Raw genomic sequence first — 57,671 nt, forward strand, 5'->3', positions numbered from 1 at the left:
AATTCCGAAACCCCTGTTTGCTAACGCAAACAGGGGTTTTGTTTTGGGCGGTCGAAAAGCCGGCTGCCTCTGGGACTCTCGCTTAAATAACGTGCCGTTGGGGAAATCAATGCAAAGTGTTTCTACATTTTTGGTATGGTGCAGCACATTTTCACAAGGACTGATCGTTACCCGCAGGAGGCGGCGTCGCTATTTTCCAACGAGATGCTGTAGAAATGCCTGAACCGATACCTATCAAAGATCACGAAAAAGAAAACCGCCTGGTCAACAAGCGCTTGCTGGCCTGTGCACTGCTGGTGGTAGGCATCACCTGTGCCCTGGTGGGGCGTATGTATTTTCTGCAAGTGGTGCAGTACGACTACCACTCCACGATCTCGGAAAACAATCGGGTTCACGTACTGCCGATCACGCCAACTCGCGGCTTGATCTATGACCGTAATGGTGTAGTCCTGGCCGACAACCGTCCGAGTTACAACCTGACCATCACCCGTGAACGCACCACCGACCTTAAGGGTGAGCTGGACGCGCTCGTCAATCTGCTGCATCTGCCTGCCGAAGACCGAGCGATGTTCGATAAGGCGCTTAAGCAGGCTCGTCACCCGTTTGTTCCGGTCACGCTGTTCTATGAGTTGAACGAAGAACAGATCGCCGTTTTGGCCGTCAACGAGTTCCGTCTTCCAGGGGTAGACGTCGAGCCCCAATTCGTCCGCCACTACCCGCTGGGTGCGCACTTTGCCCACTCCATCGGCTACGTCGGCCGCATCAATGAGAAAGAATCCAAGACCCTTGATTCCGTGGAGTACCGCGGTACCCAATCCATCGGTAAAACCGGGATCGAGCGTTTTTACGAGGCCGAGTTGCACGGCCATGTCGGTTATGAAGAGGTCGAGACCAACGCCCAGGGGCGCGTACTACGCGTGCTCAAGCACACCGATCCGATCCCTGGCAAAAACATCGTCCTGAGCCTCGACGTCAAGCTTCAGGAAGCCGCGGAAGAAGCCCTGGGCGACCGGCGTGGTTCGGTGGTGGCCCTGGATCCGCAAACCGGTGAAGTACTGGCCATGGTCAGCAAACCGAGTTTCGATCCGAACCTGTTCGTCACCGGCATCAGCTTCAAGGAATACGCCGCGCTGCACGATTCCATTGATCGGCCGCTGTTCAACCGCGTGCTACGTGGGCTCTATGCGCCGGGTTCAACCATTAAGCCGGAAGTTGCTATCGCGGGTCTCGACAGTGGCGTTGTCACCCCGCAAACCCGGGTGTTTGACCCTGGCTATTACCAGTTGCCGGACTTTGACCACAAATACCGCAACTGGAACCACAGTGGCGACGGTTGGGTAGACATGGACGCCGCCATCATGCGTTCCAACGACACTTACTTCTACGACCTGGCCCACAAGCTAGGCATCGATCGCCTGCACGACTACCTCGCCGAGTTCGGCCTTGGTCAGAAGGTGTCCCTGGACATGTTCGAAGAGTCCGCAGGTCTGATGCCATCCCAGGCCTGGAAGCGTGCGACCCGTCGCCAGCCCTGGTTCCCAGGCGAAACCGTCATCCTTGGCATCGGCCAGGGCTATATGCAAGTGACACCACTGCAACTGGCCCAAGCCACTGCATTGATCGCCAATAAAGGCATCTGGAACCGTCCGCACCTGGCCAAGACCATCAACGGCGTGCCTCCGGTGGATGAGAACCCGATGCCCAACGTGGTCTTAAAAGACCCGCGTGATTGGGAGCAGGTCAACCATGGTATGCAATTGGTGATGCACGACCCACGCGGTATCGCCCGGGCGGCAGCGCAAGGCGCCCAATACCGCATCGCCGGCAAGAGCGGCACCGCCCAGGTAGTGGCGATCAAGCAGGGTGAGCGCTACAACCGCAACAAGACGCTGGAGCGTCATCGCGATAACGCCTTGTTCGTCGGTTTTGCGCCGGCCGAACATCCGAAAATCGTGATTTCCGTCATGATTGAAAACGGTGAGGCCGGAGGCCGTGTGGCTGGGCCGGTTGTGCGGCAGATCATGGATGCCTGGTTGCTTGACCAGGAAGGTCATCTCAAGCCGCAGTATGCGACGCCAGCCAAAGCGCCAGGCGACCCACGCGTCTGACTCAGGCCTGCCACTCGTCCCAGCGCTCTAAGCCTTCATAGGCCAGCCATGGCACCTCATGGGCCATCCAGATATGCGAGGTGGGCCTGACGCCGGGATCATCGTCCAGCGTCGCCACCCGCACGATCACGTGGGGCTGATGCCCCCGTTCGGCAATCAGATGTGAGCCGCAGCGCGAGCAGAAGCGTCGGAGTTTCCCCGGCGAGGATTCAAAGGATGCCAAAAGCTCTTCACCGTGCGTCCAGCGAAAATGCTCGCGCATCACCCCGGCAGTGGCAACAAACGCAGCTGCGTGTGCCTTGCGACAGCTGTCGCAATGGCAGTGGCTGATGGGCATGTCCAGGCTGTCCACCTGATAGCGCACACCTTTGCACAAGCAACTTCCATTCAATGGGTCAGTCATAACCTATGGCCAGGTCAAGGAGGGGGTCATCATCATCGCGCACAACGCAAGGTTGCGCATTGGTCGATGTCGCCTACTGTTCAAAGAAGGAGGTGACTCATGCACGTATTAGATCGAATCGAACGCAAAGTCCTGCTCAATGCATCGCGTAAACAAGTTTGGGAGGCTCTCACGGATGCCGAGCAATTTGGCAGCTGGTTCGGTATCGCGCTCAAGGGCAAAACCTTTGTAGCCGGGCAAACCATCGAAGCGCCAATTACTTACCCAGGCTACGAACATGTGGTCTGGAAGGCCAGGATCGAACGCGTCCTGCCGCAAACCCTGTTCTCTTTCTGGTGGCACCCCTTCGCGGTAGAGGAGGGCATCGACTACGACAACGAAACACCGACTCTGGTGGAGTTCACCATCGAGGATCACGCCCCCGGCATCCTGCTGCGGGTTGTCGAATCCGGTTTCGACCAGGTTCCCGAGGCACGGCGCCAGAAGGCGTTCAAGATGAACTCCCGTGGTTGGGATGAGCAGATGGGCAATATCGAAACCTATCTGAGCGAAACCCGACCAGTATGATGGTGGGCAAGGGGGCAGATCAGCCCCCCAACGTAATCACGTTCTAGAAATCAATCGACGCCGACAACTTCGCCACTCGCGGATCCCCCTGGCTCAGGAACCCGCCCTGGGCCGACTCCCAGTATTTCTCGTTGGCGACGTTCTCTACCGTGGCACCCAATGTCACCTCGCGCTTGTCCACGGCGAAGGTGTAGCGCGCACCCACGTCGAAGCGGTTCCAGGCCGGCAGGCTCAGGTTGTTGGCCGCGTCGGCGTACTGCCCGCCGGTGCGCAGCATACGCCCGCTGAGGCTTACGCCTTGCAGGCCGGGCACATCCCAATCCACCCCGGCGTTGAGCTGGAATGACGGTACTCCAATGGCACGGTTGCCGTCGTTGGCGCCGTTGAGGGTGCCCTTGAGTTCGGTTTTCATCAGGGTCACCCCGCCCAGCAAGCGCAGGCCGCTGACCGGTTCGCCGAATACGTTGAGCTCGACGCCCTTGTTGATCTGCTGACCTTCCCGCACGTAGCGGGCGGTGGTGGCGTCGATGGCCTCGGCATAACCCGCGCCGGGCTGCTCGATACGATATACACCCAGGGTCGCGCCATAGGTGCCCATGTCCACTTTGACACCCGCTTCGATCTGCTTGGACCGGGCAGGCGCATAAGCTTGCCCGCCACCGATGACCGTCAGGTTGCCTGATTTGAGCGGCGACGTCGGGCCCTGAGCCAGGCCTTCAATGCGGTTGGCATACAGAGATACGTGCTCCCACGGTTTGAACACAATGCCGTAGACCGGTGTGGTGATCGATTCGTCATAGTTGGCGGTGCGGGTACCGCTCATGTAGTTGTAACTCTGCACCACCATCTGCTGGCGACGTGCACCAACGGTCACTAACAGGCGGTCATCGAAGAACCCCAAGGTGTCGGATACCGCGACGCTACGCACGAATGTCTTGTCGGTGATGGTCGGATCGCTGAAGTCGGTACCTGGGGTATTGCGTGGGCTGTTGAGGGCCGGCGGCGCGCCGGTCACGGGGTTGTAGATATTGGTCGGGGTTTTTGCGCTGGCGAATACATAGGCGTTGCGCGCCTCGGTCCAGATGCCTGCCAGGCCGAAGTTGAGCCGATGGCTCACCGGGCCGGTGTGGAACTTGCCATTGAGGCCACCCATGGCACTGGTATTGTTTTCTTCGTGGGCGATAGTCGAGCCGCTGGCGCTGGCATTGCCGAGATTATCGCTCAAGGTCACCGACGAGTAGCGCCCCATTTCACGGCTGTGCTTGGCACCGGTTGCCGCGTAGGCGGTCCAGTTTTCATTCAGGTCATATTCGGCGCGCAGCATCCCCAAGGTGTCTTCAAGGTTGGTACTGCTCCAGCTTGGCGCGTAGTTGGTGTCTGCCGACGGCGCATCCGGCACCTGGGTGATGGTGCCAAGGAACACCGAGTTACGCCCACCGTTGATACGCTGCTTCTGATACACAAAATCACCGGACAGCCGCAAAGCATCGCCGCGGTAATCAAGGCCGACGGCAAACAGCTTCGAACGCTGGTTTTCATCATCAATCCCGGTATCGCCTTCGCGCTGGGACAGGTTGACCCGTGCGCCAAACCGGTTGTCTTCGCCGAAGCGCTGGCCAATATCCAAGTGTTCGCCAATCCGCCCATCACTGCTGATGTCGGTACTGAAACGACGCAGTGGCACATCATCGGCTCGCTTGGGTTGCAGGTTCACGCCGCCACCAATCCCCGAGCCGGTGGGGGTGACGCCGTTGATAAAGGCGTTAGGGCCCTTGAATACCTCCACGCGCTCCAAGGCGTCAGTGGAAATGATCTGGCGCGGCAGGACACCGTACAAACCGTTATAGGAAATGTCATCGCCATTCAACGGCAGGCCACGAATCATGAACGTCTGGGACTGGTTCGCATACCCCGAGGCCTGGCGCACGGAGGAGTCATTGAGCAACACGTCGCCGACGGTTTCCGCCTGCTGGTCGCGAATCAGCTTTTCGGTGTAGGAGGACATGCTGAAGGGCACATCCATGATGTCCTGGTTGCCCAGCACACCCAGTTGGCCGCCGCGTGCAACCTGGCCACCTGCAAACTCTGGTGGCAGAGCCGTGGGCGCCAGGGCTTGGACATTGATGTTGGTGGCTCCCAGCTCCAGCACGTTGTCTGAGGCCGCTGGGGCTGCTGCTTGTGCCGCAAGGCTCACGGAGCAGCAAAGGGCGAGCAGGGTCGGGCGAAATGGCGCAGCGAAAAGATTGCAGAGGGGCATGGTCGATCCAGACGGCTAACTTATGAGGAAGGGGGCAGCGACGTTGCGCTTCCTCACTGCGCGGATACGACTCCGACGCAAATGATAGTGATTGTTATTAATGTCCTGCAACAAATTTATGCGATTGCGCTCTGCGTGCGCGTTAACCTGCCGCGTTTGTACAGATGCCGAGTAGAATCACGCCCTGAAAGCGATTCCTGAGGTGCGGTACGGTGGATTTACAGCAGGGTTTTGTCCTGACCCGGCATTGGCGCGATACCCCGTTAGGCACGGAGGTCAGTTTCTGGCTGGCCACCGACCACGGGCCTCGGAGTATTCGCCTACCCGTGCAAACCTCGGTGATGTTCATCCCCGAAGTCCATCGCAAGCCGCTCGATTGGCTGCTCAAGGGCGAGCGTGATCTGGAGTTGCGTGCGCTGCAACTGTGCGACTTCCACCATCGCCCGGTCCTGGGCCTCTATGCCCGCCAGCACCGCCAATTGATGGACATCGAAAAGCGCCTGCGCAGCGCCGGGGTCGATGTCTACGAAGGCGACGTGCGACCGCCCGAGCGTTACATGATGGAGCGTTTTATCACTGCCCCCGTATGGTTCGGCGGCACGCCCGACGCGAACGGCACCTTGCTCGACGCGCAGATGAAGCCCGCGCCCGACTACCGCCCGCGCTTGAAGTTGGTGTCCCTGGACATCGAAACCACCGCCCAGGGCGATCTGTATTCCATCGCGCTGGAAGGCTGCGGCGAGCGCCAGGTGTATATGCTCGGCCCGCCAAACAAAACCGATGCCGTGGACTTCAAGCTCGACTACTGCGACACCCGTGCGCAACTGCTCGAACGCCTCAACCAATGGCTGGCCACCTTTGATCCCGATGCGATCATCGGCTGGAATGTGGTGCAGTTCGACCTGCGCGTCCTGCATGAGCACGCCCAACGCCTGAACGTGCCGCTGTTGTTGGGGCGTGGCGGTGAAGCCATGACCTGGCGCGAGCACGGCAGCCGCAATCACTACTTCGCGGCAGCGGCGGGGCGCTTGATCATCGACGGGATCGAAGCGCTGCGCTCGGCGACCTGGAGCTTTGAATCCTTCAGCCTGGAAAACGTCGCACAAACCCTGCTCGGCGAAGGCAAGGACATTTCCACCCCGTACCAGCGCATGGACGAAATCAACCGCATGTTCGCCGAGGACAAGCCCGCCTTGGCGCGCTACAACCTCAAGGACTGTGAGCTGGTCACACGGATTTTTGAAAAGACCGAGTTACTCAAGTTCTTGCTGGAGCGTGCCAGCGTCACTGGCTTGCCGGCCGATCGTAACGGCGGTTCGGTCGCCGCCTTCACCCACTTGTACCTGCCGTTGATGCATCGCCAGGGTTTCGTCGCGCCGAACCTGGGCGACAAACCGCCCCAGGCCAGCCCTGGCGGGTTTGTCATGGACTCACGCCCGGGCCTCTACGAATCGGTGCTGGTGCTGGACTACAAAAGCCTTTACCCATCGATCATCCGCAGCTTCCTGATCGACCCGGTGGGCTTGATCGAAGGCCTCAAGCATCCCGACGACAGCGACTCGGTAGAGGGCTTTCGCGGCGCACGTTTCTCCCGCACCCGGCACTGCCTGCCGTCCATCGTCACTCGCGTATCCGAAGGTCGTGAAGAGGCCAAGCGCGAGCACAACGCACCGCTGTCCCAGGCCCTGAAAATCATCATGAATGCCTTCTACGGCGTGCTCGGCTCCAGTGGCTGTCGGTTTTTCGATACGCGGTTGGCGTCGTCGATCACCCTGCGGGGGCACCAGATCATGCGCCAGACCCGCGAGCTGGTGGAGGCCCAGGGTTATGAAGTGATCTACGGCGACACCGACTCTACCTTCGTCTGGCTCGGCAGCGCCCATTCTCCGCAGGATGCCAATCGCATCGGCCTGGCGCTGGTGCAGCACGTCAATGATTGGTGGCGCGCCCACCTGAGCACCGAGTACGGCCTGCGAAGTGCTTTGGAGCTGCAATACGAAACCCACTTCAGCCGCTTCCTGATGCCGACCATCCGTGGCGCGGAGGAGGGCAGCAAGAAGCGCTACGCCGGTTTGGTGGTGCGCGACGATGGCAGCGAAGAGATGGTCTACAAAGGCCTGGAAACCGTGCGCAGCGATTGGTCGCCTCTGGCCCGGCAATTTCAGCAGGAACTCTACCGGCGCATCTTCCATCGCCAGCCCCATCAGGACTACATACGCGACTACGTGCGCCGTACTCTGAGCGGCGAATTCGACGAGTTGCTGATCTACCGCAAGCGCCTGCGCCGGCCCTTGCACGACTACGAACGCAACGTCCCGCCCCATGTGCGCGCGGCACGCCTGGCAGACGAGTACAACGACCGCCTGGGGCGCCCGCGCCAGTACCAGCGCGGTGGCTGGATCAGCTACGTGATCAGCGTCAACGGCCCCGAACCCTTGGAAGTGCGGCAAGCGCCCATCGACTACGATCACTATGTGACCCGGCAATTGCAGCCCGTTGCTGACGCGATCCTGCCGTTTGTGAATGATGACTTCGGTACCCTGGTGGGCGGGCAGATGGGGCTATTCTAGGCAATGGATCACACTGTCCCTATCGCCCATCGCTCAGGAGGCAACGCCCATGTACACACTTTATGGCACCGACGAATCCGGTTCCTGCATGATCGAAATCGCCCTGCAGCGCTGCGCCGTGCCGTGGCATCGCGTGGACGCCAGCTCCTGGCAGGACGGCGAGGGCAGCGACGCTCTTGCACGTATCAATCCACTCAAGCAGATCCCCACCCTGGTCACCCCCAATGGCCAGGTGCTGACCGAAAGCGCCGCTATCCTGATCCACCTGGGCCTGGAGTACCCCAAGTCCGAGTTGCTGGCCGGCGATCGTGCGCAGATCCTGCGCGGGCTGTTGTACATCGCCGCCAATTGCTATTCGGCGATCGGCATCATCGACTACCCGCAACGCTGGTTGGGTAATGCCGATGAGGCGCAGCAAGCGCAACTGGTCAGCGGCACACGGCGCTACCTGCACCAGGCCTGGGTCGTGTTTGCCGATCAGTTTGCCGACCAGCTGTTTACCCCGGGCAATGTGCCGAATGCACTGGGCATCATGGCGGCGGCGGTGTCGCGCTGGGATGACGCGCGCGAGGTGCTCGGCAACCTGGCGCCGGGCTTTGCGCAGAGCCTGGAGCGGGTAGACGCCGACCCTGTTGTGGCCCCGGTTTTTGCCCGGCATTGGCCGCAGTGGAAGGTCTCGTAACCGGAAGAAACAAAGCTCCGGCCACTGTCCAAGCCCTTGCGTCGCGGGCGTCCTGACCTACTCTTCTCAAAGTGATGTAGGAATCATCCTTGAATTTGACTGTCGCAGACATGAAACTCAAGAACCCTGCATGGAATTCAAAGGAGGTGCGCATGCTCATCCGGTCGCTGACCCTGGCTACCTTGATGGCTTTTACGGGGCCGTTGTTGGCCGCTGATGATAATCCGCTCAAGCAGGAGTTGGGTAAGACGCGCCCGCTGGTGGTCGTGGAGCTTGATGCTGGAAACCCGACACTGGCAACGCTGAAGAAACAACTGGAAGAGGCTGCCACCAAGCAGTCCTTCGAAGAGCGCAGCATGGTGTTCTACACCGTCAAGTTCGGTAGCATTGGCGCCGAAGGGGAGAAGTTCGCCAAGGACCCAAAGGACAGCAAAAAGCTCACGCCGCCTGAAACCAACGCGCTGATCCGTGCCCTCAAGCTCGGCGTCGGCAGCGGCACCAAGGTGATCCTGATCGGCAAGGATGGCGAGAAGAAACTGGAGAAGACCGTACCGCCGGATACCCTCGACCTGAAGGAATTTTTCAGCGCCATTGACCAGATGCCGATGGCCGAGAAAGAAGCGGCTGCTCCGGTTGTGCCAGAACCTGCGCCTGCGCCTGGCAAGAACGCTACCAAAGCGGGTAAGGCAACCAAGCCGGCTGCGCCTCAACAGCTGGATGACTGAGTCCGTGCAGGAGCTGGCTTACCAGCTCCTGCGCAGGCCGTTGCGGTGGTGGCTCCAGTTCACTGTTTCCACGGCTTGAACCACCCAGCCAACCCTCCCAATACCAGGGCCGCCGTCACGGTACTCAAGCCCAGTTGCCAGCCATCGTTTTGCAGTGGATGCAAGATGACGGCTGCAGAACCCAGTAATACCGCACTCAGCCCCCATTGCAGCGGCCAGCGCAGTTGCCCAAGCAATTGCTGGCGTTGCATCAGCAGCAGGTTGGTGACGATAACCCCGCCCAACGCCGCCAGGGCGATACCCGGCAAACCCAGAAAGTACGGCAGCAGCACCAACAGCAAAGCGTTGACCCCGCTGCCCAGCAATTCGCAGCGCAAGGGCAGGTGCGTGTCGCCGCTGGCATAGGCGTAGCGGGCGAGCATAGCGTTCCAGGCGCCGAACACCAATGGCGTCGCGAACCAGGCCAGCAGGGCGGGCAGTGGGCTGTCGGCGCTTTGGGCGGGCATCAGCAGATGAATCAGCACCGGGCTGGCGCCGATCAGGCCGAGGGCGGCCGGCAGGCTGAGCAGGGTCGCAGCATCCAGGCCTCGGCGCAGCAGGGCCAGGCGCTGCTGGCCTTGTTCGCCGCTCATCATGCCCAGCAGGACCTGGTTGAGGCTCATCAGGGCGATCAAGGGCAGATTGATCAGTTTGCGTGCAAGGTTGACCCACGTGACGGCACCTTCTCCCAGGTAACTGGCGATCAAGCGCTCTAGCAGCGCCAAACCCTGGCTGGCGACATTGCTGGCCAACAATGGTCCGATGCGCCCCAACAGTTCGCGGCCCGCCAGCTTGTCGCCAGTGACTTGCCACGGCCGCCAGCCGAAAGACCAGACCGGCGCCAGCAGCGGCAGGCACATCAATACACTGCCGGCAAAAAAGCTCATGGCCAGTTCGCCGCTGTCGCTTGCGCTGCCACGGATAAACAGGTACAGCACCGGCGGCAGGTTGAACAGCAAAGAGCCCAGCCCCGGCAGCACAAAACGCTGGCGTGCCTGCAAGGGAATACTGAACAACCCATGCATCACCAGGCCCGGCGCACAGGCCGCCAGCCAGCGCAAGTTAGCGGCGGCTTCGGCATGGGCTGCGGCGTCCAGGCCGGGGCCGATCAGGCGCACCCACAGCGGCGCGCCCAGCGCCAATACGGCAAACAGGGCCAGGCCTACTCCCAGCAGGCGTGGAGAAAGGCTGGCCAGCCAGGCTTGCTGGCGTTGTGGGTCGCGTTGTTGATAGAGGGGCAGGGCAGCCGCCGCAAGCAAGCCGGCGGCCAGGGTCATGCGCAACGCTTCGGGCAAAAACACCGCCACCAGAAACCCGTCGCTGCGGCTGCCCGCGCCCCAGGCCGCCACCAGCAGCCATTCGCGGGCAAAACCGGCGACCAGCCCTGCGAGGGTCGCGACGGTCAGCCAGAGCGTGCTGCCGAACATCAGTGGAACAGGGTGAACAGGCCCTTGCCACCCACCTTATAGTTCAGATCATGGCAACGTTCGCCCATGATTTTGGCCCCGGAACCGCCAATGATTTTGTAGGGGGCCACAGCCTTGGCCACCACGGTATTGGCGCTGATCACCGAACCATGACCCAGGTGCGTGCCGTAGCCGATCAACGCCCGGCTGCCGATCCACACGTAGTCGTCGATGTAGATCGGCCCGGAAATCGACCAGAACTCCGGTGCCTGCAAATCATGACTGCCGGCGATGATCAGCACGTGGGAGGCAATCGCCACGTGGTTGCCGATCACCAGCCCGGCGCGGGCGTCTACCTGGCAATGCCAACCGATCACCGTATCGTCACCGACTCTCAAATTGTGGATGCCCAACACTTCGGTGTTACGCCACAAGCTTGTGCCCTTGCCGATCTTCGCGCCGCCCAGGCGCAGCCAGGCAATGCGCACATGGTGGCTGGGGATCTTGTTGATCAAAATGTTGTAGGCCATGTCCCAGGCGTTGCGCCAGCGATCCTTGATCGTTGCCCAGTTTTTGCCATAGCGCGGCAACAGCTTGCCCGGCAGGTCCTGCTTCATACGGCGGAACAAAAGGCGGGCCACCGGGTGCTCAAGGGCGGGTTCCAGGTCGATGGAGTTTATCCAGAAGCGCTTGTTGTCGCCTTCGCCCTCTTCAAACACCACGTCGTTGGCCAGGCACCAGTCCAGCGCCTCTTCCAGGTCCGGCAGGCTCACGCCCAGTTCAGCGGCCAGTGTGGGGAGGCGATCGCGCAAATCGGTGGAGTGAATCATCCGGTGTTTCATGGTTGGTTATCCTTTGGCGCAATAGCAGCAACAGGGGCGGTAATGGAGGGGCGCAGACGCACCTGTTGCAGGCTCATGCCCATCAACAGCCAGAACAGCGCGATCAGTACAAAGGTGAAGCTGAAATAGTGGTCGAAAATCCCCGTCAACAGCGCTGCCATCACGCCGCAGATACACCCCAGCCACAGGGCGTTGTCGGCGGTGACCTTGCGCACCTGGCCCAGCGGCCGCACTTCACGCCACCACAACACCGTGACGGTGATAAACAACAGCATCCCCGGAATGCCGACCTTGTAGATGAAGTTCAGCCACAGGTTGGAGATGCCCAACAGGTTGGTGCCGGGTACGGGTGGGTCGATCTTGAAGCCGATCCCCAGGGGGTATGTCGACATGGCCTCGGGGAATCTTGCGTACTCGTCGAAGCGGATTTCGGTACTGGCGTTGGTGGACGAAAAGATAGTCAGCAAGCGCTCCTGCAACGGCGGATAGAACATCACCAGCGCAACCCCAAACGCCACGCCGATACCGATGATGCGCCCGCTGTTAGGTACGCGCTTATAGGTCAGCCAGATCAGCACCAGCGCCAGGGCCACGATGGCGCCACGGGAAATACTCAGCAGCAGGCCGGCGCAACCCAGCACCGCCACCGCCAGGCCCAGCGCCCGGCGCCAGCCGCTGCGGGTCCAGCCGTAGAACAGCGCCAGGGGGATAAACAGCACCAGCACGCCACCCGTCAGGTTTGGGTGCACCCAGGGCGAGGCCATGCGCGTGTAGTTGGCGGAAAAAATATCCTTCACCGCTTCCGGGTGGGCGTACTTGAGGTCGGTAAGCACCTCGATCATCGACATGGCGTTGCGCGTTTTCAAAAACATGAAAATCGACAGCAACAGCATCGCCAGGTTGCCCAGCAGCAGGGCGACCACCACCTTGTCGCGGTCGGCGTCGGTGCGCAGCAGCAACGGCACGATAAACAGCAACGACAGGTTCATCAGCCAGCGTACCCAGTTCACCGGCCCGTTGCCTTCGGCATGGATGATGACCATGCCCCAGATAAACGGAATAGTGCTGAACAGCATCAACCACATCAGCGCGCGCTCGGTCGGACGCCACAGGATCAAGCCGCGGGTCTTGCCGATAAACGATTGCCAGAACACCCCGACCCAGGTCAGCCCCAACACGGCTTCGCTGATGGTGGTGCGGATCCCCAGTTCCAACGTGGTGTAGGGAATGCTGGTGGCCAACACCGCGAAAATCAGCAAGCCCCACAGGGGAAAGCGGATCAGGGTCAAGGCCACACCCGCGCCGGCCACGACCAGCAAGGCCTTGATCGGCGACAGGGCCAACAGCAAAATGCCGAAGACCAGGCCCAGGAGCAGACTGATGAGTTTTCCTGGCAGCATTAGCGGTCCAATTCCTTGAGCAAAGTATCCAGGCGCGAGCGATAGGCCGGTTCGGCAAATTGCCGGGCCCAGGCGCGCTGCGTTTCGGCGTCTGCCTTGTCGCCCGCGGTTGCCAGTTGCTGCATGACGTTCTGCAATTGCCTGGCATCGTGTGGGTCGAAGCGCGGGGCGCCGGGCGGCGCGACTTCATCCAGGGCGGAACCGCGTGCCACCGCCACCGGCGTGCCGACACTCAAGGCTTCCACCACCGGCAGGCCAAAGCCTTCGGCATAAGACGGCTGCCATAGGCAGTCGGTATGACGGTAGAGGGCTTGCAGTTGGCCGTCGGATAAACCGCTGCACCAATGCAGGCCCGGCAGTTCGCCAAGGGCGGACGGTACATCGCTGGCGTGGCCCACCAGCACAAGGTCCGGCACCTCAGGGTTCGCCGCACGGCAGGCCTGCCATTGGCGCAGGAAAAATGCCATGTTCTTGCGCGGCTCCCGCGTGCCCACCACCAGCCAGTAACGCGCCGGCAGGTTGTCTGGCAGCGGTTCTGGCGCTGCATTCAATTCGGGCACCAGGTTGCTCAACACCCGGAACTTGGCCCGGGCCCAGGGGAATACGCGGGCGGCTTCGTTGCAGGAAAACTGCGAAGGGCACCACACCCGGTCAGCCTGCCACACCGACCAGGCAATCGAGGCGCTGTCGATCAAGCGATAGGCCAGGGCCTTGAGCCTGGAGCGATGGAAGTTACGCTGAGTCAGCTGAAACAGATCATGCAGCACCAGGACATAACGGGTGCCGGCGGGTTTGCGGCACAGCGGCAAGCCCATATTGGCCGTGGCGATGTGCAGGTCGATCTGTTGCTCGTGCAAGGCTCTGGGCAAAAATTTGCGCTCGAACCGCAAGCGTACCTGCGGCCGTTGCAGGCCATCCAGCGGGCTGGCCCACGGTGGGCAAATGGCGTTCTGGCGTTGCGGGTGGTCCAGGGGCGCCTCAGTGAACAGCACCACCTCGGTGTTGCCCCGTGCGCGCAGGGCATCTTCCAGCGCCAGGACCTGGCGGGCGATGCCCGACGAGGGCGCAACCGTGGCGGGGCGATAGTCCAGGGCTACGCGCATGGCTGAGACTCCTTAGAGGCGATCAAGGTGCGGTAGATGTGCTCCAGTTCGTCACCGGCCACCGCCCAGTCGTGGTAATGCCGCGCATAATCGCGTGCCGCATCGGCCAGTTGCCGGGCCAGCAGCGGCTGATCCAGCAGACGCACGATGGCATCGGCCAGGGCCTCGGCGCTTTCGCCCGCGAGGTAATGCGCCTGGGATTGCACCGCCAAACCGGAAACACCCTGGGCCGTGCTGACCAGCGGCAAGCCGGCGGCCATTGCCTCCAACACCTTGAGCTTGGAGCCGCCGCCATGGCGCAACGCGGCGACAAAACCGGCGCAGCGCCGTTGCAGGGCGCACAGATCAGGAACAAACCCCAGCCACTCGACACGTTCATCCGGCCAACGGTCGCGCCAGTGTTCGGGCAAGCCGTAACCGGCCACTGCCAGGCGCGCGTTCGGACACTGCAGCCAGACCCGGGGGAATATCTCCTCAAGCAACCACTGCACAGCGTCCAGGTTCGGTGCGTATTCGTAATTGCCGACAAACAACAAACGCTGGCTCTGCGCATCGGCACTGACCTGGGCGAAGGCACGGCTGTCGACGCCATTGACTACCACGCTTACCGGCGTTGCAGTCAACGGCCGCATGGCCTGGGCGTCCGCGTCGGTCACCGCGATCACATGGGCGGCGGCATCGAACGCCTTGCGCTCCCATTGCCGGCAGCGCCATTGGTCGTACTGCACGAACGGCGCAGCCCACTTGGGGAAACGGTCATAAGTGGCGCCGCCCAGGCTTGACTCCAGGTTGTGCTCGGTCAGCACAAACTCGCGCTGGCGCTGCTGCAAGGTGCGCAGAAACGGTTGCAGGCTGTAGCTGTGTTCCACTTGAATCACGTCCCAGCGCTCGTTCAACAGTTGCGCAAATTGGGCCTGCAACGGTGCCGACAGGCCATTGACCGTGGTCAACAGCGGCCACGGTGCGAATACGCCCGCGAGCAGGGTCATCGGGTGTTTCAGCGGCCGGCGCGGCACCACGATCAGGCGTTCGAGCAACGGTTCAAGGGCTGCGTGCACCGCGTCACCGGCCGGTGTCTTCGATTGCGCCAGCAGCGTGATGCGATGCCCGCGCTCACTCAAGGTGCGCAGCAAATGATACTGCCGGGTCTTGCCGCCGCTGGTGGTCGGCCACGGCAGATAGGGCACAATCCATAGGATTCTCATGTACAGCTCTCCATGCCCGGGGCTACCACACCAGTATCTGCAAACTCGGCTTCACCGCTGGGCGAATACCGTTGTCGTCGTTCAGGGGCTGCCGGGCTCCGGTCAGCGGGTCCAGCAGTTCTGCGTGTTTGATGTCCGGCAGGCTGATGCTGCTGCCTTTGGCACTCCAGTACATCAACAAGTGTTTTCCGTCAGGCCGAGTCCAGGCCACGCTGTAGAAACTGTCCGGCACATCCTCAAGCTTGGGCGTGGTGCCGGGTTTAAGGGAGGGGCCGGTGATCTCAAGGAAGCGGGCGAGGGCGGTGTATACCGGCTTGGGTTCGCCGTCCAGGTTCAGCAGGCCGTAATGCTGGTCGCGTGGCGAGGCGCGTTGGTCGAGGTCGGACAGCGCGAACAGGAAAATCTTCTGATAGTCCTGGGACGCCATCAACGCCAGGCGGCGCAAGGTGTAGTCGGCCTGCCCGTCGATACCGATCAGGTCCTGCATCTCCTTGGGGCCGGCATAGCTGGACCAGCCCCACTCGGTAGCCCATACGTTCTTGATCCCGGCGCCGTGCAGCATGGTATTGAGTTGATCGCCGCGCAGCAGCACTTCGTTCTTGCCCGGTTCATCGGTTTCCGGGGTCATCGAATAAGGGTGATAGGCCGCGACCATGCCCAGGTTTTGCACGCCCAGCGCGCCGAGCGCTTCGAACATCAGGGTTTTGCCACGCGGCGGCATCTGGCTGTAGTACGCCATGCCGCCCATGACCTGCAGTTTGCCGGGCGCGGCAATATTCAACGCCTGGTGACTGGCCAATAACAATTGCCCGTACTCCTTGGCGTTGACTTTGGGGCGCCAGTTGTTCGGCAGGTTCTGCTCGTTCCACACCTGCCAGGCATCGATATTGGGGTAGCGCTTGGCCAGGAGTGCCAGGCGCAGCGCGTAGATTTCGGGGTCCCGCGGGCGATACTGGTCCTGGAACTGCGCGCCCTTGGGGGCGGTGGTGATAAAGGGCGCCGAGCCCACCAGGTAAAACACCGAGCGGATTTTTTCAGCGCTCAGGGTGCGGTCCAGTTCATCGAAGGTGCTGAGTTGATAACCGTCTTCTGTGGGCTCCAGGCGATCCCAGTGCAGGTCGACCCGCACCCATTGCAACCCGAGTTTCTTGTATTGCTTGATCTGCTGGCGGTACTGCTCGGGCGTGAACCACAGAAAGTGCGCGTTCACGCCAAGGAAGTCCTTCCATACCACAGTGCGCTCCGGGGCCAGGTTCACCGGCTGCGCATCGACTTTTTCACTCGACAGCAGGGCGCCACCCACGGCGATTGCCAGCACCAGCGGCAGATAGCGCCACATCGGGCGAACAGATGAAATATTCATCGCAACGGCTCCTCACAAGCATCCCGAAATAATTCGGCAAAACGTTGGGCCGTGGTGGCCCACTGGCGTTGGTGGCCGATTTCCGCTGCCCGGGCAGCCCATTGCCGGGCCTGCTGCGGGTCGAGGATCAAGCGGTTCAAGGCGTTGCTCAAGGAATCGATATCGCCCTGCTGATAGGTGATGCCATTGCCGCTGGCCACCTCCTCAGCAAAGGCTCGCGCATTGGAGGTGATCACCCCGCGCCCGCAGGCATTGGCCCACGACAGCGCGCCACTAGTGCCACGCATCTGTCCCAGGAAACCGAGTTTTTTCGATTCACGGTAGGGCAGCACCATCACATGGTGCGCCTGGATCGTAGCGGCGATCTGCGCCGATGGCAGGTCCAGCTGCCAGTCCACCACATCCTCCAGGTGCAGCGCGCTGATCTGTTGGCGCAGGCCGTCGAGGTAGTTGCCGGCCGGGTCGAAGGTCATTTCCGGGGCGGTGCCGCCGGCCAGGGTCAGGCGTACCTGGCCTCGGCATTGCGGGTGAGCGGCCAGTGACTGGGCCAGGGCCTGGAGCAGATCTTCAATGCCCTTGCCGCGATAGATAAAGCCGAAATACAACAGACGCAGCGGCGCAAGCGGCGGCAAGTCCTGGGGCGCGATGGGCAGGTTGCCGTGAGCAATCACCGCCACTTGCTGCGGGCGCAGGCCCATGCGTTGGCGCAGGCAGTCGCCTCCCAGGCGGGTGAGGGTGATCAGCCGGCGCATACCTTTGGCCAGGCGTCGTTCTTCGTGCAAGGTCAGCGGGTCGGCCAGCAGCGCCGCCGCCTGGGGCAGCGGGTGGGGCAGGCGTTCGAGCAGGGTCAAGGGGAAAAACAGCTTGGCCCGGCGCCAGATCAAGCGCTCCGGGTCATGCACCGTGGCGGTCAACGGCAGTTGTGGGTGTGCCCGACGCAGGTAGTCAAGCGCCTGGAACTCACCGAAGCGCCCACCTCCCAATTCGGCATGGACCAGGTCCACACCGTGCCAGTCAAAGGCTTGCAAGCGCCGCAACTGTTCAGCCAGGTCCTGGCAACCCGCGAGGGGGGTCACCACTTCAAGGCCCAGTTCGATCAACGCGTTGCGCAAATGCGCGGCGTAATCGGCGATTCCGGTCTGCTCCGGTGGCAGAGGTGCCAGCAATGCAATACGCATCAGGCCGCACCGCGCCAGCTGTTGATCCGCGCCAGGACCTTGGCCGGTACTTCGAAGCGGCGGCGGTTGAGGATCATGCCGTCGACTTTGCCGAACGCGGTGGTCAGCAGCGACACCGCGTTTTCGATGGTCGGTACGGTACTGGTGCGGGCTTCGATCACCAGCACGATCTGGTCGGCACGGCGTAGCGTCAAAAAGGCCTGCGGGTTGGACGACAAGGCCGAGGCGTCCAGCAACAGCACTTCACCCGCCGTGGGCGCGTTCGCCCCGTCGACCGAGACGCGGTGGCCACGTTCTTCCAGCAGGCGCTTGAGCTGCTCGATGATAAACGTCACGCCCTCGCCATGCCGCGCCGAGGTCAGGCCCAGGGCAAAGCCTTCACTGGCGATGCGCTCCAGGGGCAGCAGGCTGTACAGGCGATAGAGGCTGGCGGTGACGGCGGCCGGCGTGGCGTCTTGCACGTCGGGGATGCTGCTCCACAGCGGCACCTGGAACATCTCCTGCAAGCGGGTGCCATCGTGGATGCGTTGGTCCAGCAGGTACAGCACATAAATGGTCAAAAAGCCCACGGCTACGCCGGCGGGAATGGCGAACAACAGAATCAGCAGGCTTTTGGGAAACACACGTGACGGGTTCAGGGTGGCGTGTTCGATCAGCGCGATGTTGCTGATCTGACTGTTGTCCAGTTCGTGGTCGATACGCGCCTGTTCAAGATTGTCCGAGTACAAGGCGTAGCTTTTTTCGGCGGCGCGCAGTTGTTGGCTCAGCTTGTTGAGTTCCGGCTCATCGGTCATCGCCTTGTCACGCTGGTCACGCAGTTCGGCGAGGGTCTTGTCGTAGTTCTCGATCTCCCCGGCCAGTTTGCGCTCTTGCAATTGGGCGTCGATCACTTGCTGCTTAACGTTGATCACCAGGCTGTTGGGCGCAGTGTTTTGCGAGCGTTCCAGGCGCGTAGCTTCCTGAGCGCTGAGGGCTTCGATGTCGCGGATGTTCTGTTCGATCTGATTGACCTGCGGCGTGCCCGGCAGGTAGGTGCGCAACAGGCGTGCGCGTTCCACTTGCAGCGCATTGAGCTGGCGCTTGAGGTCCAGTTGGGTGGGATTGAGGCTGGTTTCGCGCATCGTCACCACGTCTGCCGGCTGGCTCTTGATCTGCTGGCTGGCGTTGGCCAGGAGGCTGCGAATGCCCGAGATCTGGTTTTGTGCGCTGACCTTGGCGTCGGTGACACGGTCGATCTGACTGGTGAGGTTCTTCAGGCGCGCATCGACACTGATCGAATCGATCTGCTTCAAACGGCCTTGCAGTTGGTCCTTCAGGCTTTGGATATTTTCCGCCACCTTGGCGCGTTCGGTTTCGTAGAAGGTATGCAGGCTCTTGCGCCCGAGAATCCGCGCACGTTCCTCAAGGTAGGCGTTGACCCATTCCTCGACGATTTTTTGCGCCACCGCCGGGTCGTCCCAGGTGAAGGAAATCTCGATCACTGAAGAACCCGGCTCGTGACCGGCTTTGAAGTTCTTCTCCAGCGAGGTCGCCAGGCGCTCCAGCGGGCTTTGCTTCTCGGCAAGGCCCACAAACTGCAGCACGCTGCGTATGCCATTGATGACTTCGCCAAGGCCCTTCTTGATGTAGAACTTGGTGACCTTCCAGAAGCCCTGCGGCGGCTCGGAGGTCATCGCCATATAGCGCTCGGCAACGATATGCACGATGGGCCGGCCCGTGAGCATTTTTTCTTCGTCGACAATCGGGTCGTGCTGGGTGCTCGGGGCAATCAGCGTCTGGCGGTTGGCGGCTTCGATCGGCAAGGTGGTGTTGTCCCGCCCCGGCTTGACCAGCAAGCGCGCGTCGGACTCGTAGCGAGCCGGCAACAGGAAGGCACCCAGCACCGCGACGACGATCGTGGTGATCACTGCCAGTTTGAATTCGCGGCGGTAGATGAAAAACAGCCGCAGCAGGTCGCGAAGAGAGCGGATTTCGATCACAGGATCACTCCATTGCATATGGGGTTTACGAAAGACGGGAACGCTTGGTTCGAGTGATACGACGCCCGCTTCATAATCCTTGGCCTGCGTTGATGGTTGGGTTGTTGTAGATGGTGTTGCCGCTGTTTTTCACGTCGCTCTTGTTCAGGTCGTAATTCAAGCCAATGCCAATGCCCTTGTTGATCGGAAACAGCTTGGTGAAGTACATATCCACGGCCTCCACCGTCGCGCCGATGCCCGACTGCGGCACGAAGATCAAATCGCCGCGCTGCAACGCCACCCGCGGGTGATTGGGGTTTGTCAACATGCTCTCCAGGCTGATGAAGTACGTCCTGTACTTGCCATCTGGCCCGGTGCGCAGCAAGGCCACGTTGGAGGCATCCGCCGAGGGCAATACACCACCGGAACTGAGCAGTGCCTGCTCGACGCTGACGTTGCCGGCCAGGTCGAAAAACGCCGGGTTAGACACCGCACCGCCGATAAACACCTTGTTGCTCGGTGCGCTGGCGATGTTCACCGTCACCGCGGGTTCGCGGTAGATGCGCTTGTACTTCTCGGTGATTTCCTTGCCCAGGTCTTCGGGCGTGCGCAGGGCGGCCTTGACCCGGCCAATATTGGGTACCGAGATCACGCCGTCGGGGCGCACGACGAATACGGTCATGTCATCGGCCGCCGCCGGTTCCTGGGCGTCGCGCACGATCCGCAGCGAGTCGCCGGTCTGGATCAGCACCTGGGGTGGTGGCAGGTCGGCCAGGGTCAGCGCCGCTTGATGGCCGGCCTTGAGCGTATTGTTGTCAGGAAGCGGCACCCGCGCAGGGGTCGAACAGCCCGCCAGCCAGATTGAGGCACTCAAGAGGCTGAGCAGGGTAAGACGGGAACGTCGGTTGGTAGTCTTCATGACGGCTCAAGTCCAGTAGGTGGAAAACATGCCCAGACGCCGTTTAAGCGAGTTGGGCAAGTGGCGTTCAAGGTGGCCGAGGCGATAACCCAGCAATTTAAAGGCGCTGCGCATTACTACTTCTGGCGCACGGTGCAGCGCGTTCGCCTCGCGCAATGCGCGCAGTTCGGCCAGCACATAACGCTTACCTTCGCCGCCGGCGTCGCCGAACGCCTGGCGAATCCACGCCTCGCGGCCGTAGAACACACCGATATCGAAGTAGCGCTTGAACTCGTCCAGCAAGCGGTAATCGTGGGAGTGATAAACCTGCGCACTGGCGGCGTAGCGCACCTGGTAGCCGGCCAGCAACATGCGTGCGGCGACGTAGGCGTCTTCGCTGCCAATCACATCCTGGGGGAAACCACCCACCGCCTGCAGGGCGCTGCGTCGGTACACCGAAAACGAGTCGGAGCTGAAGCAGGTCTTGATCCCTAGCTGCGGTGCATCGGCCAGGCTTTTGCTGCGGCTGGCCGCCGGGTAATTGAAGTGCCGCGACTGTGCCCCCAGCACCCCTGCACCGGGGTGCGGCAGCTGCCGTCCATAGGCCACGCCATTGAGCGGCTCCAGTTGCAATTCGGCGATCAGGTTGGCGAACGTCTCGGCCGTGGCGGGGATTGCGTCCTGAGTCATGACGATCAAAGCGTCGCCGCCCACCTGTTCACTGGCCCAGCGCCGAGTGCCGCCGTGGTTGAAGTCGCGGGCATCAATCACCTCCACGCGCGCGCCAAACTCGCGAAAGCGCGCCACGGTGTCATCGCTCGATGCGCTGTCGACCACCAGCATCTCGTCCGGTTGCAGGGTTTGCATGCGCAGCGCCGGCAGTAAGCGGTCCAGATGGCTGGCCGCGTTGCGGGTGGGGATGATCAGGGACGTGCGCATCAGGGTTTCTCTTCCACCGGCGCGCGGCCGTAGATGTCGTCATAACGCACGATGTCGTCTTCGCCCAGGTACTCACCGCTCTGTACCTCAATCATCACCAGATCGATGATGCCGGGGTTGGTCAGGCGGTGTTTGTGGCCGGCGGGAATATAGGTGGACTCGTTCATATTGAGCAGGATTTCGCGCTCGCCATTGGTGATCATCGCTGCGCCGCTGACCACCACCCAATGCTCGCTGCGGTGATGGTGCATTTGCAGGGACAGCGAGCCTTTTGGCTTGACCACAATGCGCTTGATTTTGAAGCGCGTGCTTTCTTCCAGCACCGTGTAGGTGCCCCACGGGCGGGTGACTGTGCGATGCAGACTGAACGCCGGGTGATTCTGGCGCTTGAGTTCGGCGACGATATAGCGCACGTCCTGGCTGCGGTGCGCGTCGGCGATCAACAGTGCGTCCGGGGTGTCGACGATGATCAGATCGCGCACGCCCACTGCACCGAGTACCCGCTTGGGCGAGTCGATGTAGCAGTTATGCACGTCGTGCAGGATCGCCTCGCCATTGATCTGGTTGCCATTGTCATCACTGGGGGTGAGTTGGCGCAGCGCTTCCCAGGAACCGATATCGCTCCAGCCGATGTTGCAGGGCACGACCGCGACCTTTGCGGATTTTTCCATCAGGGCCACGTCGATGGAGATGTCCGGCGCGGTACCGAAACCTTCCGGGCTCAGCTCACGCTGGCGACTGCTGCTGTTCTGCAGGCTCTGGCTGTGCTCGAGTGCGGCCTTGGCTGCGTCCAGCACTGCCGGGGCGTGGCTGGCCAATTCTTCCAATAGGCTGGCCGCCTTGAAGCAGAACATGCCGGCGTTCCACAGGTGCTTGCCGCCGTCCAGATAGCCTTGGGCGGTGGCCAGATCGGGCTTCTCGACAAAGCGCCGGACCTGAAACCCGGCCCCCAGCGCTGCGCCTTGTTCTATATAGCCAAAGCCGGTTTCGGCACGGTCAGGCTGAATGCCGAAGGTCACCAGGTAACCGGCTTCGGCCAGTGCGCGGGCTTTTTCTACCGCTTGGGCGAAGGCCGTTTCATCAAGGATCAGGTGATCGGCGGGCATCACCAGCAACTGTGCTTCAGCGCCGAAATGCTCCTGCACATGCAAGGCGGCCACGGCGATGGCGGCGGCGGTGTTACGGCCAAACGGCTCCAGCAGCAGCTCCAGGGCCAATCGCTGGGTGTTCACCGCGCGGTAGTCGTCAAGGGTGCGAAACAGCAGGTCACGATTGGTTACCGTCAGGATGCTGTCCACCCCCGGCAAGTGACTGGCGCGCAGGAAGGTCTTTTGCAGCAGGCTCTGGTCGTCGCGCATGCGCATGAAGGGTTTGGGCATGTTCTGCCGCGAAACCGGCCACAGCCGCGTGCCCGAACCACCGGAGATGATGCACGGGATCAATCCGTTAAGAGGGTTCATCAATAGACTTCCTTGGTGGAAAGGACGGCCGGAACCGTCATGAAAACAATGTACAGATCCAGCCACACCGACCATTTGGCGATGTATTCCAGGTCGTATTCGACGCGCTTCTGGATTTTGAACAGGGTGTCGGTCTCGCCACGGTAGCCATTGATCTGTGCCCAGCCGGTGATGCCTGGCTTGACCCGGTGGCGTGAGCTGTATTCGCTGACCGCTTGCTCGAACGGAATCCCGGCGGCCTTGGTAGCCGTGGCGTGGGGGCGCGGGCCGACCATCGACATATTGCCCAGCAGCACGTTGAACAGTTGTGGCAGCTCATCAATGCTGGTCTTGCGAATGATCCTGCCTACCCGGGTGATGCGCGGGTCCTGGCGTGTGGTCTGGTTCTCGGCGTTGAGGTCGGTCTGTTCCACGTACATCGAGCGGAACTTGAACACTCGGATCAGGTTGTCGTTGTAGCCAAAGCGCTTCTGGCGAAACAGCACCGGGCCCTTGGAATCGAGTTTGATCGCGATGGCCGTCGCCAGCATCACCGGTGACAGCAACAACAGGCCGAGGCTGGCCAGCAGCAGGTCTTCGCAACGCTTGATAAAGGGTGACCAGCCGCGCAGCGGCAACTGCGAGGTGTTGAACATCAGGATGCCGCCCACATCGGTGATGCGGTTATGCCCATAACGCAAGGCAGCCATGTCGGGCACCAGCATGACGTTCACCGACATCTGCCGCAGGCGTTTGACCAGCCCGTTGATACGCTGCTCGGCGGCCCAGGGCAGGGTGATCATGACCTGGTTGACCTGTTCGGAGCGGATCAGCTTTTCCAGGTCGCGGGTATTGCCCAGCAAGGGCAGGCGGCTCAATTCCTTGGGAATGCGCTCGGTACGGTCGTCGATAAAGCCGATCAGGCCGGAACGGATATCGCTGTTGCGCGACAGGTGTTCAGCCACATGCACCGCCGTCTCGGTAAAACCCAGGATCACCGTACGCTGCAAGAATTTGCCGTTCTTCATCAAATGGCGATACAGGCGCAGCATCAATATCCGCTCCACGCCAAACAGCACCAGGCTCATGGAGAACCAGGCCGCCAGGTTGCGTGGGCTCAACTGTGGGAACAGGAGCAGAATCTGGTACATGAACAGCAGGATGCAAAACGCCGAGACCCAGGCCACCAGCATCACGCGAAAACGCAGGCGATTGCTGAACAGATCCTCGGAGTACACCCCCAGGGCCTGGAACAGAATGATGGTCAAGAGCGCAAAGAATACCAGCAGGCCAAGGTAGTGGTTGCGCATGTGCTCGGCGACGGGTTCCGGGTAGAACAACAGGATAATTGCCGGCACTACAGCAGTGAGGCCGTGGATCAGTTTTACGAAGACGACAAAAAACTCAACGAAACCGGGACGAGTCAAAAACAGGCTATCGACCGACGATTTACCGCGCATAGATCAGATCCTCAATACACCACCAGAACGTTCCTATTCGTTTTGCTCATCCATAAGGCAGGTTTGCTTTACAAGTGGTGCAAATCGAACAACTGCAGTTGCTGGGTAATACGTAATGCCTGTTCAGACGCAGGAATTTACGGAGTGATGGCTAAATAGTGGCTTCCTTGAGGTTCCGTGTCAATGATTTGGCTTTTTTTGCCGTTGCCTTCAATGGCTCTCATGAGGCTCCCATGATATGACGATTTATTGACATGAGAGGCCGTGCTTTCAGAAAAATCGAGAATCGATGATGGCTTTTTGGAGTGTAGGAACAAACGTGGGGATTTGCCTGCCAGCGAAAAAAGCTTTTTTTGACAGAAGCAGGGCGGGGGAAGGGGGGTTGTCGAACCAGAGCCGGCTTGCCGGCTCTGGTGCAAGGACTGCTGATGTTTAGAAGTTGCCTTTGAGGCTCAGCGTGAGGTTGCGCGGCTCTCCATAAAGATTACCCCAGCCTGAGGTACCCACGGTCTGGTAGTAGTTTTTATCGAACAGGTTGTTGCCGTTGAGCGCCACAGTCCAGGTGTCGTCCACCTGATACGCAATGCGCGCATTCCACAACGCATACCCGGCCTGTTCCAGTTTGATAGTTTGCAACCGGTAGTTGCTGCTTTGGGCGTTGACCCCTGCGCCGACTGTCCATTTTGACAGTGCACCGTCCAACTGGTAGTCGCCCCACAAACGCAGCATATGCCTTGGTACGTAGGTGTTGGACACCGCGCCTTCGGCTGCGCTGTCGATGTTCTTCAGGTTCTTGGTTTGCGTGTAGGTGTAGCCGCCAAACACTTGCAGGCGTTCAAGCAATTCGCCGCTCAGCTCGGCCTCGACCCCTTGGGCGCGAACTTTGCCCGTGTCGGTGTAGCAGTAGCCGTCAGAGGAACTGCCGCAGCGGGTCTCGAAATCGGTTTGGGCGGCGTTTTTTTCGATGGCGCGAAACAGCGCCAGGGAGCTGTTGAGGCGCCCGTCAAACCATTCGCCCTTGATACCCAGCTCATAGTTCTCACCCATTTTCGGCTTGAGCGCCGAACCGCTGACCGTGGCGTAGGAGCTTTGTGGCTGGAAGATATCGGCGTAGCTGGCGTACACCGAAAGGTTGTCATTGAGGTCGTAGATCAGCGCGGCAAACGGCGTGACCACGCCGGTTTCCTTGGTGCGTGCATCCTGGTCGGCCCACTCGCCCCAAGCCAGGTTCAAGGACTCACGGCGGTTTTCATACCAACTGACGCGACTGCCGAGAACCAGCATCAATGGTTCGGCCAGGCGCAGGCGTAAGGTGGCGTAGGCGCCGTATTGGGTGGCGGTTTCCTTGACCGTGCCGCCACGGTACATGTTGGGCCAGAAGGTATCGTCGGCAGGTTCCGGGAAGTGGTGGTTGGGGTTGAAAACGCTTTGGCGCTGGGGCAGGTTGCGGATCGCGTAGACATCGTCCTGGGTGCCACGACTGCCATTGGCGCCGAGGATCAACTCATGTTGCAGGCCAAACGCTTCAAATTGACCATCAATGTAGGCATCCAGGCCGTAGTCCTTGTGATCGTAATCCAGCAGCGCGGCGTAGCTGGTGAGCGTAGGGGCCGGGTTGCCATAGTCCACGGTGCTTTCGCTGGCGGCGTATTTGATGTCTTGCAGGTTGCGGCTATGCACGGCGCTGACTTTGAGCTTCCAGTCGTCGTTGAAGTGATGGGTCAGATCGGCGAACAGCGTGGTGCGCTGGCTTTGCCAATCGTTCCAGGCCTGGCCCAGGCAGGTGGAGCGGCTCAGGCCGAGGCTTTTGCCGTCGCGGTAGCGCGGCAGGCCGCTCCAGCACGGTGTGGCGTCGACATCCTCATAGCTGGCGCCGAAGCCTAGGGTGGTGTCAGGGCTGACATCCATGTCCAGCGCCGCGTAAAACGCCTGGTCCTGGCGCTTGGCAAGGTCCATGTAGGAGCCACGATTCTGCTGGCTGACCGACGCACGGCCGCGCACCGTGCCGCTGTCGTTCAACGGGCCGCCGGTGTCGAGTTCGGCGTGGTAGTTATCCCAGGTGCCCGCCGACAGCCCGAGGCTGGTGGTCGGGGTGGCTTGGGGCCGCTTGCGCACGAAGTTCACTGCACCGCTGGCGGTGCCGGCGCCCTTGAGCATACCGGCGGCGCCTTTTAGCACCTCTACCCGGTCATAAATCGCCATATTCGCGCTGAAACTGTCGGCCTGTATGTAGTCCTTGCCGATGTCCAGCGGCACACCATCGAACTGGTACTGACCGAGCATCTTGAAGCCCCGGGAGTAAAAATACTTGCCGCCCATGGGCGACTCGTAGCTGGTGATCCCCGGCGTGCGCTCCAGCAATTGGTCGATGGTGGTGATGTTCTGGTCATCCATCAGCTTGCGGGTCATCACGCTCACCGATTGCGGCGTGCGTCGCAGGCTGTGTTCACCCTTGCCGATGGTCACCGCACCGGTGGTGTAGGAACCGCTGCCTTCGGTGGTGGCGCCCAGACGATCACCAGTGATGGTGGTGGCGCCCAGGCTCAGCGCCGAGCCGGCTTGCTGCTGAGGTAGCAGTAACCAGGCGTTCTGGCCCTGGCTTTGCGCCTGCAAACCCTGGCCCTGGAGCAACTGGCTCAGGGCCTGTTGTGGGGCCAGGGTGCCGCTCAGCCCCGGGCTGCTTTTGCCGGCCACGCTGCCTGCGTCATACGACAGGCTGATACCGGCCTGCCGCGCAAACTGATCAAGGGCGCCGGCCAGAGGCCCGGGCGCAATATTCCAGGCGCGGGCCTGGCGCTCGCTGCCGGGTTCCTGGGCTGTTGCGGTATACGGCAAAGCGCTGGCTGCCACGCACGCGCCAAGAAGAGTGGCATTGAGGGCGTGTCTGAGGGGGGAACGCTTGGAGGGGAACGCTTGCATGACCGCGGGATGCTCCTGAAGGAAGTGGACAACACCGGCCTGTTGATCGGCCTTTCCTTACAGGTCGAATGGCAATGAGAATTCACCTCATTTATTTTCGGCCGCTCAAACCCGAGCGGAGACGGTCACCCAATAGGGGCTGCGGTAGGTCACATTGATCGACAACGATTGCGCCACCAGCTTGAGTACCTGATCGGTGTCTTCCAGTTGATAGGTGCCCGAAACCCGCAGCCCCGCGACGGCTTCGCTGCAACGGAGCAAGCCGTTGCGGTAGCGGCCCAGTTCGGCCAGGAAGTCGTCAAGGCGCATATTGTGGGCGCTGATGACGCCGTCGCTCCAGGCCCAGGGATCCAGGCCATTGGTGGGAGAAGGGCGAATGCCGCTACGGTTGAACAGCACCTGTTCGCCCGGCTTGATCATTTGGCGTGCGCTGGCGTCATGGCTGTCGGCATACACCGCGACCGCACCCTGCTGCACAGCCAGCAGCGTGCCTTGGGCTTCTTCACGTACCACAAAGCGCGTGCCGAGGGTGCGCAGGTAACCATCGCGGGTGTGCACCCAGAACGGACGGTTGTCAGCGCCGGTATTGACCAACACTTCACCCTGACGCAGGTTCACCAGACGCCGCTCGGCATTCAGGGTGATATCGATGGCACTGGCGCTGTTGAGCTGGACCTTGCTGCCATCGTTCAACGCCACCCAACGCCGCTCGCCGGTGGCCGTGCGGTAGTCCGCCATCAGGGCGGGCAGGGGCGTGTAGTCGCGACCCAGCCAGGCCAACCCGGCGGCGCCGGCAAACAAGCCCAGCAGCTTCAAGCCTTCACGCCGACTGATACGTTGGCGCGCGCCATCGAGGGCATGGCGACTGACATGCGCCGGCAGTTGGGTGAAGTCGTCATTCATGGTCGCCACGCGCTGCCACGCCAGTTGATGCGCGGCGCTGGTGTGCAGCCACTGCTCAAAGGCCGCCGTGCTGGCGTCGTCAGCGGTGTTGAAGCGCAGCTTGATCATCCACTGGATGGCCTGGTCCACCAGGCGCGGATCAGCATTCGGCATAACGTAACCGATAGCAGGCGTGCAGCGCCTTGGACAGATCACGCTCCACCGTGGCCTTGGACACGTCCAGGCGCAGGGCGATTTGCGCGCAGGTCAGGCCGTCCAGTTGGGCCAACAGAAACGCCTCGCGCACCCGTGGCTTGAGCTGGTCGAGCAAGCGGTCGATGCGCGCCAGGCTGTCGAGGATCAGCAGGCGGGTTTCTTCGCTCGGCACCTCGACTTGAGGAAAGTGCGCCAGGCTTTCCAGGTAGGCACGTTCCAGTTCGCGGCGTCGGTATTGGTCGATCATCAAACTGCGCGCGATGCTGCTCAAGTAAGCACGCGGCTGCTGCAGGGTTTGTTGCTTGCGCGCGTTGAGCAGGCGCACAAAGGTTTCCTGCGCCAGGTCAGCGGCGTGTTCACGGCAGCCGGTGCGTCGGCTCAACCAGCCGCGCAGCCAGGAATGGTGGGCTTGGTATAGCTGGCCGATGGCGGCATGGTCCAGTGGGTGATCGCTCGACATGGTCATCCTGGCGCAGCAGGCTTAATTGATAATGTTTCGCATTCTAGACGTTGGTTGTGGCATTCAGCAATCACTGGTTTGCTGCGTCAGTAATGTATCCAGCACAATTTTTGTAGAGCCTGCGAGCGCCGTGCTGACGCTGATCGCGAGTGTGTTTCACGTGCTGCTGGGCATGTTTGGCGGGGTGCTCAGCCGCTTCTTCGCCAAACGCACCAAAAGCGCCTGGCTGCAGAAGTGGGGTTTGGCGGCGGTGCTGATGGCGTTGGCCGTGCGCTTGGCGGTGATGTCGCGTCCTGCCTGACGACACGCGGGAAGCCAAGCAGGTTTCTGTGTGGCGAGGGAGCTTGCTCCCGTAACGGCCTGCCAGTCGATGCTCATTTATCTGACACCTCACAATCCAATTGTGGGAGCTGGCTTGCCTGCGATGGCGGCCTGACAGGCGATGCTTCTCTACCTGACACCCCGCGATCCAAATGTGGAGCGGGCTTGCTCGCGAAGGCGGCCTGACAGCCGACACAGTCATACCGAGTACATATCCATTCCTGCGGTAACGGCCACTTAGGGTTCCGCCCTGACAGCGGCTCACTTTTGAACAGCGTGTCCGGTCCGTACAGGTTGAAGGTTCGCAACGCAGTGTGGTGTTGGGGATTTGCCGGATGGTAGAGGGCGTTCAGTTGCTGGTTGATCGGGTAGTAGAGGGAGGCGGCGAGACGCGAGCGCAGTAACGGCGATGCCTGTCAGTTAAGAAACAGCGCTGTACTGTGGCGAGGGAGATTGCTCCCTCGCCACGGATGAACATTCACCCCAACCGCGCAGCCGCCCGCGCAACAATCTCCCCACGCACTCTGCGTGACTCCACCGTGCGCTTGTTGGCTTCCTCCAGTACATATCGGGGCGCAGTCTCCGGGCGGCCGGAGTCAAACGGTGGGGCCGGCGCATATTCGATCTGCAGTTGCACCAGTTGCGCCGCCGCTTCGCTGTACAACTCTGCGGCCAGGGTCAGGGCAAAGTCGATGCCGGCGGTGATCCCGCCGCCGGTAAACAGGTTGCCGTCACGCACCACGCGCTCCTGCACGGGAACAGCACCGAGCGGGGCGAGCAGGTGGTGGTAGGCCCAGTGGGTGGTGGCCTTGCGACCGCGCAGCAACCCTGCCGCGCCCAATACCAATGAGCCGGTGCACACCGAGGTCATGTAGCGCACTGTCTGTGCCTGGGCCTTGAGAAAATCCAGGGTTTGCGGGTCTTCCATCAACGGGCCCACACCGGCGCCACCGGGTACGCAGAGCACATCCAGGTTCGGGCAGTCGGCGTAAGTAATGGTCGGCGTGAACACCAGGCCAGTGCTGGAGGTGATCGGCGCGAGGTCTTTCCATACAAGGTGAAGCTTCACGTCTGGCAGCGAACCGAGGACATCATAGGGGCCGGTCAGGTCCAGTTGCTGGATGCCGGGGAACAACAGAAAGCCGATCTGCAAGGTCATGGTGCAAGCTCCGAAAGAAATGGACGACCGCACTGTAGAAGCCTAGGCTTTGGCGTGTACGCCATTGAGCCCACTAATCACGCCAATCATGCCTAAGATTATTCATGTACTCGCTTTTGAAGATGCCCAGGTGCTCGATGTCACCGGGCCTATGCAAGTGTTTGCGTCGGCTAATGACCTGTTGCGCCAACGTGGTTTACCGTTGCCCTACGCGGTGAACGTGATCGCCGCTCAGCCTGAACCGGTGAGGACTTCTGCCGGCCTGGCGCTGCTGGCTGAACCGCTGCCCGCCATCGACGCGCCTTGCGATACCCTGGTGATCGCCGGTGGCTGGGGCGTGTACGCTGCCGCCGAAGACCCGACACTGGTGCAATGGGTGCGCGATAAATCCCGGCACACCCGGCGCATGGCTTCGGTGTGCACCGGGGCCTTTCTGCTGGCCGCCAGCGGTTTGCTCGATGGTTGCCGCGTGGCCACGCACTGGACGCGGTGTGAAGAACTGGCGCGCAAGTTTCCCGCGCTCACAGTGGAGGCCAATCCGATTTTCATCCAGCAGGGCGCGGTATGGACGTCTGCTGGTGTGACCGCCGGGATCGACCTGTGCCTGGCCCTGGTAGAGGATGACCTGGGTCGCGGCATTGCCTTGGAAGTGGCCCGCCACTTGGTGGTGTTCCTCAAGCGCCCTGGCGGTCAGTCGCAATTTAGCGTGACGTTATCCCTGCAAAAGAGCGACAGCCGCTTTGCCGACCTGCACGCTTGGATCGCCGACCATCTGACGCTGGATCTGAACATCGCCACCCTGGCAGCCCAGGCTGGCATGAGCGAGCGTAGCTTTGTGCGCCATTACCGCGCCGAGACCGGCCAGACCCCGGCACGGGCCGTGGAACTGATCCGTGTCGAAACCGCGCGCCGGCAATTGGCAGACAGCACGACCTCCATCAAACGTATCGCCATGCAGTGCGGTTTTGGCTGTGAGGAGACTTTGCGCCGCAGCTTTGTGCGGGCCTTGTCAGTGACGCCTCAAGCTTACCGGGAGCGTTTTTCACCGCTCCAGTAGTTCCAGCAATGCTTCAAGCGTGACCTGGGGCGCTTCCTGGAAAACATTATGACCAATGCCTGGCAAAACCAGTCGGCGATAAAAACCGCTGAAGTGATCCACATCGTCATCCTCAAGCGATGGCGGGCCCACACCGTCGTCGGCCCCGCATAACGAAATGCTGGGCACCGTTATCGCCGGTTGCTGCACCAATGCCTGCTCAATGGATTCCAGCGCGGGATCACCCGGCGCATACATGAAACGATGGCGGTAAGAGTGAATCACCACCTCGACAAAGTCCGGGTTATCAAATGACGGCGCAGTCTTGCCATACAGACTTGGCCCTTCACGCCAGGTCGGCGACCAAAGCCGCCATAACAACTCACACAGCTCTTGTCGATTGGCGGTCAAACCGTCGACTCCACGCTGGGTGTGGAAGTAATACTGGTACCATAATCGATGCTCGGTTTCCGGTGCCCGAGGCTCGAGGGACTGGGCGATGTCCTGGATGTTGTAACCGTCCCCCGTCACCAAGCCGCGTACCCGCTCGGGCCATAGCGCCGCGACAATACACGCCGCGCGCCCACCCCAGTCATACCCAGCGAGCGTGGCCTGCTTAATGGACAGCGCATCCATGAAATCCAGCAGGTCCTTGGCCAACGCCGCCTGTTGGCCGGAGCGCATGACCTGGTCGTTGATAAACCGCGTCGGGCCATAACCGCGCAAATAGGGGACCAACACCCGATAACCACGCTCGGCCAGCACCGGCGCGATTTCGTCATAACCGCGAGGGTCATAAGGGAAGCCATGCAGCAGGATCACCGGCTCGCCTGCGATGGGGCCGTGGGTTTCATAAGCCACGTCTAGCATGGACGTGCGCACATACAACAGCGGGGCAGGGGACATCAGGGTTGCCATACAGTCTTCTCCCCGCTGAGTTTGCGGTCCAGGAACGTTGCCGCACTGATCAATGCCAAGTGGCTCAACGCCTGAGGTGTGTTGCCCAAGTGCCGAGCCTGGCTGTCGAATTCTTCGGCGTACAGTCCCAGCGGGTTGGCGTAGCGCAGCAGCTGTTCGAATTCCAGGTGGGCCTTCTCCACTTGCCCGGCGCGGGCCAGGCATTCGACGTACCAGAACGAGCAGGCGGCAAATGCGCCTTCGGTGCCTTGCAGCCCATCGATCTGGCTGTCGTCATTGCGGTAGCGGTAGACCATGCCGTCGCGCACCAGGCTTTTCTGGATCGCTTCCAGCGTCGCCAGCCAGCGCGGGTCGGTGGCTGCAACGAAGCGCACCAGCGGCATCAACAGCATCGAGCCGTCCAGCGCCGTACTGCCGATATGCTGGACGAAATGCCCGCGTTCTTCGTTCCAGAAGTTGCTCCAGATGTCGGCGTAGATAGCCTGGCGAGTCTGGTCCCAGCGTGCGAACGGGGCCGGCAGCGAGCGTTTGGAGGCGAGGCGAATAGCACGGTCCAAGGCCACCCAGCACATCAGACGCGAGTGCAGAAAGTGGTGTTGCTCGCCGCGCATTTCCCAGATGCCTACGTCTTTGTGATTCCAGATCTCACACACTTGGTCGACCACTTCCACCGTGTGTTTCCAGCCTTCGTGGGAAATGGCTTCGCCGTACTTGTTGACCAGGTAAACCGCGTCCATCAGTTCGCCGTAGATATCCAGCTGGATCTGATCGAACGCCTCATTGCCTACCCGCACCGGTTGGGCGCCGCCGTGGCCGCGCAAATGATCGAGTGTGGTTTCCGGCAACTCCTGGCGACCGTCGATGCCGTAGAGAATATTGATTTTGGTTGGCTGGCCGCAGCAGTCGCTGACTCTGCCTTTGAGCCAGCGCATATAGGCGTTGGCTTCCTCGACAAACCCCAGACGCATGAACGCGTAGACGGTAAACGACGCATCGCGTATCCAGGTATAGCGGTAATCCCAGTTACGCTCGCCGCCGGGGCTTTCCGGCAGGCCGAAGGTCGCAGCGGCGATGATTGCGCCGTGCTTGCGCGAGGTCAAAAGCTTCAACGCCAAGGCCGAGCGGTTGACCATTTCGCGCCAGCGCCCACGGTAATTGGACTGGGAGATCCAGCCGCGCCAGAACTTGAGGGTGCGTTCCAGGTACAGGTCCGTGCAGTCGTTGACCACCCGCGGATCATCCTGGCCGCCGAGCACAAATTCGGCGCCCTCGTCCTGAGCCAGAGTAAAGCGGGATACGACTGCATTTTCTTCGAGGGTCAGCGGGTGGCTGCCTACCAGGCGAAGGCCGGGCTGACCTTCGGCGCTGAACAGCACGCCGCTGTCATCGGCTGTGGTGTGGGTCTTGGCACGTGCGTAGTCGTGGCGCACGGCGCAACGCAGGTGCAGGTTGGCCTGGCCGCTGACCACCCGTACTCGGCGAATCAGCAAAGGCAGCTCGTCGACCTCTTCGCTGACCGCCAGCAGGTCGGTGACTTCTACCACCGCCTCGTCACTCAGCCAGCGTGTTTGCAGCACGTTGGTGTCAGGCAGGTAGATCTGCTCGCGGCGGGCGTTAGGCAGGTCCGGGGTAAGCTGGAAGGTGCCGGCGTCGGGCGTGTCGAGCAGTGCGCAGAAGATCGACGGGCTGTCGAATTCCGGCCAGCAGAAAAAATCGATGCTGCCACGGTCGTTTACCAGTGCGGCACTGCGCATGTCGCCGATGATGCCGTGGGCATCGATGGCGCTTTGGGGTTCTTTTTTCAGATCAACCATTGCCGCGAAACTCCGGGTAAAGGCTCATGCCACCATCGATGAACAGCGTGCTGCCGACCACGTAATCAGAAGCATCACTGGCCAGCCACACCACTGCATTGGCCACATCTTCTACATCGCCGACGCGACCGTAAGGAATCAATTTGAGCAACTCTTTCTCCGCAGCGCCTTCAGTGGCTGCACGGTTGATCGCCGTGCGAATCGCCCCCGGCGCAACGCCGTTGATGCGGATACGTTGCTCGCTGACTTCCTGGGCGAGGGTGCGCATCAGCATCTCCACGCCGCCCTTGGACGCTGCATAATTCACATGCCCGGCCCACGGAATGACTTGGTGCACCGAACTCATATGGATGATTTTGCCGGCCGCTCGTGACACGCCCTCACGAACGCCCTGACGATTGAAGATACGCACTGCCGCTCGGGCACAGAGGAACTGCCCGGTGAGGTTGACACCGATCACGGTGTTCCAGTCCTCGAGGCTCATGTCGACCAGGTTGGCGTCTTTTTGCAGGCCTGAGTTGGCCACCAGAATATCCAGGTGGCCGAAGGCATCGAGGGTCTGTGCGAACAGGCGCTCGACATCAGCCTCCTTGGACACATCGCCACCGATGGCAAGCGCCCGACCGCCGTTGGCATTGATCTGTGCGGCAAGGGCCTCGGCGGGGGCCGCCTGGGAGTTGTAGTTAAGCACCACTGCCGCGCCCGCGTCGGCCAGGGCTTTGGCTGCGCCAGCACCGATGCCTGAACTGGCGCCGGTGACCAGAGCTACTTGTTGCTGCAAGGAAATCTGCATCGCCCACCCACTGTGTTTATCAGAGTCCTTTCAGCTGACTGGCGGCGGGGAGCGGAAGTTCACCGCACGGCTTGTACGCCTAGACCGCGGGCCGCAGGTGTAGCGCCGGGGCGCAAGGCAAGGTTTATCGTAATATGCTGAAAACAAAAGGTAAGGGATGGAGCAAAGGAATGTGTATGTCGACACGCACCCCAAGGATGAAAAGTTTACTCATTGGCTTATCAGCCGTTTTATCACTGGCTCAGCCATCATTGGCTGTTGCGGAAAACAGCAATGGAAAAACGCTTTATCTACAGCGATGCGGCGTGTGCCATGGACCCGATATAAAGGCCACCGGGCCATTGGCTAAAAAAAGCAATCCCCCCACGCCTGACCTTACAACCGCCGCGTTCAAACAGAAGCTGCATGATTATCCGGGCGTGATCGTCTCGTCGATAATACTTCGCCCAAATGGCAACCTGATTCCAAAGACGTTGAAGGACAACGGTGTGAAGATAGCGCCGCACGCGTGGAGCGTTCAGGACTTTCGCGATCTGCATCAATACATGAGTAGCGTGATTTCAAAAAGTTGAGGGGGGAGTGCGGCGGGCTTACCGGTGATGGACAGCAATTGCCCCGCTTAATAGGAAGCATTACTATTCACGCCCCGCATCCTCAGTGCCTTCGCGATGATTCCTCAGCCGCCCCGCAGAACAGGCTTTTTCGAGCACTACGAAGAGTTGATCGGAACCTGGACGCGCCGCTTGAGGAACCGCCAGCAAGCCGAGGACCTGACCCACGACACTTTTGTGCGAGTGCTCGAGTCCCACGCCAGCGAGGTTGCACAACCACGCGCCTACCTGCATCAAACCGCGCGCAATATCGCGGTGGACGCCTACCGGCGCGAAGAGCGCCGCGAGGCGTTGACGTTGCAGGCCGTTGATCACGCCCCCCACAGCGGTGATCCGGAGCATTACATGCACGCGATTCAGTTGGCCGACTCCATCGAGCGGGCCCTGGTCGAGTTGCCGCTCAACTGTCGCAAGATTTTTATCTGGCAGAAAATCGAGGGGCTCACCCAACAGGAAATCGCCGTGCGGCTGGGGCTGTCTAAAAACATGGTGGAGAAGTATATGATCCGCACCCTGCGGCATCTGCGTGACCGCCTGGATGCAATGGCGCCATGACCCGCTTTGAAACAGGATCCTCCACGATGGATAAGCGTGTCCGTGACGAAGCGGCGCAATGGTTTGTGCGCCTGCAAGACGGCCCGTTGAACGCCGAAGAACGGCAACGTTTCGAGGCCTGGCGTGCCGAGCAGCCCGAACACCAATATGAATTCGATGTGCTGCAAGGGCTTTGGAGCGCCACGGATCTGCTGCCCCAACCCCGTTTGCAGGCTTTGTGCGATGCGCCGGCCGAGCGCCCCAGGGGTGGGGCGGTGTTGCGCTACGCGGTAGCGGCCGGTGTGGTTGCCATTGCCGTGGGCCTGGGTTTGTTCAGCGGGCTGGGCCAGTCCAAGCCCTACAGCGCCGAGTTCACTACCCGGGTGGGCGAGCAGCGCCAGGTGGCCTTGCCAGACGGCTCTGTGATGGACCTCAACAGCCGCAGTGTGGTTGCGGTTCACTACGAAAAAGGTCGGCGGGGCATTGAGCTCAAGCAGGGTGAGGCGATGTTCAGTGTCGAGCACGACGCCAGTCGCCCGTTCGTGGTGGCCGCCGGGGCAGGGCAGGTAACGGTCACCGGCACACGCTTCGATGTGCGTCGCGATGACGACCGCACCCGCGTGGTGGTCGAGACCGGCACCGTCAAGGTGCAGGGACGAGCGTCGGCTCAAGTCGTGACGCTCACCGCCGGCCGGGGCACTCATGTCGATACTCAGGGCGAAGTGGCTGCGGCCTATGCCGTAAACCCTGAAGAGCTGACCGCATGGCGCACCGGCAAACTGGTGTTCAACAACGCTAGTCTGGCCGAAGTGGCGCGGGAAGTGTCGCGCTATCGCGAGCAACCGTTGCGCATCACCACGGCAGCGGTGGGCAACCTGCGTCTGACCAGCGTGTTCAACGCCAGTGACACCGACGCCTTGCTCAAAGCCTTGCCACATATTCTGCCGGTTGCCTTGCGCACCTTGCCGGACGGCAGCCAGGAAATTATTTCACGCTGACATTCAGGTTTTTTTCGCATTGTTCGTCTTCTCCTGCAACTGCAACTGGTTTGCATTAACAGCCGCACACTTTTGCGATCACAGGACTAGGTTCGACGTGAAAAAACTCGCCCTCCACAACAATAAAACCTCCCGCTGGGCGCCTCTCGCCCTGGCTATCGCAGTCAGCATCGCGCTGCCTGCCGCACAGGCCGGCGAAGGCGTTCATATTCGCGCCCAGCCCCTGGGTGCAGCCTTGAGCCAACTGGGCCAGCAGACCTCCCTGCAAGTGTTCTTCAGCCCCGACATGGTCGCCGGCAAGCAAGCCCCAGCAGTGGATGGCAACCTCTCGCCTGAACAAGCCCTGCGCCAATTGCTGGAAGGCAGTGGGCTGGATTACCAGATCGACGCAGGCTCCGTAACCTTGCGCACGCTGAGCTCCGGCACTGGCGAAGCTGGCTCGCCGCTGGAACTGGGCGTCACCGACATCAAGGTGGTGGGCGACTGGCTCGGCGATGCCGATGCCGCCGTGGTGCAAAACCATGCGGGTGCACGCACGGTGGTGCGCCGCGAAGCCATGGTGGAGCAGGGCGCGATGAACGTCGGCGACGTATTGCGCCGCGTGCCTGGCGTGCAGGTACAGGAATCCAATGGCACCGGGGGCAGCGATATTTCTCTCAACGTCGGCGTACGCGGCTTGACCTCACGCCTGTCGCCACGCTCCACCGTGCTGATTGACGGCGTACCGGCAGCCTTCGCCCCGTACGGCCAGCCGCAACTGTCGATGGCGCCCATTTCCGCCGGTAACCTGGACAGCATCGACGTCGTGCGTGGTGCCGGGTCCGTGCGCTATGGCCCGCAGAACGTCGGCGGTGTGATCAATTTCGTGACCCGCGCCATCCCGGAGAAATTCTCCGGGGAAGTCGGCACTACCCTGCAAACGTCCGCCCACGGTGGCTGGAAGCACGTCGAAAATGCGTTTATCGGCGGCACCGCCGACAACGGCATCGGCGCCGCGCTGCTGTACTCCGGGGTCAATGGCAACGGCTATCGCAACAGCAACAACTCCAATGACATTGACGATGTAATCTTCAAGACCCACTGGGCGCCGACCGATCAAGACGACTTCTCGCTCAACTTCCACTATTACGATGCCAGCGCCGACATGCCCGGCGGCCTGACCCAGAAGCAGTTTGACGCCAACCCGTATCAATCGGTGCGCGACTGGGACAACTTCAGCGGTCGCCGCAAGGACGTGTCCTTCAAGTACATCCGCCAGATTGACGACCGTACCCAGGCTGAAGTGCTGACCTACTATTCCGACAGCTTCCGAGGCAGCAACATCGCCAACCGCGATCTGAAAACCCTCAGTTCCTACCCACGCACCTACTACACCTTCGGCATCGAGCCACGGGTGTCCCATGTGTTCGATGTGGGCCCCAGCACGCAGGAAGTCAGCGTTGGCTACCGCTACTTGAAGGAAGGCATGCACGAGCAGGCCACCAGCCTTAACCTGGTCAACAACGTACCCACGCCAGGTGGGCAGAGCGACGGCCACGTTTATCAAGACCGCACCGGCGGCACCGAAGCCAGCGCTTTCTACATCGACAACAAAATCGACATCGGCCAGTGGACCATCACGCCGGGCATCCGCTTTGAAGACATCCGCACCGAATGGCATGACCGCCCGGTAGTGGCCCTGAACGGCAAGCGTACCGAGGAAAAACGCCGCGAGATTCACAACAATGAACCGCTACCGGCCCTGAGCGTGATGTACCACGTCAGCGACGCATGGAAACTGTTCGCCAACTACGAAACCTCCTTCGGCAGCTTGCAGTATTTCCAGTTGGGGCAGGGTGGTACCGGCAACCAGACCGCCAACGGTCTGAACCCGGAAAAAGCCAAGACCTACGAGATCGGGACGCGCTACAACGACAGCATCTGGGGCGGCGAAGTGACGCTGTTCTACATCGACTTCTCGGATGAACTGCAATACGTCAGCAATGACGTAGGCTGGACCAACCTCGGCGCCACCAAGCACGCCGGTATCGAAGCGTCGGCCCACTACGACCTGTCCAATCTTGACCCGCGCCTCGACGGTCTGACCGCCAACGCCGGCTTTACCTACACCAAGGCCACCTCCGAGGGCGACGTACCGTTCAAGGGCCGCGATCTGCCGCTGTATTCCCGTGAAGTGGCGACCCTGGGCCTGCGTTACGATGTCAATCACTGGACGCACAACCTGGACGTCTATGCTCAGTCTGGCCAGCGTGCGCCAGGCACCGGCACCACCTATATCACCCAAGGCACCGCTGACGGCCAGTACGGTGATATTCCGGGTTATGTTTCGGTCAACGTGCGCAGCGGTTATGACTTCGGTGCGCAACTGTCGAACCTGAAACTTGGCGTGGGGGTGAAAAACCTCTTCGACCAGCAACATTACACACGCTCCAGCGACAATAACGCCGGGATATACCTGGGCGAGCCGCGCACGTTCTTCGTACAGGCAAGCGTTGGATTCTGATCTTCGGTTGATGGCAATAATCGCAGCCCAAGGGTTGCGATTTTTTTTGCCCGCGCCAGGCGTAATGCAAGCCTGCCTGATCTGTTTCCTACACCGTCAAAGCACGTATTGTTGCTGCGTCAGGAACTGTTTCCGACACAAAACCACACATGGGAAAGCTGATGGGCTTCGACACTGCGTTGGAGCGACAAGCTGAAATCGCGCCTACTGCAATGGAGAAACCTATGTCTGTATCGATGGATACATCCGTCTCTGCTTCAACAACGCCAGACCGTTCACAAGTCACTGGCAAGGCTGTCGTCAAAAACACTCGCGAGGCACCTGCTGCGCCTTCTTTCAATGATCAGCGTGCTGCCCATGTCAACTTCCCGACCACGCAAAACAAGGCCGGGCCGGTGTTCGATCACCATCAGCCGGCAACAACCGCGGCTGATGTGCTTGGCCATCAACACAACCCTCCCGGGCTGCATCACTTACTGAGCCAACTCAAGCGCTGGCTCAGTCATTGGTTCCTGGGGCATCGGCCGCCCGTGCATCCGGGCTGCAGCAACCCGCCGCCAAGGCCCAACCCCGGGGCAAGCAATCCACCGCCGCGCCCCGACCCTACTGCAGGGGGTAGGCCTTATCCGGTCGCCCCCGGCAGGCCGGATCCGCAATACTCATTAAAGAGTAACGAAGAGTTGGCGCAGCAATTGCGCGATAGCTTCAACGCGTTTAGAGATCCAAATAACCCTGGGTCTATCAGCGTTGACAGCATTCTTGCGATGGCGAAACGAGGATGGTCACCTAACCCGGTCATGAGGGAAAACGCCCGCTTGGCCAATGAGCTGCTGCGACGTCCGGAGCTGATGGCGGCGCTTGACCGGGACGGTCGCACCGGTGCGTTGAATGATCTTATTGATTGGAAAAGCCTGAACGCGGTTATCCAGGGAGATAACTACTTCAAGTACAAGACTGACAAGGAATTGGCCGCTGAAATGCTCGAGCATTTCGATGAACTCAAGGATGGGAGCGGCGGGCCACACCTGAAATTCAAAGACTTGAGGAAACTCGCAAGTCAGGAGCTCACCGGCGATGCAGCCAAGGATCACCTGATCCAATTGGCCCAGGCAGTCATGAAACGGGGCGACCTGCTCAAACTGTTGGATAACCTCGTCAGTGCCGACGGTGATGGAAAGATCCGTCGCAAAGCATTGGCCTTACTGTCGCAATAACCCGCCTTCAGGCGCTGTGCTGCGAAAACGGCGCCTGATTCAATCATTTAAGGAACGGCTTACGCTTATTTGCCACATAGGTGGTAACTGCGGTGGTGCATTGGCCCACTGCTTTTCAGATTTCGCCTGAGGGAAAACACATGACTTCAACTTCGTTTAATTCCTCCCAATCCTGCCGCCTTGAACTTCTGCAAAACACCCAGCAAGTAAACCCTGCGCTGTCCGAGAAGGGCGGAGTATCAGAAGGTATGCCCACTGCCGCGCAGGAATATGTGGCCCAAGCCCGCCGCATGAAAGCGTTTGCCGGCGAGCGAAAATTTCAGGCGCCCGTTGCGGATGATTTTTCCCGGGGCATGTTGGCTGACCGCCAGGTCCCAGTGGCCCGCGCTGATTCACTGAAAAGCACCGGGCTGATCAATAGCCTGGCGACGTGGTGGCGTAGTCGAAAGTCAGGTTGATGCTGCCTTGCCTGGGCTTTTACATATTGTCATTGGTATTCGCTGCTCATCCGGAACTGCCGTCTCCCTCCAACCACACATGAGGTGCTTGTCCGAGTGGAATCCATTCGTTGATCTTGTCATTCCGACACAGGTCACCAAGCGGATATGCATCTGAATAGAGTTGGAGAAAACCCATGAAAATCGAGGGTGTACTACCTCCCGGTCGGCCTCTCGCCCCTGGCGGGTCAGCTGCGCGAGCAACGACGCTATCACCGGTCACTTGGCAGGAAGCTTCTTCCGTGCCGGAGCGAGGGATCTCTCGCCAGCCCACTTTTTTGCGCGGAACGTTATCCGCTCTAAGTCATCGAGACCTACAGAACTTCCCCGCTGAACGGGCGAGCAGTTCCCTGCCGGGTGAAACTTCAACGGACAAGCAATTGGCAAAGGCCCTTGAAAAAGCCTTTGGCCTGTTGCACCCCTTCCTTAATGAGGGGCGCTTGACCTGGATGTCATTGCAGCGGATCGCCGCTCAACCCATGGGTGAAAACGAGGCACTGGACGGCGCCATTCAGGTCGTCAGGGAAATTCTCAAGCGTGCGCGGTTAAGCGACACCATCTTCAGCCGCGACGGCGATATCACGCGTGACAGCCTCAGTGCGGCAGCCCAGGCTTTGCATGGCAACAGCTCGGCGAGTGTGTTCAGCCAGGATCCGTTTCATACCCATGGCAACGCGCAAGTGGTGCAAGCGCTGCAAAGCCAGTTTGAACAGTTGAGAGACAAGACAATGGACCGCACCTTCCTGTTCGAACAACACCAGTACGTTGAGATTGCCAAGCTCAAGGCGGTCATGCAGGACCCTTACGAAGTTGATCAGAAGGGCAGCCCTGTACTGGACACGTCTACCGGCATGCCCAGGCCCCAATACAGTGAGTTGTGTGTCTACACGGCGAAGAACATTATCGAACGCCCAGGTTTGCTGCCTTCATTGGAACGTGCCAACGGCACACGACTGTTTGGCCCACCCCACAAAGAGGGGTGGTTGAGCAACAAAAGCCTCGAGCGCTGGCGGGAGCAGGACGATGCTCGCAAAGCGCGCTGACTGTCGGGCCTATACCTTGAGGATTTTGCCGCTGATGGCCACGGCCGCCAGCAACACCGCAATCAATACAAAGGCGGTACTCAGGCTGCTGCCATGGGCGATAAAACCGATCACCGCAGGGCCGGCGAGAATGCCGGCATAACCGAGCGTGGTGATGGCCGGCACCGCAATATGCTCCGGCATGACCTTTTGTTTGCCGACGGCGGTGTACAGCACCGGCACGATATTCGAACACCCGGCACCCACCAATGCGTATCCAAGCAATGCAGTTTCCCAGGCGGGTAATAGCGTCGCGATGAGCAGGCCGACACACGCCAAGGTGCCCCCGATCACGATCACTCGCGTTGCCCCCAGGCGTCGGACAATGGCATCACCGGTCAAACGCCCAGCGGTCATGGTCAAGGCAAATGCCGCGTAGCCAAGGCCGGCGTAAGCTTCATCCAGGCCGCGCTCGGCACTGAGGAATACCGCACTCCAATCCAGCACGGCACCTTCGGCCAGGAACACGATGAAACACAGGCAACCGATGAACAACACCACACCATGGGGCACCGCAAACGCCGGGCCGGAGCTTTCACTGCCATAAGGCAGGAGGTTCGGTGCGGCCTTGAGCAGCGCCACAACCATGATAGCCACCACTACCAGCGTCGCCTGCAGTGGCGACAGGCCCAGGCCCAGCAACCCGGCAACCCCCGCTGCGCCGACGATGCCCCCCAGGCTGAATAAACCATGGAAGCCCGACATCATGGTTTTACCACTGGCGCGCTCGACAATCACCGCTTGCAGATTGACGGTGGAATCCACGGTGCCCAGGCCCGCGCCGAACAGGAACAACCCTGCGATCAACAACGGGATCGAACTGACAGTGGCCAGCATCGGCAGGGCCAGGCAGATCATGAGCGTCCCTGCGGTCAGTACGCGACGGCAGCCGTAGCGCGATGCCAAGGCGCCTGCTGCCGGCATCGCGATGATCGAGCCAACTCCCAGGCACAACAGCAGCAGGCCAAGCGTGCCTTCATTCAGATCTGCGCGCGCTTTGGCATACGGCACCAAGGGCGCCCAGGCGGCGATACCGAAGCCGGCGATAAAGAAAGCGATGCGCGTCGACATCTGCTCCAGCCGCCCGGGAATTACGGGCGCAGGGGTGGGGATGGCAGTCATGAAAAGTCCTTGGTTTTGCGTTCATCGAGCGATGTTCAGTGTCACATCCTTGCACATCAGGCCCTCTGGAGCGAGCCGGGTTCCCTTCGCGTTCGGAATCAAAAATACGGATCGAGAAAATTATTTTTACAAAGCCGGAACGCTTTGGTGGCTGATAACCACACAGGAGTGATCGAGCCTGTAGGCGGTGGTCTGGAAGGTGTGTAATCCTCGTGAGGGTGGCTGAACCCCAGGTTTCTTGCGACGGATTACCACCTTCCAGACCACCTCCCACAGGTTGGAGGTTCTGTAATACGCTTCCCCTGTCCGATAACGTTGGTGGGCAGATGTCAGCTGTTTCTTCGGAACTTGGTTATTCAGATATAAAATCGCGTAAGAATTTTCTTGTTGTTCTTAGATGTCTTATTGGCTGTATGTCTTGCTTTATAAGCGACACTTCCATCTTCGATGTACGAAACTTCTTTTTTATTGGGTAAGCGCCGAAAAGCGCGGGAAATCGCTAAGCTTTAGTCTGTTCAGGTGCTTTTTTTCGCAATCCACCCGGTATTGGCGAGGGAGAGTCGTTCAGTTGAAAAGTTGATGGCGGGTAACAAAGGATGGTTAACGCGTTTGTTTCGTCACGTTTCAAATTAGTTCTTTCAGGCATAACTACAGACTTTCAGGTAGTGGCATTCAAAGGCACTGAAGCCCTCGATCAGCCTTACTTCATACATGTGCAACTGGTCAGCGAAGACCCTTCCTTCGATTTGGAGGCGCTGCTTCATCAACCCGCCTATCTGGACTTTGGCGAAGCGGAGCAGGGGCTGCATGGGCAGGTCTACGCCATCGGTCGAGGTGACCCTGGCGTGCGGCTCACCCGTTATCACCTGACCCTCGCCCCGCGCCTGGCCTGCCTTGCCCATCGTCGCGACCAGCGGATATTCCAGCAACGCAGCGTGCCGCAGATCATTGCAACGGTCCTTGAACACCACGGGATCCTTGCCGACGCCTATGCCTTCGAGCTTGGACCGGTGGTGTATCCACCGCGGGTGTTTTGCGTGCAGTACAGGGAATCCGACCTGCACTTTATCCAGCGGCTGTGTGAAGAGGAGGGTATTCACTACCATTTTCGCCACAGCGTGGATAACCATCTGCTGGTATTCGGTGACGACCAGACGGTATTTCGACGGCTGGCGGTGCAGCGTTATTGCTCGTCGGGCGATCCGGCGCTCGAGACCCGGGTTGTCCAGCGCTTCGATCGGCGTTTGCAAACACGCAGTCAGCGAACCGTGCGTCGAGACTATGACTTTGAGCATCCTTCGTTTTGCCTGCAAGAACAGGCCGGTGCCAAAACGGCAGAACCATGGGAAGACTATGAATGCCCCGGTGGTTTCACCGGCCGTGCCCGGGGGGCGCAACTGGCGCGGCGTGGCCTGGAGCGCCATCAGCGTGATCGCCATCGGGTGTTGGGCAAAAGCGATCAACCCGCGTTACGCAGTGGTCACTTTCTTGAACTGTGCGGTCACCCGGATCCAGCGTGCAATGACTTATGGTTGCTGACGTCGGTGCGTCATGAGGGCTACCAGCCGCAGGTGTTGGAAGAGTCGGCATTCGAGGCCGGCGGGTTTCAGGGCTATCGCAACCGATTCACTGCAACCCCCTGGCGCGCAGTGCATCGCCCGGCCCTCAAGCACCCCAAGCCGACGATCAGTAGCAGCCAGACCGCAACGGTAACCGGGCCCGTTGGAGAGGACGTGCATTGCGATGCCTATGGCCGGGTGAAGGTGCGCTTTCATTGGGATCGCCTGGACAAAAACGACGATACGAGCAGCTGTTGGCTGCGGGTGGCGTCGGGCTGGGCCGGTGACGGATTTGGCGCGCTGGTCATTCCCCGGGTAGGCATGGAAGTGCTGGTGAGCTTCCTGGAAGGCGACCCGGACCAACCTTTGGTCAACGGCTGCCTGCCCAATGCGTCGCACTTGCCGGCTTACCCCTTGCCACAGCACAAGACACGCACGGTACTGCGCAGCCGCAGCTCCCCAGGCGGTAGCGGTGGCAATGAGCTGCATCTGGAAGACCGCAGTGGCGAAGAGCTCATCTACCTGCGCGCCCAGCGTGACCTGGAACAACGGGTGGGGCATGACAGCCGCCTGGAAGTGGCAGGGGAACGGCATGAAGTCATTCGGGGAACCAGTACGGTTCGGTTGGAGAGTGAGGAGCGTCGCCATATTCTCGGTGCTCGCAAGGTCGTGCTCGAGGCGCATGACCACCTCGACGTACAGGGCGATAGCCTGACCCGTGTTGCTCAGACCCTGGTGATCGAAGCCGGGCAACAGGTTCATCTCAAGGCTGGTGCCAACCTGGTGATTGATGCGGGTGCGCAACTGAGCCTGAAGGCTGGCGGAGAGCACCTGCTGATTCAGGCCGGAGGTATTTTCAGCAGCCGGCCCATCATCCTGGGCGGTTCACCGTCCGCAACGCGCTCGGTAACGCCCCCGCCAGTTGCCCGCGCGCAAGTTTCTGCAGCGCAAGGCGTCATCATGGATTTGGCTAAAAAACTGGGGGCGGACTTTTGCCCCCTGTGCGAATGCTGCCGCGAAGGTCAGTGCGATATTGCGGGGAGGGCAGCTTGATGGACAGCCTGGTCACTCGATGGATGGCCCGACAACAGCAACAAGGCTACCACCTGTGCCTGATGCTTGAGGGGAGTCATGAGGCTAGCCAACCGCTGCTGGCAGGGCGCGACCTGTCGCGTTATTGCAAGCTCTACAGCGAGACCGATGCGGCGCAGTTGGCGAGTTCTGGCCCGCTGATCCTATTGCTGGAACAAATGAATGAGCCTGCACTGATCGACCTGCTGCAACATCCCGAGTCGAACTGGGGATGGCTCTTTAGCCTATCCGCTGCCGACTTGGCGGGTGCAACGCGACATTGGCGCGACAGGCTGCTGGTGGGGCCGACGGGGCAGCGGGCGCTCTATCGTATTCACGACAACCGCACCCTGGCCCGCGCCTTGCTCCATCTATCAAAGGAGCACTGGCCGGTCTATCTCGGGCCGCTGGTCAGCGTGTGCTATTGGCATGAAGGGCGCTGGCACCAAAGCGAAAACCCTGCTCCGGGCGATTATTCGGCACCGGATCCAGCGCCCTGGCTGGATACGCCAAACCCACAGGCCGAAGCCATCCTGCACGCCAATATCCTGCGTTATCTGCTCGCGGAGCACAGTGAGGACCTGGCGGCATTGGTCGAATTCCAGGACCCCAAGGTCTGGCTCAGCCAAATACTGGAACAGGCGCGGACCTGGCAATGGCGCAGCCCCGAGCAGTTGGCGTTCCTGGTGGTGCGCCGGTTGGAAGAGACGATCCGAAGCAGCGTTATTCATTGGCCGCCTCGGGCTGGGGAAACACCTGAAGTGCATTTTGACCGGGTCGTGGAGCAGTGGCACAGGGAGGTGGGAAACGGTGAGTAGGTGGATGGCAGCGGTGTTGCTTGTTCTTGGGGGCGCGGGGATTCCGGGGTGCGCGGGGCGGGTGGTGGATAGTTTTACATTGGAGGTGGATTTGCCGGCCCAGTTTGAACTTAAAACTGCTGCCAATTACCGACCTGCGACGGGTGAACGCTGCGTTTTACCCAGGCGTCGAGGTAAGAGACCAGAGCGAAAAGTCTTTTTCACGGAATACAAACCGGTAGCGAGCAGGATTAGCTATGAACTGCCGCTGGCTGAAACGGTAGAGGGTTGCCCGTTGGTACTGCGCAGTGTGGAGTTTGGTTTTTATGCGAAGTGGGGCGCGCGGGATACAGATGTGGGGGGGGATGATGCCTATATCTCTATTAGCGATCATCTGGATATACCTGGGATGCAGGAGAAAGGAGTGAAGGAGCTATCAGGTCAGTGTCAATGGTTGTTTCGGACAGTAGGTCCCTTTCATGCAATCAGGAAAATCCTCCAGTGCCGTTCGGTTAATTCGCTAGGACAGTTGCAGACAACACGCGTTGGTGGAACTGCACAGCGCGATCAACTGCGGGGGAGAACCCTCAGGGTGATGCTAAAGATGACTGATGAGGAACGCCCCGCTTTTGGCGATAACTGGGTCGCTGTTCCAGGAGGGTGGAAACGCTGCAAGGGTATAGATTTTGCCGATCTGGATGCTTACTGCAATGGCAATAACACCGATTTCAAGCCAATAAAAATGCCGGATGGCCGCATCTGCAATATTTATCCAACGTGTGAGTGATAAGGAGTTAAGCCATGTATTTGGACGCAAGGAAGCGATCCTTTTTCAGCGACAGTGCGCCAGCTTGTTCATTGCGAGGGCACTGGGTCAGCTTTTGCCTGGTCGATGAGCTCGGGGTTGGCGCGACGTATGGCGGCCTGCCATATACCGTCCGCGACAGTGTAGGACAGCAGTACAAGGGTAGATTGAATGGAGAAGGCTTTGCCAAGCTGGAAAATATTAATAGCGGCCCCGTCATCCTTGTTTTTGATGACCTGTATTCAGGAGCAGGGCAGCCATATCGTCGGTTAATGATGCGACCGACCTATCAGCTTCCAGTTACCGAGCTTCAAGTTCGTGCTGAGCAGACTGGATTTGCTATGGCCGATGGGCGTCGCGTTGAGGCTAATCCTGCACAACAACAAGCCAACCAATTCTACCAAGTCGAAGTCAGGGATCTAGTACGCCATGTTGCCCACTTACCTGCGATAACGCCTCGTGCCCATAGTCCCAAACGTCATGTACTGAAAATGATGGCCGACCTTGGATTCGGCCCACCCGAGCCAACGTTGTCAGGTATCGTACTGTTCCCCAACAACCACACTGTCCTCGAAGTACGACCACTACGGGCGTTGCGCCCAATGCTATGTATTGAAGACAGATTCAGTGCCCTGAACCTGTACCAGCTCGCATTGTTTGCCGCGTTGAGTTATTGCGATTTTGGGCAGGAACCCTCAGAAAGGCCTTTGCATGAAGTCCGGTTTCCGCTGGATCCAAGCGTTGGAAATTTATTCGCTGAACAGCTTTCGTTGTATCACGAAGCCTGGCGAATTGACCCGAAGCAAGTGCAGCGTTTTTATCCGCTCTATGAAGAGGTCCCTTATTCCAGCCGTTTCGAAATCCTGCCATTCGATCCTGAGTTGTATCCCCAAAACCGACCGGAACTGAAGGAAGAACAGGAGCACCCTGCGCGCTTGCACTTTTTCGATGACGAAAAATTCGGCACCGACACCCAGGCTTTCATCACTCACCACGATGAGGTAATCCTGATCGCTGTGCGAGGAACCGTCAGCCGTGCCGATGTGCTACGTGACGCAGACGCCCATCAGGTAGCGTTTGCCGAAGGCGTTGGAAAAGTGCATGACGGATTTTATCAAGCCTACCGGGCTATGCGTGATTTCGTATTGCGATACCTTGATCAGTTTCACACCGGCCAACGCATTGTAATTTGCGGCCACAGCCTCGGCGGCGCCATTGCATTGCTGTTGGCCGAAGGACTGCGCCGAACGCCGGACGCCCACTACAACATCCTCCTTTACACCTATGGGGCGCCCCGTGCCGCTGACTCCGAATTCACTGCCGGCGCTTCATCACTGGTCCACCACCGCATCGTCAATCACAACGACCCCGTGCCTAGTGTCCCCGCCCCGTGGATGAACACCACCGCCAAACTCTGGATACCCGGTGCCATCACCTTATTCAGTACTCCTGTACCCGGTGGCCTGTTGTTCGCCGCCGGGTTGGTGCGCATGGGGGGCAACCCCTATCAACATCATGGTGAACAACATCACTTCATGCCGATCACGCTCCCGGATGGCACCCATTCTTCGGTGTTATGGAAGCCGGGCTGTGAGTCCATCGAAGAGGCGGGTTGTAATCGCGCATTGCAACTGCAGGGCGACATGCCCGACCGCGACAATCTATTGAGGCAGCTTTTTCAGGCCGGTCAACACTTCATGACCACCAGCTACATCCCTGCGGCCTGGGCTACATTGCGGCGCTGGCAACAAACCCTGGATAGCCAAGGCCCCTTGGTGACTCCAAGGGAGTTTGAGCTGCTCGACCAGGCTCTTGAGGACATGCGCGCGCAACTGCGGGCCAAACGGCGTGACCTCGCCCGTCTACGCCCTGCCAATGATCGCAGCCATGAAACCAACGATGCCTTGAACGCCGAGATCGACCGTTTGCACACCAGCCGTGAGCGTCTGGCCAGCCTGCGCTGGCGTCGCCTTCAAGCCCGCGATGTCTACGGCAGTCATGCGGGGGCTGCGCACCTGCACGCCAGCCTCAAACGCTGGTTCAGCCACCGTGAGAATCGCGAGCCTGCTCAATTTGCCAGCATCCCACCGCCTTCCCACGATGATCTGGCAAGGGCGCAAACACTGGATATCGACTCCATCGTCTAGCCACCGGGTTACATAAACTCCACCTGTGCCGGTTGCCGCTTCATCAGCACCTTGCCATTGCGGATCGAGTACAGCGGCAGGCCCTGGCTACGAATGACTTCGTAGTCGCTGTCGGCCGACAGGATCAGCAGGTTGGCAGGGCGGCCGGCTTCCAGACCGTAGCGGTCACCCAGGGCCATGGCCTTGGCACTGTTGTCGGTGACCAGGTCCAGCGCGCTTTGCAGGTTGCGGTAGCCGAGCATATGGCAGATGTGCAGGCCGGCTTCCAGCACGCGCAGGATGTTGCCATTACCCAGCGGGTACCAGGGGTCGACGATGGAGTCCTGGCCGAAACACACGTTCATGCCGGCTTCGAGCAACTCGTTGACACGGGTGACGCCGCGGCGTTTCGGGAAGCTGTCGAAGCGGCCTTGCAGGTGGATGCTTTCGGTGGGGCAAGACACAAAGCTGATGCCGGAATGCCCCAGCAGGCGAAACAGTTTGGCGCAGTACGCGTTGTCGTAGGAGCCCATGGCCGTGGTGTGGCTGGCGGTGACGCGGGTGCCCATGTCGCGGCTGCGGGCTTCTTCGGCAAGTACTTCGAGAAAGCGTGAGTGAGGGTCATCGGTTTCGTCACAATGCACGTCCACCAGGCAACCGGTGCGTTCGGCCAGGTCCATGAGGAACTTCACCGAACTGACCCCTTGATCGCGGGTGTATTCGAAGTGGGGGATGCCGCCGATTACGTCGGCGCCCAGGCGAATGGCTTCCTCCATCAACTCGCGGCCATTGCGGAACGACTCGATGCCCTCCTGGGGGAACGCAACAATTTGCAGGTCGATCAGGTGCGTGCTTTCTTCACGCACTTGCAGCATGGCTTTGAGCGCGGTGAGGTCCGGGTCGGTGACGTCGACATGCGTGCGCACATGCTGGATACCGTGGGCGGCGAGGGCCTGGATGGTTTTTTTGGCCCGGGCCTTGGTGTCTTCCTGGGTAATGGTGGCCTTGCGTTCCCCCCAGCACTCGATCCCCTCGAACAGCGTACCGCTCATGTTCCAGCGCGGTTCGCCGGCAGTGAGCGTGGCATCAAGGTGGATGTGGGGTTCGACGAAAGGCGGTATCACCAGGTTGCCGGCGGCGTCCAGATCGCCGGCCGCGAGCGTGGGAACGCTGGTTTGCGCAGTAATACTGGCGATCCGGCCGTGTTCCAGGTGCAGATCATGCAAGCCTTCACGGTTGCGCAGGCGGGCATTGATGATGTGCATGGTCAAGTTCCTCTTGGCTAAAAACAATCAGGCAGGCAGCCGCCGGATCCTCAAGGCGATATCGATGCCCCGGCGGTCATGATGCGTAGTATGGCGCTGAGCAACACGTAGGTCAGCGATGCGGCAACAATTCCCACCAGCGGCGCGACCCATGGTGAATTGAACGCCAGTACGGTACCCACCCCATACGCTACCAGACCCGGCCAGTTGAATGCCGGCAGGCGAGCATCCGCCAGGCGCGGGTATTGGCCGCCATAACGATAGAAGAAGTCCGCCATGATCACCCCGCCAATGGGCGGGATCACGGTGCCCAGCAGGATCAGGTACGGCACCAGCAGGTCGTACATGCCAAGCAAGGCGAGCAGGGTGCCGATTACTGCACCGGCCAGGGTCACCGTTTTGCGGCGCTGGGTGCGCAGCAGGTTGCAACCGGCGACGGCGAAGTTGTAGATGGTGTTGTCCTGGGTGCTCCAGATATTGAGCAGCAACATCGCCATCGCGGCCATGGCGAAACCTTGCAGCAGTAAAACCTCTACCACATCCGGTTGCTGATAGACGATGGCGCCATAGGCGCCGATCAGCACCATCAGGCCATTGCCGATAAAAAAGCCGATCAGGCTGGCCAGCACCGCGACCTTGGCCGAGCGCGAAAACCGCGTCCAGTTGGTGGCCTGGGTCGCACCGCTGACGAAGGTGCCGAACACCAGGGTAATCGCCGTGGACAAGTCCAGCTCTGCGGTCGGCACCACCGCCAGCAGCCCCGGTAGCCCGCCGACCTTCACCGTGGCGACCCACATCGACAGGATCAACAATAACCCCATTGCAGGCACTGCGATCCAGGACAGGATTTCCAGCCCGCGATACCCCACATAGGCGGTGGCGCAGAACAATAAGCCAAACACCATCATCAACCCCAGCACACTGCCTGGGCTCAGCTGGAAATACTTGCCCAATACTACGGCCGCCGTGGCAGTGCCCCAGGCATACCAGCCGATCTGGGTAAAACCGAGGATCAAGTCGCTGAGCTTGCTGCCCACTTCGCCAAAACAGAAACGCCCCATCAACACCGAATTCAGGCCACTCTTGAACGCGATGTAACCCAGGCCTGCGGCATAGATACCCAACAACAGGTTACCCAGGGCCACGACGCCGAGCATGTCGATGAAACTGAACGCCACCCCCAGCTTGCCGCCGGCAAACATGGTTGCGGTAAAAAAGGTAAAACCTAGCAACACCATGGCCGTGGACGCAAGGCCTTTGCGCGCATGCAGGGGGACTTCGCTGAGGGGGTAATCGTTGCCAGGTGGTTGCTGCGTCATGGGGGCTGCTCCCTGAGTAGTGACGCAGCTCGTTTGCATCGTGCGTGCCAACGCAGAGGCGGGTAGATATCAGCTAGCGCAAGCAAGCCCCTTCAAGTTACCCAGCCCAATCCGGTGCAGAAGCAGTGCAGCGGTGAGCCAAACTGGCTCAGTCGAACAGCGTCTGCGTGGTCTCACCCCGATGAAACGCAAAGGCCGCCTCAAGATCACTTTCAATCGTGCGCCCGCGAGACAGGGGCGGCAGATCATCCAGTGTGAAAAAACCGACTTCGGTGGTTTCAAAACCTGCCATGGGCGCGAGTTGGTCCACCCGGTCACACAGGAAGTACAACTTGTAGAAATCCCTCACATCCGGTCGGTACAAGCCCTTGGCTTTGTGCGTCACGCTGTATAACGTCCTTGCGGTGACCGTCAGCCCGGCTTCTTCGCGGATTTCCTTGACAATGTTCTCGGCCGCCGACAAACCGATGTCGGCATAACCACCCGGTAATGCCCAGCAGCCATCCGTCGACTCCCGTACCAGCAAAATCCGCTCACCTTCGATCACTGCACCGCGTACATCGATCATTGGCGTCGAATATCTCTGGGCAAAATCCGAGACTAGGCCGTTGATACGCTCCAGCGGCACGTTGCCCAATTGCGCCAGCATGGTGTGGGCGATCAGGGCAATTTCTTCCAGACGTTCGCGCTCGAAATCATCGGTGCAGAAATGCAGTCCCGTGGAAGCCAGTGCCTGCAAGCGCTTGGCGTGGGCCAGCCAGGTGTTTTCCATCACGTTCTCCTGTAGGCATTTCCAAAAAAAACCACCCGTAGATGGTTTTCGACACGCTACCGCTTACTCGCCGCGATAGATGCAGCCGCTGGTGCAAGTCTCATGGATGCGGATTGCACTGAGCTCCGGCAGCAGAGGTTTCAATTCATTCCAGATCCACTTGGCCAGCACTTCGCTGGTGGGGTTTTCCAGGCCGGGGATGTCATTGAGGTAGTTGTGGTCGAGGCGCTCATAGAGCGGCTTGAAAATCGCCTTGATCTCCGAGAAGTCGCGAATCCAGCCGGTATGGGGATCCAGGTCGCCGCTCAGGTGGATGGCCACCTTGAACGAATGCCCATGCAGGCGCCCGCATTTATGGCCTTCCGGTACGTGGGGCAGGCGGTGGGCGGATTCGAATGTAAATTCCTTGAAGATTTCCACAGTGTTTTCAGCTCGGTCAGGTGTCTGGCAGGCGGCGAGTTTAACAGTTTGATCAACCCTTGCGCATACCGCCCCTCGCCAGCAGGCCCCATGGGGTCAAAGGGCTTGCAAGTGTTCGCCCAATTTACCGTTATCTGCCAATGCCAGGAACTCATCCCCCAGCCGCCGGCTCTCGCTCATCGCGGTTTGCCAATATTTGTTGCGGCTCAGGTCGTCGCCCATAAAGCGCTTGAAGTCACTGCGGTCTGGCAGTTTGCCGTGGGGCAGGCGGGCCAGATAGTCCCTGGATGGCGCCAGCAACAATACATCCTGCAAGCCTTGCGGGTTGCTGCGTCGCCACGGCAGGCCCTTATCAAACCAGCCGGGGATGACTCGGTCGGTGAAGTGCGGGTACAGCACGATGTCATCGCCGTGATAGGGCAGGTCGAGGTGGTAGTCCAGCAGGCCGCCGTCGCGGTAGGTGCCGGCCCCGGCGCCGGGCAGGTCGCGCACGCCTTGCATGACCATGGGGATTGAGCCGGATGCCAGTAGCGCCTGGCGCAGGTTGCCCAGTTCCAGGTCGATGAAGCGCGAGGCAAAGTCCTTGAGCGGATGTACCGGCGGCGCCTGGCGCGGGTCGTGGATGATCAGCCGCTCGAAATGCCGCGACAGCCGGGCGCGGCCCCGCAGGTTATCGGCAATTACCGACGACAAGCCCAGCCCCAGCCGGCCACGGTGGTCATCGGCAAGCAGCCCGTGGCTCTTGACCACCATGATGTTCAGCCGGTAGTCAGGGTTGTCCAGCACCCGCGCATCACGGCCAGCCAGCAGGTCATCGAGCATCCGTTGGCAGCTCTGACTGACTTCGGCCATGGTCACGCCCTTGGCAAAGTGCTGCTCGTTATACAAGCGGCCCAGGTCCAGCAAGCCCTGCACCGGGTCGGGCAGGCAGGCGCTGGCAAACCGCCACGAACCAATGGAGGCGCCGATCAGCGCGCGTTCCCTTGGTGCGCGCGGCAACCAGTCACCGAACAGCGCCAAGTCCAGCCCCTGGATACCCAGTGCCTTGGGGCCACCGGCCGCACCGGGGAGGATGCCCACGTCGGCAGGCGCAAGTCCCTGCTCGCGAATACGGCTGAACGCGCGTTTGCCTGCCTTGAGGGTCAAGGCAGGGAACTTGATGTGGATGGCAGTCATACCGGTCTCTGTTGAGGCAAGCGGAGCATTATAGAAAATCTCGCTGGCAGTGGGGAAAACGGTCCGCTTGGAAATTGCCATGGTGGCAATTCAGTTTCAGTTAAGTTGCGACAGGTACCGTGACCGGCGTAGGAAAACATCATGTAACGGAGACTTATCATGAAGCGCCTCACTGTTCTGGGCGCCGCCGCTATCATCATCGTTACGGCGACCCAGGCCGCCGCGGCGGACCCTGACAAGCCACTGATCGTGCCCGCCACTGTTACTATTGTCGCTTTCGATCAATTGGAAGCCACGGCCCTGGCCCTTCACCCCGGTTCGACGCTACTGGACACCGACCTGGATGAGGAATACGGCAAGTACGTCTACGAAGTGGAGCTGCAAGATGCCGACGGCATTGAATGGGACGTTGAATTGAACGCGCTCACCGGGCAGGTTCTCAAGAATCATCAGGATACGTAATGAAGGTAAATTTACGCGTCGGCAGTCGAGTGGCGCTGTTGCTCATGATTTTTTGCTCCAGCCTGGCGGCCCGCGACCTCAACCAGGATGAAGCCCTGGCCCTGCGCCAGCAGGGCGTGATTCTGCCGCTGGAACAGCTGCTGCACCAAGCCATGGCGCGTTATCCCGGCTCGCGGCTGCTGGAGGCCGAGCTGGAAAAGAAACACGGGCAATACGCCTATGAAGTGGAATTGGTGACTACCGAAGGCGTGGTACGCGAGATCAAGCTGGACGCGACCAATGGTGTGTTGATCAAAGATGAGGAAGACTGATGCGCCTGCTTCTGGTGGAAGACAACGTACCCCTGGCCGACGAACTGCTGGCCGGCCTGCAGCGCCAGGGCTATGCGGTCGACTGGCTGGCCGATGGCCGCGACGCCGTGTATCAAGGGCGCAGCGAGCCGTATGACCTGATCATCCTCGACCTTGGCCTGCCTGGCTTGCCCGGGCTTGAGGTGCTGGCGCAATGGCGCGCCGCCGCGCTGGCCATCCCGGTACTGATCCTCACCGCCCGCGATTCCTGGGCCGAGCGTATCGAAGGGCTCAAGGCCGGAGCCGATGATTACCTGAGCAAACCCTTTCACCCCGAAGAACTGTACCTGCGCATCCAGGCGCTGTTACGCCGCTCCCACGGCCAAGCCAACCAGCCAACGCTGCAAGCCGCCGGCCTGCATCTGGATGAAGGTCGCCAGTGTGTACTGCGCGATGGCGCCGAGATCCAACTGACGGCCGCCGAGTTTCGCTTGCTGCGCTATTTCATGCTGCACCCCGAACAGATTCTGTCCAAAAGCCATCTGGCCGAGCATTTATATGACGGCGAGACCGAGCGTGACTCCAATGTACTGGAGGTCCATGTCAACCATCTGCGCCGCAAACTGGGGCGCAGCGTCATCGAAACCCGGCGCGGCCAGGGCTACCGATTTGGCGCCACCCCGGCATGAAGTCGATCCAGCGGCGCCTGAGCCTGGGGTTGATCAGCGTGATGGTGATCGTCGGCGTGGTACTGGCGCAGACCAGCCTCTTGCTGTTCGAAGCAGGCTTGCAGCGCTACCTGGAGGCGGGCTTGCGCAACGACAGCGAGAACCTGCTGGTGGCGCTGGTGCGCGGGCCCAACGGCGTCCAGTTGGATGAACAGCGCCTGTCGCCGGCTTATCAGCGGCCGTTCTCCGGGCATTATTTTCGTATCGACTTTGCCGATGTCCATTGGCGCTCCCGTTCACTGTGGGATCAGGAGCTGCCCAGGCTCCCGGAGGCGGGGCTCAAGGGCAACCTGCAATTGGGCCCGGAAGGTCAGCAGTTGTTGGTGTTGCGCTCGGACTACAAGCGCTTTGGCAAGTTGATTTCCATCAGCGTGGCGCAGGACTACACACCCGTGCGGGAAAGCTTTCGCCTGATGCGTCAGGTGGGCCTGGTGGTGGGGGTGGTGGCGCTGCTGCTGGTGCTGGTGCTGCAACGGGTCACCGTGCGTCGCGCCTTGCGCCCGCTGGAGACGGCGCGCAACCAGATCGCCCAACTGCAGCAAGGCCAGCGCTCCCAACTCGACACTCAGGTGCCGCAGGAACTGGAACCGCTGGTAGCGCAAATCAACCATTTGCTGGCCCACACTGAAGACAGCCTCAAGCGCTCACGCAATGCCCTCGGCAACCTGGGCCATGCGCTGAAAACCCCTATGGCGGTGCTGTTGAGCGCAGCCTCCAGTGATGCGCTCAAGGATCATCCGCAGTTGAGCCAGTTGTTGCGCGAGCAGCTGGAACAGGTGCAGCAGCGCCTCAATCGCGAGCTTAACCGTGCCCGCCTGGCGGGCGATGCGCTGCCGGGTGCACTGTTTGACTGTGAAAAAGAACTACCCGGTTTGTTGGCCACCCTGCGCATGATCCATGGTGAGCACTTGGACCTCGCCTATCATGTCGCGCCGGGTCTGCATTTGCCCTGGGACCGTGAAGACCTGTTGGAACTGCTGGGCAACCTGTTGGACAACGCCTGCAAGTGGGCGGATGCCGAGGTGCGCTTGAGCGTCAGCGAGACGCCCCGGGGCTACGTGTTAGCGGTGGAGGACGACGGTCCGGGCATTCCTCAGGCCCAGCGCGACCAGGTATTCAGTCGCGGCGCACGCCTGGATGAGCAGAGGGTCGGCCATGGCCTGGGATTGGGGATCGTGCGGGACATCGTTGAGGTGTGGGGCGGGGTGTTGCAGTTGCAGGAAAGTGAGCTGGGTGGGCTCAAGGTATTGATCGAGCTAC

Annotated in this window: 49 protein-coding genes and 1 pseudogene (1 of these 50 running past the window's edge); 23 read left to right on the forward strand and 27 right to left on the reverse strand. The window is 60.4% G+C overall.

Annotation, left to right across the window (positions count from 1 at the left end; all coding sequences use genetic code 11):
- The first annotated feature begins 215 nt into the window (after positions 1–215).
- The gene (gene mrdA / locus TK42_RS25310) at positions 216–2,108 is read left to right on the forward strand and encodes a penicillin-binding protein 2 (RefSeq protein WP_078820812.1); all 1,893 of its coding nucleotides are present in this window, start codon (positions 216–218) and stop codon (positions 2,106–2,108) included.
- Between the two features lies 1 nt (position 2,109).
- Here mrdA and TK42_RS25315 read toward each other — a convergent pair whose 3' ends face one another.
- Positions 2,110–2,511, reverse strand: coding sequence for a GFA family protein (locus TK42_RS25315; protein WP_103735413.1), 402 nt, complete (start codon positions 2,509–2,511; stop codon positions 2,110–2,112).
- Positions 2,512–2,610: 99 nt separating this feature from the next.
- On the opposite strand from TK42_RS25315, the gene TK42_RS25320 reads away from it, so the two are divergent.
- Complete coding sequence (locus tag TK42_RS25320; RefSeq protein WP_032876921.1) at positions 2,611–3,078, forward strand: SRPBCC family protein; 468 nt, start codon at positions 2,611–2,613, stop codon at positions 3,076–3,078.
- Between the two features lie 43 nt (positions 3,079–3,121).
- Here TK42_RS25320 and TK42_RS25325 read toward each other — a convergent pair whose 3' ends face one another.
- Entirely contained in the window at positions 3,122–5,335 is a 2,214-nt protein-coding gene (locus tag TK42_RS25325; protein ID WP_103735414.1) for a TonB-dependent siderophore receptor, read from the reverse strand.
- A gap of 212 nt (positions 5,336–5,547) precedes the next feature.
- On the opposite strand from TK42_RS25325, the gene TK42_RS25330 reads away from it, so the two are divergent.
- From TK42_RS25330 to TK42_RS25340, 3 genes are all read left to right on the forward strand, one after another.
- Positions 5,548–7,905, forward strand: a complete 2,358-nt coding sequence (locus TK42_RS25330) for a DNA polymerase II (RefSeq protein WP_103735415.1) — start codon at positions 5,548–5,550, stop codon at positions 7,903–7,905.
- A 49-nt stretch (positions 7,906–7,954) separates the two neighbouring features.
- Entirely contained in the window at positions 7,955–8,587 is a 633-nt protein-coding gene (locus TK42_RS25335; RefSeq protein WP_103735416.1) for a glutathione S-transferase family protein, read from the forward strand.
- Between the two features lie 152 nt (positions 8,588–8,739).
- Entirely contained in the window at positions 8,740–9,312 is a 573-nt protein-coding gene (locus tag TK42_RS25340) for a DUF4174 domain-containing protein (RefSeq protein WP_032876911.1), read from the forward strand.
- Between the two features lie 59 nt (positions 9,313–9,371).
- On the opposite strand, the gene TK42_RS25345 is transcribed toward TK42_RS25340, so the two are convergent.
- The 15 genes from TK42_RS25345 to TK42_RS25415 form a co-directional block, all read right to left on the reverse strand.
- Positions 9,372–10,778: a lipid II flippase MurJ gene (locus tag TK42_RS25345; protein ID WP_103735417.1), complete on the reverse strand. Its 1,407-nt coding sequence runs from the start codon at positions 10,776–10,778 to the stop codon at positions 9,372–9,374.
- The gene (locus tag TK42_RS25350; RefSeq protein ID WP_005786788.1) at positions 10,778–11,599 is read right to left on the reverse strand and encodes a DapH/DapD/GlmU-related protein; all 822 of its coding nucleotides are present in this window, start codon (positions 11,597–11,599) and stop codon (positions 10,778–10,780) included. Before TK42_RS25350 ends, TK42_RS25345 begins: the two co-directional genes overlap by 1 nt.
- Complete coding sequence (locus TK42_RS25355) at positions 11,596–12,999, reverse strand: O-antigen ligase (protein ID WP_005786790.1); 1,404 nt, start codon at positions 12,997–12,999, stop codon at positions 11,596–11,598. The genes TK42_RS25350 and TK42_RS25355 overlap by 4 nt, the downstream gene beginning before the upstream one ends.
- Complete coding sequence (locus tag TK42_RS25360; protein ID WP_032876906.1) at positions 12,999–14,102, reverse strand: glycosyltransferase family 1 protein; 1,104 nt, start codon at positions 14,100–14,102, stop codon at positions 12,999–13,001. The genes TK42_RS25355 and TK42_RS25360 overlap by 1 nt, the downstream gene beginning before the upstream one ends.
- A complete protein-coding gene (locus TK42_RS25365) occupies positions 14,093–15,307 on the reverse strand; it encodes a glycosyltransferase family 4 protein (RefSeq protein ID WP_103735418.1) in 1,215 nt (404 codons plus the stop codon). Before TK42_RS25365 ends, TK42_RS25360 begins: the two co-directional genes overlap by 10 nt.
- Before the next feature lie 22 nt (positions 15,308–15,329).
- Positions 15,330–16,670, reverse strand: a complete 1,341-nt coding sequence (locus tag TK42_RS25370) for a beta-xylosidase (protein ID WP_103735419.1) — start codon at positions 16,668–16,670, stop codon at positions 15,330–15,332.
- Positions 16,667–17,848, reverse strand: a complete 1,182-nt coding sequence (locus TK42_RS25375; protein WP_103735420.1) for a glycosyltransferase — start codon at positions 17,846–17,848, stop codon at positions 16,667–16,669. The genes TK42_RS25370 and TK42_RS25375 overlap by 4 nt, the downstream gene beginning before the upstream one ends.
- Positions 17,848–19,827, reverse strand: a complete 1,980-nt coding sequence (locus tag TK42_RS25380) for an exopolysaccharide transport family protein (protein ID WP_078820822.1) — start codon at positions 19,825–19,827, stop codon at positions 17,848–17,850. Before TK42_RS25380 ends, TK42_RS25375 begins: the two co-directional genes overlap by 1 nt.
- Before the next feature lie 70 nt (positions 19,828–19,897).
- Positions 19,898–20,725 carry a polysaccharide biosynthesis/export family protein gene (locus TK42_RS25385; protein WP_032876894.1) on the reverse strand — a complete coding sequence of 276 codons (828 nt, stop codon included), beginning with the start codon at positions 20,723–20,725 and terminating at the stop codon, positions 19,898–19,900.
- Positions 20,726–20,731: 6 nt separating this feature from the next.
- On the reverse strand, positions 20,732–21,643 hold the full coding sequence (locus TK42_RS25390; RefSeq protein WP_078820824.1) for a glycosyltransferase family 2 protein: 912 nt from the start codon (positions 21,641–21,643) through the stop codon (positions 20,732–20,734).
- A complete protein-coding gene (locus TK42_RS25395) occupies positions 21,643–23,103 on the reverse strand; it encodes a mannose-1-phosphate guanylyltransferase/mannose-6-phosphate isomerase (protein ID WP_103735421.1) in 1,461 nt (486 codons plus the stop codon). Before TK42_RS25395 ends, TK42_RS25390 begins: the two co-directional genes overlap by 1 nt.
- Positions 23,103–24,542, reverse strand: a complete 1,440-nt coding sequence (locus TK42_RS25400; RefSeq protein WP_032876885.1) for an undecaprenyl-phosphate glucose phosphotransferase — start codon at positions 24,540–24,542, stop codon at positions 23,103–23,105. Before TK42_RS25400 ends, TK42_RS25395 begins: the two co-directional genes overlap by 1 nt.
- Before the next feature lie 432 nt (positions 24,543–24,974).
- Entirely contained in the window at positions 24,975–27,461 is a 2,487-nt protein-coding gene (locus TK42_RS25405) for a TonB-dependent receptor (protein WP_103735422.1), read from the reverse strand.
- A 105-nt stretch (positions 27,462–27,566) separates the two neighbouring features.
- Positions 27,567–28,517 (reverse strand): FecR domain-containing protein, encoded by a 951-nt coding sequence (locus tag TK42_RS25410; RefSeq protein WP_032876880.1) that lies wholly within the window; start codon positions 28,515–28,517, stop codon positions 27,567–27,569.
- Positions 28,504–29,019, reverse strand: a complete 516-nt coding sequence (locus TK42_RS25415; protein ID WP_103735423.1) for a sigma-70 family RNA polymerase sigma factor — start codon at positions 29,017–29,019, stop codon at positions 28,504–28,506. Before TK42_RS25415 ends, TK42_RS25410 begins: the two co-directional genes overlap by 14 nt.
- Positions 29,020–29,149: 130 nt before the next feature.
- Here TK42_RS25415 and TK42_RS25420 point away from each other — a divergent pair.
- Positions 29,150–29,320 (forward strand): annotated as a pseudogene (locus TK42_RS25420) (LysE family translocator); the annotation flags it as partial.
- Positions 29,321–29,657: 337 nt separating this feature from the next.
- Positions 29,658–29,744 (forward strand): hypothetical protein, encoded by an 87-nt coding sequence (locus tag TK42_RS27460; protein WP_371920297.1) that lies wholly within the window; start codon positions 29,658–29,660, stop codon positions 29,742–29,744.
- A 74-nt stretch (positions 29,745–29,818) separates the two neighbouring features.
- Here TK42_RS27460 and TK42_RS25425 read toward each other — a convergent pair whose 3' ends face one another.
- The gene (locus TK42_RS25425) at positions 29,819–30,499 is read right to left on the reverse strand and encodes a DJ-1/PfpI family protein (RefSeq protein ID WP_103735424.1); all 681 of its coding nucleotides are present in this window, start codon (positions 30,497–30,499) and stop codon (positions 29,819–29,821) included.
- Positions 30,500–30,587: 88 nt separating this feature from the next.
- Between TK42_RS25425 and TK42_RS25430 the strand changes: the two genes are divergently transcribed.
- Positions 30,588–31,556 carry a GlxA family transcriptional regulator gene (locus TK42_RS25430; protein ID WP_103735425.1) on the forward strand — a complete coding sequence of 323 codons (969 nt, stop codon included), beginning with the start codon at positions 30,588–30,590 and terminating at the stop codon, positions 31,554–31,556.
- On the opposite strand, the gene TK42_RS25435 is transcribed toward TK42_RS25430, so the two are convergent.
- From TK42_RS25435 to TK42_RS25445, 3 genes are read right to left on the reverse strand one after another with little or no spacing between them, the layout of a single operon-like run.
- Positions 31,542–32,453: an alpha/beta fold hydrolase gene (locus tag TK42_RS25435; RefSeq protein WP_103735426.1), complete on the reverse strand. Its 912-nt coding sequence runs from the start codon at positions 32,451–32,453 to the stop codon at positions 31,542–31,544. The genes TK42_RS25430 and TK42_RS25435 overlap by 15 nt on opposite strands.
- Positions 32,441–34,267: a glycoside hydrolase family 15 protein gene (locus TK42_RS25440; protein WP_103735427.1), complete on the reverse strand. Its 1,827-nt coding sequence runs from the start codon at positions 34,265–34,267 to the stop codon at positions 32,441–32,443. The genes TK42_RS25435 and TK42_RS25440 overlap by 13 nt, the downstream gene beginning before the upstream one ends.
- Positions 34,260–35,060, reverse strand: a complete 801-nt coding sequence (locus TK42_RS25445; protein ID WP_103735428.1) for a glucose 1-dehydrogenase — start codon at positions 35,058–35,060, stop codon at positions 34,260–34,262. Before TK42_RS25445 ends, TK42_RS25440 begins: the two co-directional genes overlap by 8 nt.
- 176 nt (positions 35,061–35,236) lie before the next feature.
- On the opposite strand from TK42_RS25445, the gene TK42_RS25450 reads away from it, so the two are divergent.
- The 7 genes from TK42_RS25450 (at position 35,237) to TK42_RS27030 (ending at position 42,460) form a co-directional block, all read left to right on the forward strand.
- Entirely contained in the window at positions 35,237–35,632 is a 396-nt protein-coding gene (locus tag TK42_RS25450) for a cytochrome c (RefSeq protein WP_371920293.1), read from the forward strand.
- Between the two features lie 96 nt (positions 35,633–35,728).
- Complete coding sequence (locus tag TK42_RS25455) at positions 35,729–36,226, forward strand: sigma-70 family RNA polymerase sigma factor (protein ID WP_103735429.1); 498 nt, start codon at positions 35,729–35,731, stop codon at positions 36,224–36,226.
- Positions 36,227–36,252: 26 nt separating this feature from the next.
- On the forward strand, positions 36,253–37,203 hold the full coding sequence (locus tag TK42_RS25460) for a FecR domain-containing protein (protein ID WP_103735430.1): 951 nt from the start codon (positions 36,253–36,255) through the stop codon (positions 37,201–37,203).
- A gap of 97 nt (positions 37,204–37,300) precedes the next feature.
- A complete protein-coding gene (locus TK42_RS25465) occupies positions 37,301–39,706 on the forward strand; it encodes a TonB-dependent receptor (RefSeq protein ID WP_103735431.1) in 2,406 nt (801 codons plus the stop codon).
- Between the two features lie 161 nt (positions 39,707–39,867).
- A complete protein-coding gene (locus TK42_RS25470) occupies positions 39,868–40,920 on the forward strand; it encodes a type III secretion effector protein (RefSeq protein ID WP_256584798.1) in 1,053 nt (350 codons plus the stop codon).
- 140 nt (positions 40,921–41,060) lie between these two features.
- Positions 41,061–41,378, forward strand: coding sequence for a hypothetical protein (locus TK42_RS27230; protein ID WP_032876842.1), 318 nt, complete (start codon positions 41,061–41,063; stop codon positions 41,376–41,378).
- A 419-nt stretch (positions 41,379–41,797) separates the two neighbouring features.
- The gene (locus TK42_RS27030) at positions 41,798–42,460 is read left to right on the forward strand and encodes a type III secretion effector protein (RefSeq protein WP_228309674.1); all 663 of its coding nucleotides are present in this window, start codon (positions 41,798–41,800) and stop codon (positions 42,458–42,460) included.
- A gap of 9 nt (positions 42,461–42,469) precedes the next feature.
- On the opposite strand, the gene TK42_RS25485 is transcribed toward TK42_RS27030, so the two are convergent.
- Positions 42,470–43,621: an MFS transporter gene (locus TK42_RS25485; protein WP_103735432.1), complete on the reverse strand. Its 1,152-nt coding sequence runs from the start codon at positions 43,619–43,621 to the stop codon at positions 42,470–42,472.
- Positions 43,622–44,217: 596 nt separating this feature from the next.
- Here TK42_RS25485 and tssI point away from each other — a divergent pair.
- From tssI to TK42_RS25505, 4 genes are read left to right on the forward strand one after another with little or no spacing between them, the layout of a single operon-like run.
- A complete protein-coding gene (tssI, locus tag TK42_RS25490; protein WP_103735433.1) occupies positions 44,218–46,233 on the forward strand; it encodes a type VI secretion system tip protein TssI/VgrG in 2,016 nt (671 codons plus the stop codon).
- Positions 46,233–47,069, forward strand: a complete 837-nt coding sequence (locus tag TK42_RS25495) for a DUF4123 domain-containing protein (RefSeq protein WP_078820839.1) — start codon at positions 46,233–46,235, stop codon at positions 47,067–47,069. The genes tssI and TK42_RS25495 overlap by 1 nt, the downstream gene beginning before the upstream one ends.
- 4 nt (positions 47,070–47,073) lie before the next feature.
- The gene (locus tag TK42_RS25500; protein ID WP_248130148.1) at positions 47,074–47,835 is read left to right on the forward strand and encodes a hypothetical protein; all 762 of its coding nucleotides are present in this window, start codon (positions 47,074–47,076) and stop codon (positions 47,833–47,835) included.
- 14 nt (positions 47,836–47,849) lie between these two features.
- Positions 47,850–50,000: a lipase family protein gene (locus tag TK42_RS25505; protein ID WP_103735434.1), complete on the forward strand. Its 2,151-nt coding sequence runs from the start codon at positions 47,850–47,852 to the stop codon at positions 49,998–50,000.
- Between the two features lie 8 nt (positions 50,001–50,008).
- Here TK42_RS25505 and codA read toward each other — a convergent pair whose 3' ends face one another.
- The 5 genes from codA to TK42_RS25530 all read right to left on the reverse strand — a co-directional run bounded on the left by codA (position 50,009) and on the right by TK42_RS25530 (position 54,931).
- Positions 50,009–51,244, reverse strand: coding sequence for a cytosine deaminase (gene codA, locus TK42_RS25510; protein ID WP_032876831.1), 1,236 nt, complete (start codon positions 51,242–51,244; stop codon positions 50,009–50,011).
- A gap of 50 nt (positions 51,245–51,294) precedes the next feature.
- Positions 51,295–52,563 carry a cytosine permease gene (gene codB, locus TK42_RS25515; RefSeq protein ID WP_078820844.1) on the reverse strand — a complete coding sequence of 423 codons (1,269 nt, stop codon included), beginning with the start codon at positions 52,561–52,563 and terminating at the stop codon, positions 51,295–51,297.
- 148 nt (positions 52,564–52,711) lie between these two features.
- Positions 52,712–53,335, reverse strand: coding sequence for an NUDIX hydrolase (locus TK42_RS25520; RefSeq protein ID WP_078820845.1), 624 nt, complete (start codon positions 53,333–53,335; stop codon positions 52,712–52,714).
- Positions 53,336–53,398: 63 nt separating this feature from the next.
- Entirely contained in the window at positions 53,399–53,755 is a 357-nt protein-coding gene (queD, locus tag TK42_RS25525; protein WP_003190259.1) for a 6-carboxytetrahydropterin synthase QueD, read from the reverse strand.
- A gap of 96 nt (positions 53,756–53,851) precedes the next feature.
- The gene (locus TK42_RS25530) at positions 53,852–54,931 is read right to left on the reverse strand and encodes a hypothetical protein (protein ID WP_103735435.1); all 1,080 of its coding nucleotides are present in this window, start codon (positions 54,929–54,931) and stop codon (positions 53,852–53,854) included.
- 159 nt (positions 54,932–55,090) lie between these two features.
- Between TK42_RS25530 and TK42_RS25535 the strand changes: the two genes are divergently transcribed.
- The 4 genes in view from TK42_RS25535 to TK42_RS25550 are tightly spaced (each overlapping or abutting the next) and all read left to right on the forward strand, a layout consistent with a single transcriptional unit that may run on beyond the window.
- Entirely contained in the window at positions 55,091–55,393 is a 303-nt protein-coding gene (locus TK42_RS25535; RefSeq protein WP_005786863.1) for a PepSY domain-containing protein, read from the forward strand.
- Positions 55,393–55,704, forward strand: coding sequence for a PepSY domain-containing protein (locus tag TK42_RS25540; RefSeq protein WP_078820847.1), 312 nt, complete (start codon positions 55,393–55,395; stop codon positions 55,702–55,704). The genes TK42_RS25535 and TK42_RS25540 overlap by 1 nt, the downstream gene beginning before the upstream one ends.
- The gene (locus tag TK42_RS25545) at positions 55,704–56,372 is read left to right on the forward strand and encodes a response regulator transcription factor (protein WP_005786867.1); all 669 of its coding nucleotides are present in this window, start codon (positions 55,704–55,706) and stop codon (positions 56,370–56,372) included. The genes TK42_RS25540 and TK42_RS25545 overlap by 1 nt, the downstream gene beginning before the upstream one ends.
- Positions 56,369–57,671 carry the 5' portion of a sensor histidine kinase gene (locus TK42_RS25550; protein WP_032876820.1) on the forward strand. It continues 11 nt past the right edge of the window, so 1,303 of the gene's 1,314 nt are visible here — the first part of the coding sequence; its start codon is at positions 56,369–56,371; the stop codon falls past the right edge of the window. Before TK42_RS25545 ends, TK42_RS25550 begins: the two co-directional genes overlap by 4 nt.

Source organism: Pseudomonas sp. GZJR-8 (assembly GCF_002916705.1).
GTDB classification, from domain to species: Bacteria; Pseudomonadota; Gammaproteobacteria; order Pseudomonadales; family Pseudomonadaceae; genus Aquipseudomonas; species Aquipseudomonas synxantha_A.

Bases quoted from the DNA above. Each gene is read 5' to 3' on its own strand.
- mrdA (WP_078820812.1), top strand. From the start codon at position 216: ATGCCTGAACCGATACCTATCAAAGATCACGAAAAAGAAAACCGCCTG.
- TK42_RS25315 (WP_103735413.1), bottom strand. From the start codon at position 2,511: ATGACTGACCCATTGAATGGAAGTTGCTTGTGCAAAGGTGTGCGCTAT.
- TK42_RS25320 (WP_032876921.1), top strand. From the start codon at position 2,611: ATGCACGTATTAGATCGAATCGAACGCAAAGTCCTGCTCAATGCATCG.
- TK42_RS25325 (WP_103735414.1), bottom strand. From the start codon at position 5,335: ATGCCCCTCTGCAATCTTTTCGCTGCGCCATTTCGCCCGACCCTGCTC.
- TK42_RS25335 (WP_103735416.1), top strand. From the start codon at position 7,955: ATGTACACACTTTATGGCACCGACGAATCCGGTTCCTGCATGATCGAA.
- TK42_RS25340 (WP_032876911.1), top strand. From the start codon at position 8,740: ATGCTCATCCGGTCGCTGACCCTGGCTACCTTGATGGCTTTTACGGGG.
- TK42_RS25345 (WP_103735417.1), bottom strand. From the start codon at position 10,778: ATGTTCGGCAGCACGCTCTGGCTGACCGTCGCGACCCTCGCAGGGCTG.
- TK42_RS25350 (WP_005786788.1), bottom strand. From the start codon at position 11,599: ATGAAACACCGGATGATTCACTCCACCGATTTGCGCGATCGCCTCCCC.
- TK42_RS25355 (WP_005786790.1), bottom strand. From the start codon at position 12,999: ATGCTGCCAGGAAAACTCATCAGTCTGCTCCTGGGCCTGGTCTTCGGC.
- TK42_RS25360 (WP_032876906.1), bottom strand. From the start codon at position 14,102: ATGCGCGTAGCCCTGGACTATCGCCCCGCCACGGTTGCGCCCTCGTCG.
- TK42_RS25365 (WP_103735418.1), bottom strand. From the start codon at position 15,307: ATGAGAATCCTATGGATTGTGCCCTATCTGCCGTGGCCGACCACCAGC.
- TK42_RS25370 (WP_103735419.1), bottom strand. From the start codon at position 16,670: ATGAATATTTCATCTGTTCGCCCGATGTGGCGCTATCTGCCGCTGGTG.
- TK42_RS25375 (WP_103735420.1), bottom strand. From the start codon at position 17,848: ATGCGTATTGCATTGCTGGCACCTCTGCCACCGGAGCAGACCGGAATC.
- TK42_RS25385 (WP_032876894.1), bottom strand. From the start codon at position 20,725: ATGAAGACTACCAACCGACGTTCCCGTCTTACCCTGCTCAGCCTCTTG.
- TK42_RS25390 (WP_078820824.1), bottom strand. From the start codon at position 21,643: ATGCGCACGTCCCTGATCATCCCCACCCGCAACGCGGCCAGCCATCTG.
- TK42_RS25395 (WP_103735421.1), bottom strand. From the start codon at position 23,103: ATGAACCCTCTTAACGGATTGATCCCGTGCATCATCTCCGGTGGTTCG.
- TK42_RS25400 (WP_032876885.1), bottom strand. From the start codon at position 24,542: ATGCGCGGTAAATCGTCGGTCGATAGCCTGTTTTTGACTCGTCCCGGT.
- TK42_RS25405 (WP_103735422.1), bottom strand. From the start codon at position 27,461: ATGCAAGCGTTCCCCTCCAAGCGTTCCCCCCTCAGACACGCCCTCAAT.
- TK42_RS25410 (WP_032876880.1), bottom strand. From the start codon at position 28,517: ATGCCGAATGCTGATCCGCGCCTGGTGGACCAGGCCATCCAGTGGATG.
- TK42_RS25415 (WP_103735423.1), bottom strand. From the start codon at position 29,019: ATGTCGAGCGATCACCCACTGGACCATGCCGCCATCGGCCAGCTATAC.
- TK42_RS25425 (WP_103735424.1), bottom strand. From the start codon at position 30,499: ATGACCTTGCAGATCGGCTTTCTGTTGTTCCCCGGCATCCAGCAACTG.
- TK42_RS25430 (WP_103735425.1), top strand. From the start codon at position 30,588: ATGCCTAAGATTATTCATGTACTCGCTTTTGAAGATGCCCAGGTGCTC.
- TK42_RS25435 (WP_103735426.1), bottom strand. From the start codon at position 32,453: ATGGCAACCCTGATGTCCCCTGCCCCGCTGTTGTATGTGCGCACGTCC.
- TK42_RS25440 (WP_103735427.1), bottom strand. From the start codon at position 34,267: ATGGTTGATCTGAAAAAAGAACCCCAAAGCGCCATCGATGCCCACGGC.
- TK42_RS25445 (WP_103735428.1), bottom strand. From the start codon at position 35,060: ATGCAGATTTCCTTGCAGCAACAAGTAGCTCTGGTCACCGGCGCCAGT.
- TK42_RS25450 (WP_371920293.1), top strand. From the start codon at position 35,237: ATGTCGACACGCACCCCAAGGATGAAAAGTTTACTCATTGGCTTATCA.
- TK42_RS25455 (WP_103735429.1), top strand. From the start codon at position 35,729: ATGATTCCTCAGCCGCCCCGCAGAACAGGCTTTTTCGAGCACTACGAA.
- TK42_RS25460 (WP_103735430.1), top strand. From the start codon at position 36,253: ATGGATAAGCGTGTCCGTGACGAAGCGGCGCAATGGTTTGTGCGCCTG.
- TK42_RS25470 (WP_256584798.1), top strand. From the start codon at position 39,868: ATGGGCTTCGACACTGCGTTGGAGCGACAAGCTGAAATCGCGCCTACT.
- TK42_RS27230 (WP_032876842.1), top strand. From the start codon at position 41,061: ATGACTTCAACTTCGTTTAATTCCTCCCAATCCTGCCGCCTTGAACTT.
- TK42_RS25485 (WP_103735432.1), bottom strand. From the start codon at position 43,621: ATGACTGCCATCCCCACCCCTGCGCCCGTAATTCCCGGGCGGCTGGAG.
- tssI (WP_103735433.1), top strand. From the start codon at position 44,218: ATGGTTAACGCGTTTGTTTCGTCACGTTTCAAATTAGTTCTTTCAGGC.
- TK42_RS25495 (WP_078820839.1), top strand. From the start codon at position 46,233: ATGGACAGCCTGGTCACTCGATGGATGGCCCGACAACAGCAACAAGGC.
- TK42_RS25500 (WP_248130148.1), top strand. From the start codon at position 47,074: ATGGCAGCGGTGTTGCTTGTTCTTGGGGGCGCGGGGATTCCGGGGTGC.
- TK42_RS25505 (WP_103735434.1), top strand. From the start codon at position 47,850: ATGTATTTGGACGCAAGGAAGCGATCCTTTTTCAGCGACAGTGCGCCA.
- codA (WP_032876831.1), bottom strand. From the start codon at position 51,244: ATGCACATCATCAATGCCCGCCTGCGCAACCGTGAAGGCTTGCATGAT.
- codB (WP_078820844.1), bottom strand. From the start codon at position 52,563: ATGACGCAGCAACCACCTGGCAACGATTACCCCCTCAGCGAAGTCCCC.
- TK42_RS25520 (WP_078820845.1), bottom strand. From the start codon at position 53,335: ATGGAAAACACCTGGCTGGCCCACGCCAAGCGCTTGCAGGCACTGGCT.
- TK42_RS25530 (WP_103735435.1), bottom strand. From the start codon at position 54,931: ATGACTGCCATCCACATCAAGTTCCCTGCCTTGACCCTCAAGGCAGGC.
- TK42_RS25535 (WP_005786863.1), top strand. From the start codon at position 55,091: ATGAAGCGCCTCACTGTTCTGGGCGCCGCCGCTATCATCATCGTTACG.
- TK42_RS25540 (WP_078820847.1), top strand. From the start codon at position 55,393: ATGAAGGTAAATTTACGCGTCGGCAGTCGAGTGGCGCTGTTGCTCATG.
- TK42_RS25545 (WP_005786867.1), top strand. From the start codon at position 55,704: ATGCGCCTGCTTCTGGTGGAAGACAACGTACCCCTGGCCGACGAACTG.